This window comes from Moritella sp. (assembly GCF_013215705.1).
Classification (GTDB): Bacteria; Pseudomonadota; Gammaproteobacteria; order Enterobacterales; family Moritellaceae; genus Moritella.
Genome location: NZ_JABSQR010000004.1, coordinates 1 through 57,671 on the forward strand (window position 1 = coordinate 1; position 57,671 = coordinate 57,671).

The 57,671-nt window shown below is 40.5% G+C and carries 50 protein-coding genes and 1 pseudogene (1 of these 51 running past the window's edge); 28 read left to right on the forward strand and 23 right to left on the reverse strand.

The annotated features are described in order from the left end of the window. The 5 genes and pseudogenes from HRT96_RS00380 to nth all read left to right on the forward strand — a co-directional run. A pseudogene (locus tag HRT96_RS00380) lies at window positions 1-475 on the forward strand (electron transport complex subunit RsxC); the annotation flags it as partial. Between the two features lies 1 nt (window position 476). Continuing rightward, window positions 477-1,526, forward strand: coding sequence for an electron transport complex subunit RsxD (gene rsxD, locus HRT96_RS00385; protein ID WP_293150612.1), 1,050 nt, complete (start codon window positions 477-479; stop codon window positions 1,524-1,526). A gap of 9 nt (window positions 1,527-1,535) precedes the next feature. Then, on the forward strand, window positions 1,536-2,171 hold the full coding sequence (rsxG, locus tag HRT96_RS00390; RefSeq protein ID WP_293150615.1) for an electron transport complex subunit RsxG: 636 nt from the start codon (window positions 1,536-1,538) through the stop codon (window positions 2,169-2,171). Then, window positions 2,168-2,869 carry an electron transport complex subunit E gene (locus tag HRT96_RS00395; protein WP_293150618.1) on the forward strand — a complete coding sequence of 234 codons (702 nt, stop codon included), beginning with the start codon at window positions 2,168-2,170 and terminating at the stop codon, window positions 2,867-2,869. Before rsxG ends, HRT96_RS00395 begins: the two co-directional genes overlap by 4 nt. Before the next feature lie 155 nt (window positions 2,870-3,024). Continuing rightward, window positions 3,025-3,666 carry an endonuclease III gene (gene nth / locus HRT96_RS00400; RefSeq protein ID WP_293150621.1) on the forward strand — a complete coding sequence of 214 codons (642 nt, stop codon included), beginning with the start codon at window positions 3,025-3,027 and terminating at the stop codon, window positions 3,664-3,666. Between the two features lie 100 nt (window positions 3,667-3,766). Here the strand turns inward: nth and HRT96_RS00405 are convergent, their stop codons facing one another. From HRT96_RS00405 to HRT96_RS00415, 3 genes are all read right to left on the reverse strand, one after another. Next, on the reverse strand, window positions 3,767-4,333 hold the full coding sequence (locus HRT96_RS00405; protein ID WP_293150624.1) for an acetate uptake transporter: 567 nt from the start codon (window positions 4,331-4,333) through the stop codon (window positions 3,767-3,769). A 496-nt stretch (window positions 4,334-4,829) separates the two neighbouring features. After that, window positions 4,830-5,270 carry a lactoylglutathione lyase gene (gene gloA, locus HRT96_RS00410; protein ID WP_293150627.1) on the reverse strand — a complete coding sequence of 147 codons (441 nt, stop codon included), beginning with the start codon at window positions 5,268-5,270 and terminating at the stop codon, window positions 4,830-4,832. Between the two features lie 26 nt (window positions 5,271-5,296). Continuing rightward, window positions 5,297-6,178, reverse strand: a complete 882-nt coding sequence (locus HRT96_RS00415) for an OmpA family protein (RefSeq protein WP_293150630.1) — start codon at window positions 6,176-6,178, stop codon at window positions 5,297-5,299. 239 nt (window positions 6,179-6,417) lie between these two features. On the opposite strand from HRT96_RS00415, the gene rnt reads away from it, so the two are divergent. Continuing rightward, entirely contained in the window at window positions 6,418-7,110 is a 693-nt protein-coding gene (rnt, locus tag HRT96_RS00420; protein WP_293150633.1) for a ribonuclease T, read from the forward strand. A 100-nt stretch (window positions 7,111-7,210) separates the two neighbouring features. Here rnt and HRT96_RS00425 read toward each other — a convergent pair whose 3' ends face one another. Beyond that, window positions 7,211-7,528, reverse strand: a complete 318-nt coding sequence (locus HRT96_RS00425; protein ID WP_293150636.1) for a hypothetical protein — start codon at window positions 7,526-7,528, stop codon at window positions 7,211-7,213. Between the two features lie 599 nt (window positions 7,529-8,127). Here HRT96_RS00425 and HRT96_RS00430 point away from each other — a divergent pair. Further along, window positions 8,128-9,453: a Na+/H+ antiporter family protein gene (locus tag HRT96_RS00430; RefSeq protein ID WP_293150639.1), complete on the forward strand. Its 1,326-nt coding sequence runs from the start codon at window positions 8,128-8,130 to the stop codon at window positions 9,451-9,453. Window positions 9,454-9,572: 119 nt separating this feature from the next. Here the strand turns inward: HRT96_RS00430 and HRT96_RS00435 are convergent, their stop codons facing one another. Beyond that, complete coding sequence (locus tag HRT96_RS00435) at window positions 9,573-9,902, reverse strand: Grx4 family monothiol glutaredoxin (RefSeq protein ID WP_045110952.1); 330 nt, start codon at window positions 9,900-9,902, stop codon at window positions 9,573-9,575. A gap of 328 nt (window positions 9,903-10,230) precedes the next feature. Here HRT96_RS00435 and HRT96_RS00440 point away from each other — a divergent pair, with 328 nt between their 5' ends. After that, window positions 10,231-10,815: a Fe-Mn family superoxide dismutase gene (locus tag HRT96_RS00440; RefSeq protein ID WP_293150660.1), complete on the forward strand. Its 585-nt coding sequence runs from the start codon at window positions 10,231-10,233 to the stop codon at window positions 10,813-10,815. A 297-nt stretch (window positions 10,816-11,112) separates the two neighbouring features. Here the strand turns inward: HRT96_RS00440 and recR are convergent, their stop codons facing one another. After that, window positions 11,113-11,715, reverse strand: coding sequence for a recombination mediator RecR (gene recR, locus HRT96_RS00445; RefSeq protein WP_293150662.1), 603 nt, complete (start codon window positions 11,713-11,715; stop codon window positions 11,113-11,115). 378 nt (window positions 11,716-12,093) lie between these two features. Between recR and dhaR the strand changes: the two genes are divergently transcribed. Continuing rightward, entirely contained in the window at window positions 12,094-14,019 is a 1,926-nt protein-coding gene (dhaR, locus tag HRT96_RS00450; RefSeq protein WP_293150665.1) for a dihydroxyacetone kinase operon transcriptional regulator DhaR, read from the forward strand. Window positions 14,020-14,093: 74 nt separating this feature from the next. Here the strand turns inward: dhaR and ptsP are convergent, their stop codons facing one another. Genes ptsP through dhaK form a run of 3 tightly spaced genes read right to left on the reverse strand, consistent with a single transcriptional unit; the run spans window position 14,094 to window position 18,267 of the window. Then, the gene (ptsP, locus tag HRT96_RS00455; protein ID WP_293150668.1) at window positions 14,094-16,550 is read right to left on the reverse strand and encodes a phosphoenolpyruvate--protein phosphotransferase; all 2,457 of its coding nucleotides are present in this window, start codon (window positions 16,548-16,550) and stop codon (window positions 14,094-14,096) included. A gap of 5 nt (window positions 16,551-16,555) precedes the next feature. Further along, window positions 16,556-17,191: a dihydroxyacetone kinase subunit DhaL gene (dhaL, locus tag HRT96_RS00460; protein ID WP_293150671.1), complete on the reverse strand. Its 636-nt coding sequence runs from the start codon at window positions 17,189-17,191 to the stop codon at window positions 16,556-16,558. Window positions 17,192-17,202: 11 nt separating this feature from the next. Beyond that, complete coding sequence (gene dhaK, locus HRT96_RS00465; protein ID WP_293150674.1) at window positions 17,203-18,267, reverse strand: dihydroxyacetone kinase subunit DhaK; 1,065 nt, start codon at window positions 18,265-18,267, stop codon at window positions 17,203-17,205. 367 nt (window positions 18,268-18,634) lie between these two features. Here dhaK and HRT96_RS00470 point away from each other — a divergent pair, with 367 nt between their 5' ends. The 8 genes from HRT96_RS00470 to HRT96_RS00505 all read left to right on the forward strand — a co-directional run bounded on the left by HRT96_RS00470 (window position 18,635) and on the right by HRT96_RS00505 (window position 26,201). Then, window positions 18,635-19,723: a glycerol dehydrogenase gene (locus tag HRT96_RS00470; RefSeq protein WP_293150677.1), complete on the forward strand. Its 1,089-nt coding sequence runs from the start codon at window positions 18,635-18,637 to the stop codon at window positions 19,721-19,723. 244 nt (window positions 19,724-19,967) lie between these two features. Next, window positions 19,968-20,258, forward strand: a complete 291-nt coding sequence (locus HRT96_RS00475; protein ID WP_293150680.1) for a J domain-containing protein — start codon at window positions 19,968-19,970, stop codon at window positions 20,256-20,258. 13 nt (window positions 20,259-20,271) lie between these two features. Next, complete coding sequence (locus HRT96_RS00480) at window positions 20,272-20,763, forward strand: hypothetical protein (RefSeq protein WP_293150683.1); 492 nt, start codon at window positions 20,272-20,274, stop codon at window positions 20,761-20,763. Then, window positions 20,763-21,524 carry a hypothetical protein gene (locus HRT96_RS00485; protein ID WP_293137406.1) on the forward strand — a complete coding sequence of 254 codons (762 nt, stop codon included), beginning with the start codon at window positions 20,763-20,765 and terminating at the stop codon, window positions 21,522-21,524. The genes HRT96_RS00480 and HRT96_RS00485 overlap by 1 nt, the downstream gene beginning before the upstream one ends. 11 nt (window positions 21,525-21,535) lie before the next feature. After that, on the forward strand, window positions 21,536-22,429 hold the full coding sequence (locus HRT96_RS00490) for a hypothetical protein (protein ID WP_293150686.1): 894 nt from the start codon (window positions 21,536-21,538) through the stop codon (window positions 22,427-22,429). Between the two features lie 377 nt (window positions 22,430-22,806). Beyond that, window positions 22,807-23,589 (forward strand): queuosine precursor transporter, encoded by a 783-nt coding sequence (locus HRT96_RS00495; protein WP_293150689.1) that lies wholly within the window; start codon window positions 22,807-22,809, stop codon window positions 23,587-23,589. A 138-nt stretch (window positions 23,590-23,727) separates the two neighbouring features. Next, a complete protein-coding gene (locus tag HRT96_RS00500; RefSeq protein ID WP_293150692.1) occupies window positions 23,728-24,498 on the forward strand; it encodes a methyltransferase domain-containing protein in 771 nt (256 codons plus the stop codon). A gap of 1,157 nt (window positions 24,499-25,655) precedes the next feature. After that, window positions 25,656-26,201 carry a helix-turn-helix domain-containing protein gene (locus HRT96_RS00505; RefSeq protein WP_293150695.1) on the forward strand — a complete coding sequence of 182 codons (546 nt, stop codon included), beginning with the start codon at window positions 25,656-25,658 and terminating at the stop codon, window positions 26,199-26,201. Between the two features lie 236 nt (window positions 26,202-26,437). On the opposite strand, the gene pbpC is transcribed toward HRT96_RS00505, so the two are convergent. From pbpC to apt, 5 genes are all read right to left on the reverse strand, one after another. After that, the gene (gene pbpC / locus HRT96_RS00510; protein ID WP_293150698.1) at window positions 26,438-28,813 is read right to left on the reverse strand and encodes a penicillin-binding protein 1C; all 2,376 of its coding nucleotides are present in this window, start codon (window positions 28,811-28,813) and stop codon (window positions 26,438-26,440) included. Window positions 28,814-28,817: 4 nt separating this feature from the next. Further along, complete coding sequence (locus tag HRT96_RS00515; protein ID WP_293150701.1) at window positions 28,818-33,716, reverse strand: alpha-2-macroglobulin; 4,899 nt, start codon at window positions 33,714-33,716, stop codon at window positions 28,818-28,820. 377 nt (window positions 33,717-34,093) lie between these two features. Further along, complete coding sequence (locus HRT96_RS00520; protein WP_006031819.1) at window positions 34,094-34,423, reverse strand: YbaB/EbfC family nucleoid-associated protein; 330 nt, start codon at window positions 34,421-34,423, stop codon at window positions 34,094-34,096. A gap of 117 nt (window positions 34,424-34,540) precedes the next feature. Next, the gene (gene dnaX / locus HRT96_RS00525) at window positions 34,541-37,111 is read right to left on the reverse strand and encodes a DNA polymerase III subunit gamma/tau (RefSeq protein ID WP_293150703.1); all 2,571 of its coding nucleotides are present in this window, start codon (window positions 37,109-37,111) and stop codon (window positions 34,541-34,543) included. 114 nt (window positions 37,112-37,225) lie between these two features. Further along, entirely contained in the window at window positions 37,226-37,771 is a 546-nt protein-coding gene (apt, locus tag HRT96_RS00530) for an adenine phosphoribosyltransferase (RefSeq protein ID WP_293141105.1), read from the reverse strand. Window positions 37,772-38,004: 233 nt separating this feature from the next. On the opposite strand from apt, the gene dusC reads away from it, so the two are divergent. Continuing rightward, window positions 38,005-38,943 (forward strand): tRNA dihydrouridine(16) synthase DusC, encoded by a 939-nt coding sequence (gene dusC, locus HRT96_RS00535; protein WP_293150706.1) that lies wholly within the window; start codon window positions 38,005-38,007, stop codon window positions 38,941-38,943. Between the two features lie 89 nt (window positions 38,944-39,032). Then, on the forward strand, window positions 39,033-40,943 hold the full coding sequence (locus HRT96_RS00540; protein ID WP_293150709.1) for an HD domain-containing phosphohydrolase: 1,911 nt from the start codon (window positions 39,033-39,035) through the stop codon (window positions 40,941-40,943). 28 nt (window positions 40,944-40,971) lie between these two features. Here HRT96_RS00540 and HRT96_RS00545 read toward each other — a convergent pair whose 3' ends face one another. Together HRT96_RS00545 and HRT96_RS00550 are read right to left on the reverse strand one after the other, a co-directional pair. After that, window positions 40,972-41,436, reverse strand: coding sequence for an NfeD family protein (locus HRT96_RS00545; RefSeq protein WP_293150712.1), 465 nt, complete (start codon window positions 41,434-41,436; stop codon window positions 40,972-40,974). Window positions 41,437-41,470: 34 nt separating this feature from the next. Next, window positions 41,471-42,445, reverse strand: a complete 975-nt coding sequence (locus HRT96_RS00550; RefSeq protein WP_006031832.1) for a stomatin-like protein — start codon at window positions 42,443-42,445, stop codon at window positions 41,471-41,473. A gap of 361 nt (window positions 42,446-42,806) precedes the next feature. On the opposite strand from HRT96_RS00550, the gene HRT96_RS00555 reads away from it, so the two are divergent. The 4 genes from HRT96_RS00555 to HRT96_RS00570 all read left to right on the forward strand — a co-directional run bounded on the left by HRT96_RS00555 (window position 42,807) and on the right by HRT96_RS00570 (window position 47,132). After that, window positions 42,807-43,739 (forward strand): acyltransferase, encoded by a 933-nt coding sequence (locus HRT96_RS00555; RefSeq protein ID WP_293150715.1) that lies wholly within the window; start codon window positions 42,807-42,809, stop codon window positions 43,737-43,739. 286 nt (window positions 43,740-44,025) lie between these two features. Beyond that, on the forward strand, window positions 44,026-45,006 hold the full coding sequence (locus tag HRT96_RS00560; protein ID WP_293150718.1) for a tripartite tricarboxylate transporter substrate binding protein: 981 nt from the start codon (window positions 44,026-44,028) through the stop codon (window positions 45,004-45,006). Between the two features lie 79 nt (window positions 45,007-45,085). Continuing rightward, complete coding sequence (locus HRT96_RS00565; protein WP_293150721.1) at window positions 45,086-45,586, forward strand: tripartite tricarboxylate transporter TctB family protein; 501 nt, start codon at window positions 45,086-45,088, stop codon at window positions 45,584-45,586. Window positions 45,587-45,596: 10 nt separating this feature from the next. Continuing rightward, entirely contained in the window at window positions 45,597-47,132 is a 1,536-nt protein-coding gene (locus HRT96_RS00570; protein WP_293150724.1) for a tripartite tricarboxylate transporter permease, read from the forward strand. 92 nt (window positions 47,133-47,224) lie between these two features. On the opposite strand, the gene HRT96_RS00575 is transcribed toward HRT96_RS00570, so the two are convergent. Together HRT96_RS00575 and HRT96_RS00580 are read right to left on the reverse strand one after the other, a co-directional pair. Next, a complete protein-coding gene (locus HRT96_RS00575) occupies window positions 47,225-47,917 on the reverse strand; it encodes a response regulator (RefSeq protein WP_293150727.1) in 693 nt (230 codons plus the stop codon). After that, window positions 47,904-49,562, reverse strand: a complete 1,659-nt coding sequence (locus HRT96_RS00580) for a sensor histidine kinase (RefSeq protein ID WP_293150730.1) — start codon at window positions 49,560-49,562, stop codon at window positions 47,904-47,906. The genes HRT96_RS00575 and HRT96_RS00580 overlap by 14 nt, the downstream gene beginning before the upstream one ends. Window positions 49,563-49,859: 297 nt before the next feature. On the opposite strand from HRT96_RS00580, the gene HRT96_RS00585 reads away from it, so the two are divergent. Beyond that, window positions 49,860-51,389 (forward strand): methyl-accepting chemotaxis protein, encoded by a 1,530-nt coding sequence (locus HRT96_RS00585; RefSeq protein ID WP_293150732.1) that lies wholly within the window; start codon window positions 49,860-49,862, stop codon window positions 51,387-51,389. A gap of 5 nt (window positions 51,390-51,394) precedes the next feature. On the opposite strand, the gene HRT96_RS00590 is transcribed toward HRT96_RS00585, so the two are convergent. Continuing rightward, on the reverse strand, window positions 51,395-52,606 hold the full coding sequence (locus HRT96_RS00590) for a cation:proton antiporter (protein WP_293150734.1): 1,212 nt from the start codon (window positions 52,604-52,606) through the stop codon (window positions 51,395-51,397). A 15-nt stretch (window positions 52,607-52,621) separates the two neighbouring features. Beyond that, window positions 52,622-52,963, reverse strand: a complete 342-nt coding sequence (locus HRT96_RS00595) for a DUF4144 family protein (protein ID WP_293150737.1) — start codon at window positions 52,961-52,963, stop codon at window positions 52,622-52,624. A gap of 148 nt (window positions 52,964-53,111) precedes the next feature. Between HRT96_RS00595 and HRT96_RS00600 the strand changes: the two genes are divergently transcribed. Continuing rightward, window positions 53,112-53,792 (forward strand): 2OG-Fe(II) oxygenase, encoded by a 681-nt coding sequence (locus HRT96_RS00600; RefSeq protein ID WP_293150740.1) that lies wholly within the window; start codon window positions 53,112-53,114, stop codon window positions 53,790-53,792. Between the two features lie 264 nt (window positions 53,793-54,056). Here the strand turns inward: HRT96_RS00600 and HRT96_RS00605 are convergent, their stop codons facing one another. Both HRT96_RS00605 and HRT96_RS00610 read right to left on the reverse strand, forming a co-directional pair. Further along, window positions 54,057-54,509 (reverse strand): hypothetical protein, encoded by a 453-nt coding sequence (locus HRT96_RS00605; protein WP_293150743.1) that lies wholly within the window; start codon window positions 54,507-54,509, stop codon window positions 54,057-54,059. A gap of 349 nt (window positions 54,510-54,858) precedes the next feature. Then, complete coding sequence (locus HRT96_RS00610) at window positions 54,859-55,746, reverse strand: alkaline phosphatase family protein (RefSeq protein ID WP_293150746.1); 888 nt, start codon at window positions 55,744-55,746, stop codon at window positions 54,859-54,861. Window positions 55,747-55,904: 158 nt separating this feature from the next. Here HRT96_RS00610 and HRT96_RS00615 point away from each other — a divergent pair, with 158 nt between their 5' ends. After that, the gene (locus tag HRT96_RS00615) at window positions 55,905-56,072 is read left to right on the forward strand and encodes a hypothetical protein (protein WP_293150749.1); all 168 of its coding nucleotides are present in this window, start codon (window positions 55,905-55,907) and stop codon (window positions 56,070-56,072) included. A gap of 23 nt (window positions 56,073-56,095) precedes the next feature. Here HRT96_RS00615 and HRT96_RS00620 read toward each other — a convergent pair whose 3' ends face one another. Continuing rightward, a complete protein-coding gene (locus HRT96_RS00620; RefSeq protein ID WP_293150752.1) occupies window positions 56,096-56,302 on the reverse strand; it encodes a 4-oxalocrotonate tautomerase family protein in 207 nt (68 codons plus the stop codon). A 258-nt stretch (window positions 56,303-56,560) separates the two neighbouring features. On the opposite strand from HRT96_RS00620, the gene parM reads away from it, so the two are divergent. After that, on the forward strand, window positions 56,561-57,589 hold the full coding sequence (parM, locus tag HRT96_RS00625; protein WP_293150755.1) for a plasmid segregation protein ParM domain-containing protein: 1,029 nt from the start codon (window positions 56,561-56,563) through the stop codon (window positions 57,587-57,589). 11 nt (window positions 57,590-57,600) lie between these two features. After that, window positions 57,601-57,671 carry the start of a hypothetical protein gene (locus HRT96_RS00630; protein ID WP_293150758.1) on the forward strand. 535 nt of this gene lie beyond the right edge of the window, so 71 of the gene's 606 nt are visible here — the first part of the coding sequence; the start codon lies at window positions 57,601-57,603; its stop codon lies beyond the right edge, outside the window.

Consider the following 57,671-nt stretch of genomic DNA (forward strand, 5'->3'; position numbering starts at 1 on the left):
TAAAGCGGCTATCGCTGCTGCAATCGCCCGCGCTAAAGCCAAAAAAGCGGCAGCACAATCACAAAGTGAAGCAACGGGATCGATAACAGAACCGCCTGCGCCTGCCGTCGATGCCAAGAAAGCGGCTATCGCTGCAGCAATCGCCCGCGCTAAAGCCAAAAAAGCTGCCGCACAATCACAAAGTGAAGCAACGGGATCGACAACAGAACTACCGGCGCCTGCCGTCGATGCCAAGAAAGCCGCTATCGCTGCGGCCGTAGCCCGTGCTAAAGCAAAGAAAGCGGCAGCTAAAGAAACACCATCTACGCAACAGAAAACAACGGCAGCAGCAGCAGACTCACCTGCCCCTGCCGTTGATAACAAAAAAGCAGCTATTGCCGCAGCGATAGCGAAAGCAAAAGCGAAAGCAAAAGCGAAAGCAAAAGCGAAAGCAAAAGCGAAAGCAAAAAAACTAGCCCAACTTGGTGACAAATAACATGGCATTTAGATTAACAAGCTCTCCCCATAATCACAGTGGTAGCAGCACCAGTAACCTGATGCGTACCGTTATTTTAGCGACAATCCCAGGCATTGCCGCACAATGGTATTTTTTTGGTGCCGGTAACCTCATCCATATTGTTTTAGCTTGTCTAACTGCAATTATTACTGAAGCGGTATTTCTTAAGATACGTAAACAACCAATACTCAATCGCGTGAAAGATAACAGCGCATTATTAACAGGCTTGTTGATCGGCATTTCAATACCCGGCTTTGCACCTTGGTGGATTAGTGTCATGGGTGCAGTATTTGCGATTGGTATTGCAAAGCAGCTTTATGGTGGCTTAGGTCAAAACATCTTTAATCCTGCCATGGTTGCTTATGTAATGTTGCTTGTGTCATTCCCACTGCAAATGACAACTTGGCCACCAGTAAGTGAAATAACGGGTTATGAATTATCGTTATGGGATGTCTTTAATGTTATTTTTTCAGGTGTTACCTTAGACGGTCATACCGCACATCAGTTGATGCAAAATATTGACGGTATCACGATGGCAACCCCCCTTGATACCTTAAAGACTGGCCTTGCGATGGGTCATACGGTTAGCGAGATACAAGCCAAAGAACAATTCAGTTGGTTATCAGGTTTAGGCTGGGAATGGATTAATTTAGCCTTCCTCGCAGGCGGTGTTTATTTACTCAGTAAGCGTGCAATCCTGTGGTATATCCCAGTAGGCTTATTAGGTGGGCTATTTGTAATTAGCTTCATTGGTTTCCTATGGGATCCTGATTCTGTAGGTTCGCCAATCTTCCACCTGTTCTCTGGTGCAACCATGTTAGGCGCATTTTTTATTGCCACCGACCCGGTATCAGCATCAACAACACCAAAAGGTCGACTCATTTTCGGCGCATTAATTGGTTTATTAGTTTATGCGATTCGAACTTGGGGTGGTTATCCTGATGCAATGGCGTTTGCAGTATTACTCGCTAACATGTGTGTACCGTTAATAGATTATTACACTCAACCCCGTGTTTACGGTCATAAATAGGAGATCACCATGTTCGTATCAATGAGAAAAAATGGTGTAATACTCGCCTTATTTGCCCTTGCTTGTACCTCTGTAGTTGCGATCACGAATGCGGTAACGAAAGACCGTATTGCAGAACAAGAGCAAATCCAATTACTGAAAATTATTAATCAATTATTACCTGAAGATAGTCATGACAATAATATTTTCCAAAGCTGTAAATTAATGACCAATGAAGCGCTGCTTGGTACATCTGAGCCACAACGTATTTTCACTGCAACAAAAAATAATGAACCAGTGGGCTACGCCATTGAAGGTATTGCACCAAAAGGTTATAGCGGTAATATTAAACTCGTTGTCGGTGTTGATACCGTCGGTAAAGTCACGGGTGTACGTATTCTTGGACACAATGAGACACCAGGATTAGGTGACAAAGTGGAATACCGTAAATCAAACTGGCTAGATGACTTTGTTGACCAGACACTCACCGAAGAGAATGCACATACTTGGGCCGTTACTAAAGATGGCGGTGACTTTGATTCATTCACAGGTGCTACTATTACACCTAGAGCAGTTGTGAGTTCAGTGAAAAATATCCTCACCTTTTATCAATCAGATCAGTTCCCAGATCTAAGCAGTGCGCCTTCTTGTTGGAGTAAATCATGAGCCAATATCGCGATATTATCTATCAAGGATTATGGAAAAATAATCCAGGTTTAGTACAAGTATTAGGGCTTTGCCCCCTACTTGCCGTAACGGCAACCGTCACCAATGCAATGGGGCTAGGGTTTGCAACCTTGTTAGTACTTGTTGCGTCGAATACGACCATATCGCTGATACGTGAATACGTGCCAAAAGAGATCCGTATTCCTATTTTTGTCATGATTATTGCTTCATTTGTAACAACAGTACAATTACTTATGAATGCCTATGTTTATGAATTGTATCAATCACTTGGTATTTTCATTCCGTTAATTGTAACCAACTGCATTATTATTGGTCGTGCTGAAGCATTTGCATCACGTAATAAAGTCTTACCCTCTGCGGCTGATGGCTTCTTTATGGGTCTGGGTTTTGCAAGCGTATTAATTATATTAGGCGCCATTCGTGAAGTGTTAGGTCAAGGTACACTCTTTGACGGTATGGATTTATTGTTAGGTGACTGGGCAAGTGTATTGCGTATTGAAGTGTTTCATGCGGATACAAGCTTCTTACTCGCGATTTTAGCGCCCGGTGCATTCATCGGCATGGGCTTTTTGATGGCTCTAAAGCATATCATTGATGAACAGCTAGATAAACGCCGTAAAGCACAGCCTGTTATTGAAGTTAAACCGGAAGCAGAAACTGAATCAGCAACAAATTAATACGCTATTATTCCAGAACTAGAATCGTAGTTTACATAATAGTAAACAACTTGAGCCATACTGAATTATGATTATCAGTATGGTTTTTTATACCAATGGCATTAAATAAGTGAGCAATCATTTCATCAGAAAATGAAAACATATAGGATCAAGATATGAACAAGGATAAACGCCGTATTATTTTAGAGCGTCTGCGTGATAATAATCCCCATCCTGAAACTGAGTTAAACTTCTCTTCAGCATTTGAGTTACTCGTCGCTGTAACGCTGTCAGCTCAAGCAACAGATGTAAGCGTGAATAAAGCGACTAATAAACTTTTCCCTGTTGCCAATACGCCACAAGCGATCTTTGACTTAGGTGTTGAAGGGCTAAAAGGCTATATCAAAACCATTGGTTTATACAACACTAAAGCCAATAACGTCATTAAAGCCTGTCAAATCTTATTAGAGAAACACAATGGCATTGTACCCGAGAATTTGGATGCTTTAGTGGAACTACCCGGTGTGGGCAGAAAGACTGCGAATGTGGTATTAAACACTGCATTTGGGTGGCCGACAATCGCTGTTGATACCCATATCTTCCGCGTTTCAAACCGCACTAAATTAGCCATGGGCAAAAACGTTGATCAAGTAGAAGCAAAACTACTGAAAGTGATTCCAGCCGAATTTAAAGTTGATGTTCACCACTGGCTCATTTTACTCGGTCGCTATACCTGTATCGCCCGTAAACCACGCTGTGGCTCTTGCCTGATTGAAGATCTTTGTGAGTATAAAGACAAAATATACCCTGAAGAGTAGCTTTAATTTTAAGAACCGCAGTTTGGATATGAATAACAGTAAAAAGCCGCGTTCAAGTCATTGAACGCGGCTTTTTACTGTTTAGTACTGTTTTTAGCTATTATGCAAAAACAGGTTTACCAACAGGTAGAATTTCACGACCGTATTCGTTGTTCAGTACTTGCGCCATACTAAAGTACATTGCGCTTAAGCCACAGAAAATACCAACATAACCGGCGATCACACCAACAACTGCACTACCGCTAAAGTCGCGAGCAGCTAAAAGGAAAAATAATGCGGTTAGAGAAGCAAATACGATTTGTTTTGCACGCGGGTAACGTAAAGAACCAACAAACAAACCTGCAGTAAATAAGCCCCACAACAATAAATACCAGCCCATAAAGCCAGCTGGACTCGCCGCTATGCCCATTTTAGGCATTAAAATCAGACCAACTAATGTTAACCAAAAGAAGCCATACGAAGTAAAGGCTGTCGTTCCAAATGTATCACCACGCTTGTAGCACAAAATGCCCGCGATAACTTGACTAATACCACCGTAAAACATACCCATTGCAAGGATCATAGAATCCATAGGGAAAAAACCCGCATTATGGATATTTAATAAAACGGTAGTCATACCGAAGCCCATTAGGCCTAACGGTGCTGGATTAGCTAATTGTGTCGACATTAATATAAAACCTGTGGAATATAAAGAAGCAGCGATTGTAGATTAATAGTTCTAACAGAGCAATTAGATGCAGTTTAAAATATCGCCAAAATAATAAAAACAGCTATTTAAAGCTTGTTAAAACATTAAACACCACGCATTATTCATTCATTACAATGTATAAAATACAACCAAACACAACGATAAACACAACCCAACCAGCTGTTATATAAGGACTTTAATCTTACCCGTTATTTTAATTAATATTAAAGCGTTGGCGGAATTAAGTTATAAAAATAAATTGAAAAAAAGTTATATTTTATTTTCACAGTTATTACCTTTAAATATAACGAATTGTAATTATATCGTTATAGGTTATAGGTTATATAAAGTGTGTTCTTATATATTAAATAGCTAGGATCGTTGATCAATATAACTTTATCTTATATTGATTAAATAAGGAGCGTAATTTAATCACGAGTATTTATTGGATGATTGATACACTGTAACCTCAGCGTTACCATTCACCAACATTTTGCATTGAAGCCCAAGGTTCTTGTGGTATTAATTTGTCGCCTTTTTGTAATAACTCGATAGAAATGCCATCCGGTGAACGGATAAATGCCATATAGCCATCACGTGGGGGACGATTAATCATAACGCCTGCAGCCTGTAAATTTGCGCATGTGACATAAATGTCTTCAACTTCATAAGCAAGATGACCGAAGTTACGACCACCTTCATATTCTTCTTCATCCCAGTTATAAGTAAGTTCAAGCGTTGGACGAGAAGTCTGTTTCGCTTGTTCAGCATCGCCTGGCGCAGCTAAGAAGATAAGTGAAAAGCGTGCGGCTTCATAATCATTGCGTTTAACTTCGATTAAACCGAGTTTATTGCAGTAGAAATCTAAAGATGCTTCTAAGTTTTTGACACGAACCATAGTATGTAAAAATTGCATAACACGTCCTATACTGCTGAGTGATATTAAAGAATCGGTTGTCCTAATGATATCACAACGCGTTGATTTTTTTGTCGCTCAATAATATTACTATTCGATGCTATTTGGCTTTTTTCGCCATAACCATTGGTTTGTATTTCTAGGTTTTTAAGGCCATTGTCTAAAAAATATTGCTTAATATTCTCGGCACGTAGCGAGGATGTTTCTAAGTTTTGTAACTCATCACCGTAACTACCAGTATAACTATCCACAACCACAACATTAATATCAGGGCTATATTGTAAGAATTCGGTAATCATCGCTAGCCGTTGCTGACTCTGCTGTGTTAATTCATCACTTGCAGCATTAAAATCAAGTACTGAATAAGCAATGTCATCCAAGCTGTATGGGAGTAAATTGCTAACACACTCTAAGAATTCTTGATATTTATTTTGAAAATTCACTGAAGACAATCCAACGCTAATAAATTCACCGCCGCGATACCAGTCTCTAAAATAAAATGTTGGATAATCACCCGAATCTAACGAGTCAAGCATACGCCAAGCGGGTTGTTCACTCACATAACCCGAAAATTGGCGATATAATTTAACATCGGCAAGATCTCTCGCTGCACTGCCCGGCTTCCAGTTTGGCGGTACCGAACGTAACGACGCCATTTCAGCTTGTGCAGGCAAACGTTTCATGTCTAATTCAAAATCAAGGTTGATGAGCTTGGATGCGCGACTAGTAAAGATGGCTTGACCATAACGAGGAATATCATGCTTTAGACTGCATTGCACAGGCGTAGAACGACTATTTTCCCATTGTGAAAATTCATAATTAGCAGCATAATTTTTCATGCTAGCTGAAGCACTCGTTGAACCGAAAGCAACAAGTGAAGCAATTATAAAATGTTGGCAGTTATTCATACGGTTCAAAATCCTGTTTCTTCGGAGCCTATATTAACTTATCGGTATTGAATTAAATAACTTGAGGCCCTTTTCTAAAAAAGTTAAGCATATCTCAAAATACCGACGATAGTAAAAGCCCCTAAATGTCATTCCCTGTTGATTATGCCGACAACTAACAATAAATTCGCAAAGTTGATTAGAGGACATGCGATTATTATGGCATAATCCCAGACAAGTCAACACTAATAAATGATCACATGAGCACAACTGAAAAATCAGCTTTTAGCCAACGATTCCGTGGCTACTTCCCTGTTGTTATCGATATTGAAACAGCAGGATTTAATGCACAAACAGATGCTATGTTAGAGATCGCTGCTTCTATTCTTGAAATGGATGAAGATGGCTATCTTAAAATTTCGCATACTTTACACTTTAACGTTGAGCCATTTGAAGGAGCAAATTTAGAACAAGCGGCCTTAGACTTTACCGGTATCGACCCAACTAATCCACTACGTGGTGCAGTACCTGAACGCGAAGCGATCACCGAGATCTATAAAGCGGTTCGTAAAGGCTTGAAGGATACAGGTTGTCACCGTGCAATAATGGTGGCACACAATGCGGCTTTCGATCACGCTTTTTTAAGTGCTGCATCGAATCGAGAAAAGATTAAACGTAATCCTTTCCACCCTTTTGCTACATTTGATACCACCACACTGGCGGGTTTAGCGGTTGGTCAAACCGTTCTTGCTAAAGCATGTGTGGCTGCTGGTATTCCTTTTGATCATAAACAGGCGCATTCAGCTAAATATGATACAGAACAAACTGCGCAACTATTTTGCTATATTGTGAACAAATGGAAAGATATGGGCGGTTGGCCACTTCCTGTTCCAGAAGAAGAAACAGAACTAGAAACTGTAAGTGATGCCACGTTAAACACTGACAGCGAATAAATCATTATGCCCCTTTGTAACAACAAGTATCGCGAATCTTTCGAGACCCGTAATGTTGTAACTATAATAGGGGCAAAATATTTAACATGTGTATTATTTCTTAAAACTTCCCCTTAATACCGATGATCGTAGTATCTGTTTCACTTTCATAGCGAAAATGTAACACAGTCGCACCGTAACTGATCCCAGCAATACAACCTAACATATTTGCGGCCATATCATTTTTACTAAACTCGTTCCCTTCTTGGCTCGCATCATACGTTTCCTTCAATACACCAATAGACAATCCGACTAATAATGTCTGCCACCAACTCTCGGTGTACATCATAGTGGCACTGCAAATAATCGTTTCGCCAATAAAATGTTGCTGTTTATCGTTTTCTATACCTCCGGCATTTACGGAAGTAGAAATCAACATGAGTGAGACCAAAAATATACGTAGACACTGTGACGTCACTAGCTCAGCCAATTTATGTATCGTTCGGATAGATTTATTCACATAAGTCGAATAGGGAATAGTCTTAAGGATGAAATACCTATAAAAGCGAGTGCTGATTACAATAATATTGATTTTATTGTTATTTATTTTCGCTAAATTAATCATGAATTATTAAACACCATAAAAATCTAACAATGCAGCCTAAACACACCGATTCTAATTCGAGAAATCCACCATAAAAACTTAATAAGTACAAATTTATTTTATAACGCATTCCCGTGCAATTTAGGTGTTAACGCTAGATATAGTTAATTAAAATCCTATAAAGAACCCAGTAGGACAGTAATAAAAGAACAAAAACCCAAATACATAAAGTAATGCTAGCACTCAAAATACTCTTCGCAACAAATGATAAATATAAAAATAACTATCAAATAGTTAAGGATTTTCATTTTTAACGGCAATAGTTCACTGCATCTGCATAATTACCCATAAATAGACTTAAAATTCACTTATCTTATGCAGAATAGTTTTATATACTACCTTTAATAGAATTATTAACATTGGAAAGTAGATAAATGAATCCTGTAGTTATCGCAGTGCTAGCTATGTTAATCCTCAGTTTTATGCGGATTAATGTGGTTGTAGCACTCACAATTAGTGCCTTTTTAGGTGGGTTAATTGGTGGTTTACCTTTAGAAGAAGTTATTTCGGCCTTTAACTCAGGCTTAGGCGGTGGTGCGTCCATTGCATTAAACTATGCCATGTTAGGTGCATTTGCCGTTGCCATCTCTAAGTCAGGTATTACTGACCTATTAGCGAAAAAAATCGTGAGTCGTTTAGGTAAAGGGGATTCTCAGCGCCAAATTAACCGCTTTAAATATGGTTTACTATTCACCTTATTATTAGTTGCTATCTCATCACAGAACGTTATTCCTGTTCATATCGCTTTTATTCCCTTACTTATTCCACCACTACTTGGTGTAATGAATAAATTAAAACTAGATCGCCGCGCAGTTGCTTGTGTGATCACGTTTGGTTTAACGGCGACCTATATGTTCCTGCCTATCGGTTTTGGTGGTATCTTCTTAAACAATATTCTGCTTAAGAATCTAAATGATAATGGCGCAAATGTTGTTGCTGAACAATTACTAACAGCAATGGCACTACCTGTGTTAGGTATGGTCATTGGTTTAATTATTGCAGTGACATTTAGCTACCGTAAACCACGTGAATATTTTGTTGAAAGCGAATTAACCGCTAAAGAAGAAAAACCAGTTGAGTTTAACCCTCGCCATATCATCGTGGCAATGGTTGCTATTGTTGCAGCACTCGGTCTGCAGTTAACCTACAACTCAATCATTCTTGGTGCATTAACAGGTTTCATTATCTTTACGCTAGGTGGCGTGATCAAGTTCCACGAAACACAAGATATGTTCACCCGCGGTGTCCATATGATGGCGATGATTGGTTTCATTATGATCGCAGCATCAGGTTTTGCTGAAGTAATGAAAGCAACCAGCGGGGTTGACTCATTAGTTAATTCGATTGGCGGTGTCATTGGTGATAATAAAGGTCTGGCTGCATTATTAATGCTAGTGACAGGTTTATTAGTAACGATGGGGATTGGTTCATCTTTCTCTACAATCCCAATTCTTGCAACTATCTATGTACCACTTGCTTTGCAGTTTGGCTTCTCACCACTTGCAACTGCATCACTTGTGGGTACAGCTGCAGCGTTAGGTGATGCCGGTTCACCTGCATCTGACTCAACGTTAGGTCCAACGTCAGGTCTAAATGTTGATGGTCAACACGATCATATTCGAGACTCGGTGATCCCAACGTTCATCCACTATAATATCCCGCTTATTATCTTTGGTTGGATAGCTGCAGTGACACTGTAACAAGCTAAAATACACGTATTAAAAAGGGAAGCAATTGCTTCCCTTTTTCGTATTCTGATTATGGTTACAAGCGATTAATAGCGCTTATAACACAACGAACACTTAATCACTATTAACAGTTATTCAGCTTTCGCTTTTGCAGCTGCTGCGGCGATTAGAGGCTGTAGTTCACCTTGTTGGAACATTTCCATGATGATATCACAACCGCCAACTAGCTCGCCGTCAACCCATAGTTGCGGGAATGTAGGCCAGTTTGCGTATTTAGGTAACTCAGCACGGATATCTGGGTTTTGTAGAATATCAACGTAAGCAAATTGCTCACCACAATTAATGACAGCTTGTGACGCTTGTGAAGAAAAACCACAGCTAGGTAGTTTTGGCGATCCTTTCATATATAGGATGATTGAGTTTTCAGCAAGTTGTTGTTTGATTTTATCTAAAGTTTCCATTGTGTCCTCACAAATCTTAGCGTTTACATCTATTGTAGTTATAATTATTTAAACTCTAACCATAGAATGCATTATATAAATACAAATTTAGTCCGTCATTTTATGCTAATTATAGCTCGGTTAACACCGTTATTTTGTAGGGTTATTTTGTTTTATATTTAGTCTAATTGTTAAAAAATCACTTCCCTAGTTACAATTTATTCATTGGACAGTACAATTCCGCGCAAATACTTGAATATATTCAACACTAGCGTTAATATTCATCCCATAATTAAATCAATAATGAGCAATGGATAGCTTTTAGCTATCAATAAATAAGGAAATACCTATGAGTATTACACTACCAGCTTTACCGTACGCACAAGATGCACTTGAACCACATATCTCTGCTGAGACTCTTTCTTTCCATTACGGCAAACACCACAATACTTACGTGGTTAAGCTTAACGGTCTAATCGAAGGTACACCTTTTGCTGAAAAAACGTTAGAAGAAATCGTTAAATCTTCTGCAGGTCCAATGTTCAATAACGCGGCACAAGTATGGAACCATACGTTCTACTGGAACAGCCTTACTCCAAATGCAAAAGGCCAACCAGAAGGCGCTTTAGCTGACGCTATCAACGCTAAATTCGGTTCTTTCGAAGCATTCCAAACTGCATTCAACGACAAAGCAGTAAACAACTTCGGTTCAAGCTGGACTTGGTTAGTTAAAAACACTGAAGGCGAATTAGAAATCGTTAACACTTCTAACGCTGGTACTCCGATCACTGAAGCTGGTGTTACACCACTCATCACAGTTGATCTGTGGGAACACGCTTACTACATTGATTACCGTAACCTACGTCCTAGCTACCTTAAAGGTTTCTGGGCACTCGCTAACTGGGATTTCGCTGCCGCTAACTTCGCAGCTTAATTAACCTGTTAGTTTTAGGTTAGCCTTGGGCTGATCTTAGGTTAGAAAAGAATAAAAAACCGATAGTGCAAGCTATCGGTTTTTTATTGAGCTAGTATTACTAATACTAAATTGTTATGCTCCATCTCATTAAATTAATGACAAGGATGTCATTAATTAACTTTCAAGACTGAGGTCGCTATGAATTTTAGTAGTACATTTAAAGCTATATTGACATTGTCTATCCCAACAACATTAATGTTTACAGTCCTGTACTTATCAATTAACTAAGCTAATCAACTAATTGTTAATAAATTGTTAGTTAATTAGTTGTCTACCAAGTAATGAATGGGATAGGGTCGTTCCATCTACATATTCTAATTCACCACCCACGGGTACACCATGCGCAATACGGCTGGCTTTCACGCCATATTCTTGTGCGATCTCAGCAATATAATACGCAGTAGCCTCACCTTCCACGGTTGGATTGGTCGCCAGAATAAGCTCTTCATAATCACCTGATGCTAATAATTCAGCCAGTTTATCTAAACCAATTTCATCTGGTCCAATACCATCTAATGGCGATAAGTGACCCATCAATACAAAATATTGACCACTAAATTGATTAGTTTGTTCAATTGCAGCTACATCCGCAGGTCCTTCAACCACACATAATATTCTATCTATTTGACGCTTAGGATTTACACAGATAGCGCAAATATCTAATTCAGTCAGGGTGTTACATTGTTGACAGTGACCAATCTTAGTCATCGCCTTTTCTAAAGAATGCGCTAGAGAAACAGCATCGTCACGCTTACGCTCTAATATGTGAAACGCAATGCGTTGTGCAGACTTAGGTCCTACACCCGGTAAAATCTGTAGATCATGAATCAATTGATCTAGCAAAGGACTGAACTTCATTTATAACTCCAAAAAGAAATCCAGAACAAGCTGGGTTTCACATCTATTTTGAGCGCAATATTACATTAAATCGGATGCTTTGACATTTGTTTTTGTCGCCAATTTAGACTACAGGAGTTATACCTTAATCCTGTGTAGGAAGCATTACTGATGATCGGTACTTTAAATCCACGATGAAATACCGTAAATTTTTGTAAAAAAAATACATCCCTTGATCTAGCATTAAGACGCGCGTTAGATTTTAGTGAATACTAATAGATAAAAACATCAATGATTTCATATTGATACACCTTGTCACCATTAGATGCTGGATAGGTCGGACATTTCTGAATATTCGACTAATTTACAGACATTTTCACCAATTATATTATGACAACAATGATAGAATTAACGAAAGAAAGTGCGCATACTTGCTGGGAATTTTTCCAAAAACATCGCTGGGTTTCAGCAGAGTTTACCTTATCGCCCATCCTCGACTCCTGGAAACGCTGCATCCGCCAGACTTCTCCTTATGAATGGCATAAACCCAACGTTGCTTCGGGTAGTACGCTAAGCTCATTCATTCAGCGTAGCGCTGAGATTATTGCTATCGCAGAAACCGTACTCGAAGATGTCTACCAAATGTTAGATCCTAGAACATGTGTGATGCTGGTCACTGATGCGACGGGCTGTACCCTATCAATTCTGGGCAATGACAAAATAATTACCGATTTTAATGATTTGGGATTTAAAAAAGGAGCCTTCTGGACCGAAGGACGAGTTGGTACAAACGCTGTCAGTCTTAGTCTGCACACGCATGAACCAGCAAGCATTTTTGCTGCCCAACATTTTAATCAGCATCTGCATAAATACTGCACTCATGCGGCACCGGTGTTTAATACCGAAGGACGACTCACGGCCTGTCTGTTACTCATTACTCATGTCGAAAATTATCAACAATCTGATGCAGCCCTGATCGCTTCCTGTGCGAAAGAAACCAGTACATTATTGCAGCTGGAGAGGAATGTATCCGACGCTAATACACTGTTAGGCCAGCGAAATGCGGTACTCGAGTGTATGGACGACGGCATAATAGCTTGGGATCAAGATCGACACATCACCCTGATAAACAACCAAGCAGCGAGCACGTTTAATCTCGATAAAGATCGTGTTATCGGCATTCAACTTGAAAAACTTATCTTGTTACCACCGATAATTAAATCAGGTATTCAAGCACGTCTAAAACTGTCCCACTTAGAAATCACCTTTGAATCTCAGGGTAAGTTTATCGAAGCGTTAGTCACGTTAAGGCCTCTGCACGATGGCAGTTTTTTACTTTTCTTGCATCCGTTGGAAACCATGCGACGCTTTGCACAGCGCCACATAGGTAGCAACGTCGAGCTGAGTTTTAATTCGTTGGTCACCAATTCCAAAAAAATGCAAAAAATTCAGACCATCGCTAAACGAGCCGCCAAAACCAATGAGCCGATCTTATTAAAAGGTGAAGACGGGGTGGGGAAAAACAAGATCGCGCAGGCTATACACCATCTGAGTGATAAAAATAAAGGTCCTTTTATCACGATCAACTGCAAAAGTATTACGCCTGAAAATATGCTCAAAGAACTACTAGGTACTGACGATGGTGAAGGTCAGGCATCAAAATTTGAACTGGCTAGCGGTGGGACTATCTATCTAGAACAAATTGAGTTTTTATGTACTGAAATGCAATCTGCACTACTGCAAATACTGAAAACAAATCTGCTCATGCGCACGAACAGTAACCGAATGATACCGGTGAATTTTCAGTTAATTTCCTGCACCAGTGCCGACTTAGAGCAGTATATAAATCAGGATTCATTCCGACGTCAGTTGTATTACGCGATCAGTGCAGTAGAACTCGATATACCACCTCTACGACAGCGTAAAGAAGATATCATTGAACTGATCCAGCGACAGTTAAGACGACTTGAGAAGCGCTACAATACCCGCTTATCTATTAACGATGACGCCCTTGACGTGCTTTATCGTTATTCTTGGCCTGGCAATATTTCAGAACTACAGAATAAGATAGAAAAAATCGTACTTAACCGTAATGACGATATGATCACTACCGACGATCTACCAAACCAGTTTTTATCCTGTCCTATCGAAAAAGATATGTACGGAACGCCTTATGTCCAGAGTCTTGAAGCAATGGAAAAAAAAGCAATCGAGAGAGCGTGTGAAGTGTTCGACGGTCGTATCCACGACATCGCCGCAGCACTGCAGATCAGTCGTACCACACTGTGGCGAAAACTTAAAAAATATAATATTAGCGTAAAGTAGACGCATAACTAATCGTTAAAAAAGGCATGAAATAAAATTTCATGCCTTTTAAACATTAACCTAATTCTATCTGATTAAGCAGGTTGAACCTGCAAATTCTCCCGTGATTCATGATAATTAATTTTTCTAACCTTGGCTTTCAACGCCGGAATCATACTTGCACTGGCACTTAGCTTAGTCACACCCAAGCGAAGTAACAGTTCGGTCATTTCACTATCTCCCGCCATTTCACCACACATACTAACCGGTATATTGGCTTTCTTACCAGCGTTGCAGGTCATTGTGATAGCATTAATCACTGCGGGTTGTTTATAGTCAACTAGCTCAGCTACCGCCGGATTACCTCGATCTGCCGCCATTACGTACTGGGTCAAATCATTGGTACCAATAGAGAAGAAATCGGCTTCCAGCGCTAATTCATCCGCATTAAATACCGCAGCTGGTACTTCAATCATAATGCCGATCGCCAACGGATATTCTTCTTCAGGCAAATCTAGCTCTTCCCGACAGACTAAAATGAGGGCTTTAACCGCCCTGAGTTCTGACGGTAGCGCGATCATCGGGATCATCAACTGAATATTCGTATACTCTGCAGCGGCTCTGAGCACGGCTTTCAGCTGGTCCTTAAACAGTTTATCATCAGCCAAACATAGCCGTACTCCACGCAGACCAAGGAAAGGATTATCTTCCTCGGTCATCGGATACGACTGCAGTGGTTTATCTCCACCGACATCCAGACTTCGAATAGTCAACGGAAAGCCCCTCAGAGCCGCGGCAATATCACGATACACGATATATTGCTCGTGCTCTGACGGCAGCTCAACATGAGACTGGAACATAAACTCAGTCCGCAGCAGGCCGACACCTTCAGCGCCCGCATCAAGCGCAGCAGAAACATCCTCTAATCCGCCAATATTTGCCATGATATTAAATTGATAACCATCCGCGGTGATCGCTGGCTCTTGCGCTGCTAACAATTGATTATTAGCCTGATCAAGCCAGCGTTGACGGTGTTCATCAAGTTCCTGTTGTTTATCTTCAGTCGGCGTCAACCATAATAAACCACTAAAACCATCAACCGTCACCACCTGACCAGGTTCAACAAGCTCCAGACAGTTTTCAACCCGGATTATGGCTGGAATGCCCATCGCTCTGGCAAGGATCGCACTGTGTGATGTTTTACCTCCGCCACTTAAACAGATCGCTAATACCTTTTCAGGATCTAGCTGGGCAGTATCCGATGGTAACAGATCCTTAGCCAACAACACGGATGGCTGAGTAAGTTCAATTCTACCGCCCTGACCGTTTCCACATAATTGCAGCATAACCTGCCGAGCAATATCCATTACATCAGCCTCACGCTCACGCATATAAGCACTTTCTAATGAACGGTATTGCTCAGCCATGGCCGTTGTCGTATCTAACCAGGCCTGCTCAGCAATCACATGTTGTTCTACTCGTAGTCTGACATCCATAAGCAACTCAGGATCAGCCAGCATCAGCATGTGAGCTTTAAATATCTCCGCATGTTCCTTACCTAAAGTTAGTTCAGTATCGCTGGCCTGCTGCTCGAGCTGCTCGGTCACGTTGTGGATCGCATTATCCAATCGGGCATTTTCGATCTTAATCGATTCAAAATTACGCACCGGGATCGCAGGCATCACGGCGTCAAAATGTACCACAGGCCCCGTCACAATACCGGCGCACACAGCCAGTCCGGTCAGCGCCCCTTCCACCTTTTCCTGAGATGACGTAATACTTTGACTTGATGTGTCATTAATGCGCGATATATCAGCCTCTATCGATTCACCGAAGTGGCTATTAGCCAGGCGGATAAATTCAGTAACCGCCAAATCAGCTTCGACACCAGTGGCATACAGACAGATCTCATCGCCACACTGTACATTAAGTTTTGCAATCGCATTCAGACTCTTCGCATTCCCTCGCTCACTCTGCCTTTCCAGTTCAATGGTCGCATCAATAGCAGCCATCGTCGTCACTATCAGTGCGGCCGGCCGAGCATGAATACCGTGCGGGTTTTGTACCACCCATGTCGTTGATAACGCTTCAGCATCATCCACGGCAGGTGCTGGCGTAGCAACGGACATCACAGGGTCAGGTTCATCCCCCAAATGGCTCTGTTTACCGGCCAGAGCCCCCATCGCTTCGGCTCTAACCATGTCAATCGGCAAATTAGCCGCGGCGGCAACGGCTGCCGCCATCGCGCCTTCCACAATCGGAGCAGAACAAAGCTGAACCGTTCCAGCTACTTCTGGTGGCAGCAGCTCAATAGCAACCTCAGTACTTAATAGCGCACTACCTAAATCCATTAACACAAGTACGCCACTTTCATCATGAACCTCTTCGATAGCAGACATCACTCGAATGCTATCGGTTCCGATAGGATACTGTTCATCATCAATACCGCCAGCAATAGCGATATTACATTTGCCCTGTGTCATCTGGGTTACCAGTTCAACAACGCCTTCGGCTAATCGTCGACTATGTGAGACAATTACGATACCAACCATTTTAATTACCCCGCAGAAACAATACGTTGCAAAGACTTAACCATCATCATACTTGATGTAGCGCCGGGATCCTGATGACCAATACTGCGCTTACCAAGGTAACTTGCGCGACCTTTCTTGGCCTGCATCTCAATCGTTGCAATCACGCCCTCGTCCGCGGCTTGAACCATCAATTCCAGCGCCTTTTCTAACGGTAATCCTTGCTCTATAGCAGCGTTACCGGCATCGACTACTGGCCACCAGACATCACACATGGTTTTATCACCAATGTTCGCTCTACCCCGGGAAACAACCCCTTCAACACCGGCAGTAAGCATGTTGACAAACTCTTCCAAGTTCAGCTTTTCTTTGCCGGTTACAACTCCCGCTGCGCGGATATAAAATGTGCCGTACAAAGGACCACTCGCACCACCAACACTCGACAACAATGTCATACCAGTGGTTTTCATAATGGTACTGATATCTTGCTTTTCGATACTCGGAATTTTTTCCGCGACTCGTTCAAAACCACGATTCATGTTCAGACCATGATCAGCATCCCCGATATCAGTATCAAGCTGAGTCAGAAAATCTCGCTGTTCAACAAAAATGTCGGCGCAATCTTTTAACCAAGCCAAGATGTGCTCTTTTTTTACATACATAGTCATCATCCTTAACAGCCCCAACGCAATGCAGGAGTATTCACTGGTGCATCCCAAAGTCTTAAGATTTCATCATCTGCTTTTAATAACGTAATTGAGAAACCTTCCATATTCAGTGAAGTGCAGTAATTGCCAATCAAATTACGCGCTATTTTATATCCAGCACTTTCACAATTTTGGTGTAGTCTGCGGTACGCGCCGTACAATTCAGAGCCAGGGGTTCCGCCTAAACCATTCACCAATACAATGTAGTCACTATCTGCTTTAAACTCTTCAGTGACCACTTCAACATCCTGCCACTCACCCAACTCACGGTTCCATTCACGTAATTCTCGAGTATACGGCGGACAATCAATTAGCTCTGCAAACATCTGATCAACCAAACTGTCTAGATCTTTATAAGTACGTCGTTCAATACCAGGTTCACCGTGAATGCCAACACCAAATTCAATTTCATCATCCGCTAAAACAAACGACGGTTTACCTGCGGCAGGGACTACACAAGCAGATAAAGCAACCCCGAATGAACGAGATATATTATTCACACGTCGCGCTAATTTTTCACATTGTTCAAGGCTATAGCCCTCTTCCGCTGCCGCACCAACAATCTTCTCGACCAACACAGTTGCAGCAACACCACGACGACCAGCTGTATATAGGCTATCTTTTACCGCAACATCATCATCAATCAATACTGAGCCGACTTTAATACCATCGGCATGTAACATCTCAACCGCAGTTTCAAAATTAAGCACATCGCCAGTATAATTTTTAATAATAAACAGAATACCGTTATCATTATTAATTTTATGACCACACTCATACATTTGATCTGGCGTTGGTGAACTAAAAATTTCGCCCGGGCACGCAGCTGTTAACATACCTTTGCCAATAAATCCTGCGTGTAATGGTTCATGTCCGTTACCACCACCTGATAATAAAGCTACTTTTCCTTGAGCATCATCTCGCCATATATAACGTGGGTCTAATGATAATTTTAATTCTGGGTGAGCAAGATTAAGGCCTTCAACCTGTTCTTTAACCACGTTTTCAATTTTGTTAATTAATTTTTTCATTGTATAGCTCCAATTGGTTACTTTTTAAATATTAACCCTAGTATCAACAAATAAACGTGGACTGCAAACCGCTATTTATTTGTTTCAAATTGAAACGGGAAACATAAAAAATGGATTCAAAATGAAACAAAACTTAATGTCAGATAACATAACGTGATTGATCTCAAAGTATTAATTCTCACATAGTAAAAAAAATGCTTATTTGTGCATGCCATCATGGATAAAATGTTAAAAACAAATGATTTAGTTACCTTTGTCAGCGTTTGATTTAAGTTGATTACAAGCTTGAAAGCAGCAGCATTGTTTACTTAAAGCTGAATCTAATCATTAAAATCAATGTGAAAATCAATGTATAAAGGAATTAATCATGGATAAAATTATTATATCTCCAAGTAAATATGTACAAGGCGAAAATATACTTGCAAGTATTGGTCAATATGTAAAACCCATCGGTGGTAATCCAATGGCAATTGCAGATGGTTTTGTGACCGACTTAGTCAGCGAAACTGTTAAAGAAAGCTTTTTGCAAGCAGATATGCCGTTGAACATGGAGTTATTTAATGGTGAATGTTCTCGACCTGAAATTGAACGATTACTCGCAATCACTAAAGAAGTTAAAGCAGATGTGATCATCGGTATCGGTGGTGGTAAAACATTAGATACAGCAAAATCAATTGGTTTTTATCTACACATTCCAGTGGTAGTAGTACCAACCATCGCGTCTACAGATGCACCAACAAGTGCGTTGGCTGTGATTTACACCCCTGAAGGTGAATTCAGCGAATACCTTATGATCCCGACCAACCCGAATATGGTCCTAATGGACACCAAGATCATTGCTGGCGCACCGGCGCGGTTATTAGTCTCTGGTATCGGTGATGCGTTATCGACTTATTTCGAAGCACGTGCTTGTGCAGTTTCTGGAGCCTCGACTATGGCAGGTGGCGCCCCGACCCTCGCCGCCCAAGCTCTGGCTAAACTTTGCTATGAAACCATACTTGAAAATGGTCTGAAAGCGAAAGTTGCAGTAGAAAATAACTTATCGTCTCCCGCCGTTGAGAATATCATCGAAGCGAATACTTATTTAAGTGGTATCGGTTTTGAAAGTAGTGGTCTTGCTGCCGCTCACGCGATTCACAATGGTCTGACTAAGTTAGAAGAATGTCACCACCTGTATCATGGTGAAAAAGTGGCATTCGGTACCCTAGTACAACTCGTACTGGAAAATGCAGCAATGGAAGAGATCGACACCGTCATTAACTTCTGTCGTGAACTAGGCTTGCCAACGAATTTACATGACATGGGGGTTAAGGAACTTAACCGCGAAAAACTGATGGAAGTTGCTGAAGCATCTTGTGCTGAAGGCGAAACAATCCATAACATGCCGTTTGAAGTAACGCCAACAGCAGTACTGTCTGCCATTCTGGTCGCACACAATCTGGGTTCGCGTAAATAACCTATAACCCGTTTTAAACTAAAAATGCCGCTATCATTAGCGGTTTTTTTTATGCCTAATACTTAGCAATTACATCAATATCGTATTTTGTGTTGTGCTCTCGCCTTTCAGCCGTTAAACTTCGGCCTCCCGAATTATTGGTTTCGCTAAAAATTAATCGCTTTTTTAGCCAGTGGGTATTCACTATATTGGGTTAAACCGTTTATATCTGGACATCACAGACTAATCTGCTACAGGTAACATTATGATTAACCACTTTAGTGTGCTTGGTATCAAGCCGAACGCAAATGAAGACGACATTAAGAAAGCCTACAAACGTCTATCGAATCGGTTTCACCCTGATAAATTACTCGGCGCATCAGACGATGAGAAAGTGCATGCTGAAGCTCAGCTGCAACGAGTAAGACACGCTTATGAAGTACTTTCAAATCCTAAGCTAAAACGTGATTTTGTAAAAAACTTCAGTAACGTTATTGTGACCGACCCTGCTGCCGCAATGCGCGAGCTGTGGGATCAATTTTATTCTATAAATTAATTTCTGAGCACTCATGACAAAAGCACTAGATCTATCACGTATTGATGAATTAAAAGAAAATGCATATAGCAATATCGAATCTTATAACGATCCCGATACGCCAGATGCACTTGCGAAATTTACGAGCCAAATTAAAGCTGTTTTATTAGCTGATCCAAAGTTACTTGAGTCTGTTCCTGAGTACTTACCTATTGCGCTTTATGATCAGGTTAAATTCCCAGCGGAAGCAAAAAACAAGTGGGCTCATTGGGTCAAAGAAGGTATTCAGCCTGAGTGGGATGAATTTAAAACCACTGTCGCATTTAATAAGACCGACTTACCACTTGTGTTAGCTGTAAAAAATTACTCTGAGACCTTATTAATAGAGAGCTGTATCGTCCTCTTCTTATTGGCGAATGACAACAAGTCAGCCGCGACAAATACAGGGCAAGATGATGACTACATCGAAGATCAAGAAGAAGAAGCTTATTACGACCCATTTGATGAGGAAGAGGAAGAGCAATAATGAATAGCTTAATTGAAACAGCCGTAATCGAAATCAAACAACTTGCCGATGTAGAACCGCAACAGGCCAGTAAGAAATTTGAGTTATTGGCTAGCACCATGACCGATGACGTTTTGATTGAAGTGATCGAGCAGATGGATATCGTAACCTTAACGCAGATTAACAGTCATCATGATATTTCTTGCCCTTCAATCATGTCTGAGCTGATGACCCCTGAGCAGATCCGCGATATTGTTTGTCAGCAACCGTTATATTGGGAAGAAAAGGTTAAGAACAACGCGGATGAATTAATTCAACATACGTTTGATTTTTTAACTTATCTTATCCGAATTCAATCTACTGAAGCGAAACAAACAGCGATTTTAGAGTGTATAGCTGAAGATCAAGCGGGTCTTTTTTACCTGTCGATCCCATTTATTGAATACCTATTAGCACCCGCGGTAGAAGCAGATCATCACAGCCACATTACTGATAACTATGATGATGAAGATGATGGCGAAACCGTTGGTTTTACTGACCGCAGTGAACAAGAAGAGGCGCACAGCTTGAGCCTTGATGATCCACGCAGCCTATTAGCCCTGATCCGTGAACTGGCCCCAGATGTTGAAAAATCAATTAAGAATTTACTGCGTAGCGAAAACTCAAGCTGGGTGGCTATCATCGACAGTTTCGTCAATGAATTAGTACTTCAAGCAAAAGAGAAAAACGAAGTAAATGATGAATACGCTGAAGTTGATGACATGTTTAGTTTTCTTGATTAAGGACTCCATTAATGCAAATTGTACTAAGAGACAGCAATCAAGGTCCTTTTTTAACTAAAGTATTAGATTATGCGCAATCAGAAGCGCTATTAGATGAAGCACAACTTGCCGAAATCAAAAGCAAGGCTGTATTGATGAGCCTTAAGCTGGCAGATAAATTTTATAATAAACATAAAATGCATCTGCTAGAAAATGCGGCTTTCGATGTGATCGGGGTAGTGAGCTTGGGATTGATGTCGCTCAGTAATCATGACCTAACTCAAGCACTTAAACTGATTGTAGCACCAAACGGCATTGTAAAATCGTTCCAGAAAGGTTGGAGCATGCTGAGTCGTGTAAGCAAGTATAAGCTAAACGGTAAATCAGTATATGGCGATATAGATCCTATGCTACTCGATAAAATATCAACACCGAGTGATGCTGATGAATGGCAAGGCTGGCAGAGCTATCAAGACGCGCTGTTAGACTTTAATCGTGAAGAGTCTATTGTCGGTTTGTTAAAGCAGTTTTACGCGCAAACAAGCTACGATCCTTTAGATTGTTTAAGCCTCGAAAGCGTGTTTGCAGAAATCGTACTGTACCGTCTATTTTTTGGTCCCGTTAAAGTAAGACCGGATCTTAAGCAACGCGTAGCTAAAATTGAACTTGAAGACGTCTGGTTCTCGATTGAGCATATAGACCAACAAATTAAGCTAACATTGTCCGAGTTGCCATCACAACTTGCCGAGATCATAAAGCTTGAACTGGGTAAATATTTTACCGCTGGTTTATTGCGCACATTAACGTTTGCTAAAAACTATCGTGAACTGCGCTTCCAAGATGCGAGTCCAGAGCGATTAGAACGATTTGAATATAAAGAAGGGCTAACAGGTTTGTTAGGTTGGCCAGTCTACATCGTAATGTGATATCTATAAAGATTCACAGGATTAACGAATGATAAAAAGCGGGAATATCCAATCGGGTATTCCCGCTTTTTTTATACCCACAGATAGCGTTTAGCATATCCTATGAATATCCTATTCACGTCATACATAATATATTGCAATATACAAAATGCAGTAGCTATGAGTTTAAAAAACGGAATTTAATCCAAAACAACAAGGTGACCAACTGTCTCATAAATGTGGCAGGTAGTATTTTTTTAACCATTTAGGGATATATTTATTTTATTTACTTTGTATTCTTTATATAATAAAAATCATTGGGCAACCGGTCCGGTGATTCAATCCAAAATGTAACATAATTGGATATTTTGACGCGTTTAAAAGGAATGATGTGCGCCATGAAATTAAAAATTAATACCATAAATAGCGATGATATAAGTTACACTTCAGATCAGGGAATGTTAGTAACAGATAAAGCTCATATATTAATACGACGAAATTTATTAAATTTATTCACTAAAGAAGATCGAGATAAAATACGCATTGCCGCAGGATATACAGAATCTCATGAATATAATCAAACGTTCTTATCTGTACTTTTTACACTGTTTATAACTTTTTTACTCCTAGCTATACCAATGTCACCAGCTCCAGTGACTATCTTCAATACAGTACAGCCAGCTGGAATTTTAATTTTTCCATTAACATTCATTATTATTGATTCGGTAAATGAGCTATTTGGATACAGATATGCTCGAAAACTATGTATCATCGCATCATCTATCATGCTTCTTGCAGCGTTGCTAACATATATAAGTTTGTCTGTTTTTGATATTTCAGGCGCATACCAAGAAGTGTTTGGAAAATTACCGCGCTTATACTTAATTAATGCATTATGTATTATTATTGCAGACCAATTAAATAATAAATTTTTTAGTTACTTTAAGGCTAAGCTGTCTTTTTCTGCACTCTACTTACGCTGTATATTATCAACAGCGATAGGTCAGATTGCATATACTATTCTCTGGATCACTATATTTTTTGGTACGAGTGTTAATGTTGCACTATTGTCTCGTATTTCAGATAACTACATGTTCAAAGTTGGCTATTCAATTGCCCTTATCCCAGTTACATATTTAATCGTTTTATTGTATAGACAATATAGACCTCTTGACCTTTAACATCGGCTAAAATAACTATTAAAACCTTGATGGACAGTTCTTTAACAAAGTAGTCCAACAAGGTTTTTAATCTAAATGGTAAATATAAAACAATAAAATATACTGATGAAATATTATTTCATTAGTTTAGGTGTCAACATGGAATATGAAACAGAATACTCAATCAATAATATTGTTCAGCAAGATGCAGCGAATTATCTAATTAATATGATAGCTCACCCTCAGCCAAAACGAATTCTAGATATCGGCTGTGGCAGTGGCAATGTGACTCATAAATTAAGTTTAAAATATCCTAACGCCATCATTGATGCGATCGATCCATCAGAAAAAATGATTCATATTGCAAATAATAATTACCCATCATCAAATTTCAATTTTATATGTAAAAAAATTGAGGATTTCACGTCCGAACATAACTATGATTTAATTTTTTCTAATTCATCTTTTCAGTGGTGGGAACGACATGATACTGCATTAAGCAGGATTGCTGATTTACTTGCTTCCAATGGCGTTGTCGCAATTCAAACACCTTATAGGGATTTATGGTGTGAAGAAATAATAATACTTGTAGATCAAGTTTTTGAGATGTACTTCCCCAATTTATATAAAAACTTCAACTTTCCTTGTTTACATTTGGAGACAGAAACACAATTTAAAGACTTACTACTTCACTCAGGGTTAACGCCAACCACAATTAAATCTCACAGTTTTACTTATAATGTGACGAGTGAAGAATTATTTAAAATATTTAAATCTGGTGCAGTCAAAGTCTACACATTAAATGATAACTTTAACATAGACGTCCCTACCGATTTTCAAACTGAATTTCTTAAAAAATTCAAATATTTAATTAGTAACAATAATGTTAGAACATTATCCTTGCACCGAATGCTACTCTTATGCAATTAATTTAGGATTATCTAGCAACATTAATAGTATTATTATGCATGGTTTTCAGTCTCCATAAATATAGTTTTATTTTAAATATATTTAAACTCTCTTTCATCATGTTTATTTAAACAAATAGAACACCAATAATAACTGTAAAGCACAAAATAACAAGCAATGAAAAAACATACTTGTACCCCATTTTGATAAGTCAGAATTAGATTTATTGCTTAGCTTACTTTTACCAACTAATATACGACGCAAGCCAAATATAAGAAAAATAAATAATACTTCAATATTACTCGATATTGCATAATCAATTTTGTTGAATCCAGCTATGATACGGATCCTTTCTAACTGAGAATTCTTGAAAATCAGCCTGAGAATAATAACAATAAATAGTATAGCCAATGTGGTAGCCATCATAATCTCAGTTCTTGTATTATCACAGCGTCCAATATGGCCGTTATAATACTTTCATCACTACATTTAAACACATGACCAAAAAAGTGTGCCGTTGGTATCAACTTAACTTCAACGCTGACTATAGATAGATCATTAATCATATTCATACCTGTATAATTAAGTTCTAAATTGCTAACGTAAATGTCATCAAAACAAAACAAAATACCTATTAAGTGTAAGAACCAAGCCTATAATGCAAACTTAACACAACAAAATAGCCAAGATCAAGTAAGATATTGAATTTGTTAGCTTAAAAAATATAACAATCGGACATAAAGGTCTAGCTAACATAAACGACTAAATATTTGCGACACGGATCTAAGATAGTAAATTTATTTGTATCATAAATAGGACAAAACTGATGAAGCATGATTTATTAACTATTGATAAAAGATAACCACTAAACAGCTTAGTTAGCTTAATAACCTATATTAAAGTCAATACTTGAGCGAATTGGACCTTTCATTCAGTTTGCTATTTATTGGTTCGTTACCACATAATGATAACGCCACAACCGATTTTTCAGGTTGAATTTGCTTTTAATGTTATCTTTATATAACTTTCAGTCTAAGTACTTATTTTCTGGTACTGTCAGGCTCTATTAATTAAACAATAAGAGTCTCAATAATAAACCCAATTTATTGGGTGTTATTACACTGTCTCTTTGGTAGTATTATAAATAGACTTTATTGTTTTTAAGGTATTGATATAAAATGAATTTATTTAGTGAAAGACTTAAGCAATCAATGGAAATACGTGGTATTACTGCGGCGATGATGTCTAGGGATCTTGATATATCTAGAGGGCGTATATCAAGTATGACAACAGGCCGCGTACAAGCACCACGTAAAGATCTACCTATCATAGCAAGGTATTTAGGTATATCCGAACTTTGGCTATTAAACGGAGAAGGCGAAATCGAAGGAGAGATAGTGTATTTACACGAACTTCAAGATGGAGAGTTAGTTAAAGGCAAAAGTTTCATTAAATTAAGACATGTAGTCATCAACAAAAACCATGTAATTGTTGATTCATCACGCATTGATGCATTTCCTGATGAATTATATTTCATATTGGCGATCAATAAAAAGAGTGATGGATTATATCTTTTATATAAAAACGAGAAGTACTTTTTATCACATAGGATGGATAATATAATAAATTCGGATTGGACAAGTCTGTCTGAAGAGAATATCGAAGATGTTAAAATTATTGGATATGTTGATGCATTTTTCAATAAAGAATTATATAAACAATAACACTTATTACGAGATAACTTGACCCCTGCTTAGCCCCAAAGGGAAAAGCCGAGGCCATAAAGGTTGAGCTGGGTCAGTACTTTACTTCAGGTCCACTGCGCACGTTAACGTTTGCTAAAAACTATCAAGATTCACAAATGATAAAAGCGGGGTATCCAATCGGGTATTTCCGCTTTTTTATACCCACGGATAACACCAAACTTAAATGTTCCAAATGCAATGCTTGATGAGGTGTATTATAACTCACCTCCCAATTCAATTACGGTATGTCGAATTAAAGAATCTTTTACTTCAAATTTCACCCTACCGGTAATGCCATTCACATCAATCGCAACCAACTCTACATCACCATTTAAATATTCAGGTAATTTTAATCGTAGAGATTTTGTTTGCGTGGATAACCATTGCCCGTTTAAATACCAACTCACCTCTCCTACAGCGCCACTAACATTCACCATTAGTTGAATAGGTTCTGGATCTAAACGATACAGTTGCTGCTGATCTTCAATACCCCCAATAATTAATGCATCAGCTTGCTTGGGGATAGCTAAACAACGGGGAGAATATTTGGGAATACGCGCACTACGTTTTTCGCGATAAGATAACCATGGTTCCATTTGGCGTGGCCACAGCGTCACTTTCTGACGAATACCCGATAACGCACCACATTCACTAGATAAACGTAATTTTGTAATCGCATCTAATATCACGGTTTGTTGCGCTTGATGAAAAGCTAACCCAGACTCTACTTGCAAGGTTCGTGGCGTCACCCCTTGTTTAGTTAATGCAAATAAGCGTCGATCACATTCTCCTTTCGCCAAAGTAACTGATCGCCCATCTGGCCAACAAATCTCTTTATCAATCACGCCCAAAGGACGTTCAGGCTGTAAATGCTGACCGTTTAACATGTCCAGTACAGTAAACAAAGCAGGGGCTGCAGTTTTAATACCTTGTGCGTCTTTGAGTGGTTCACCACTGGGCCTGCCGACCCAAACCCCAATCGTATACTCTGCAGTGCTGCCAATTGCCCAGGTATCCCGGCTTGCCCAACTCGTACCGGTTTTCCACGCTAATAATGGCCGTTTTTCGTTTGATAAGCCCCAGCGAAATTGCTTAGGAGCAGTCACGCCTGTTAACGTTTTCCAGGTTATCCAAGCTGACTCTTCACTTAATAATCGGCGCCCTTTAACCCTTGATTTCGTCGCTAAAGATTCGAAGACTAACGGGTTAACCCATCCACCATTAGCAAAGCTCGAATGTAAACCGACTAAACTTTCTAAAGAAATACCAGCCCCCCCTAAAATCACAGCGGCACTCGCTTTGTTTTTTGGAATAGTGAGCGGCTGTAAAACATGTGCAAGTTTGTTCACAAACAACTGCTCACCATAGGCTTCAATCAGTTGCACAAACGGAATGTTTAACGAACGCTGTAACGCATCGCTCGCCGTCACTGGTCCAGCAAATCCTTTGGTAAAATTACGGGGACGATAACGAGAACTTAATCGAGGCACATCCGCTAATAGCGATTGTGAATGAATTAAATTTTGATCAATTGCCAAGCCAAATAACAGCGGTTTTAGCGTCGAACCCGGAGAGCGAATTGCCTTTACCATATCCACATGCCCAGCTCGACTCGCATCTTGCATGCTCGCAGACCCAACATAACTAATGACATGTTGGTTATGATTATCAACCACCAGTACCGCCATTGAAACGCCATCCCCGATCAAGCTGGCATAACCTTGCACGTAAGCACTAATTCGCTGCTGTAATTCACGCTGGATATGGGTCTTTATTACTTTTTTTTCTGGATGCTTTTGATGCAATCGTCTAGCTAACAATGGTGCAACAAAAGGCTGCTGAGGTTTCCATACTGAGATAGGTTCTTGCATCACTTTAAGTGCTTTTTGTTCACTCCACAGCCCAAATTTAACCAAGCGTTTAATTACTTTATTACGGGCTTGAGTAGCACGTTGTGGATAACGGTCAGGACGATAACGCGATGGCGCTTGTGGTAATACCGTTAATAACGCAGCTTCTGCAGGGCGTAGTTGTGATGCGGGTTTGCGTAAATATTGGTAGCTAGCGGCTTGTACACCTTCGACAGTCCCGCCGAAGGGAGCATGGTTAATATATATCGTTAATATTTGCGCTTTACTGAGATGCCATTCTAATTGTAGCGCGCGTAATACCTGTTGTAATTTACCCAATAAACTACGCTGATGAGGGTGTAATAAACGCGCAACCTGCATTGTAATGGTTGAAGCGCCTGAAACAATACGTTGATGATAAACATATTGCCAAGTAGCCCGCACAAAACTAATCGGGTTAATACCAGGATGCAGATAAAAATAGCGGTCTTCATAAGTAATTAAGGCATCAAGATATTCTGGCGATACCTCGTCAAGGCTAACTTGATAACGCCAAACGCCTTTTTTGTCTGCAAACGCTCTCAGTGGATAACCTTCATCATCCAATACCACACTGGCAAACTCTTTCTGTTGGTCAGGTAATGCCAGTGGGTAAATAATGTTGAAAACCCATAAACTGGCCACAACAAACAGCACGCTAAGGAGTAGGTAAACACCGCGACGTTTGAATTTATTAGCCATGTGATTAAGGTTTTTCTTTCACATTAATTTGTTTAATACTGCCCCCGACACCACGCACAGACGGCTTGTACATGGACTCCACTTGCACGGCAGGGAACACATAACTTCCCGGATTTACCGCACGCGATAATACATAGAGAGTTTGTACACGTTGTTCCGGTAAATCAACCGCAGCGACATAACGGTCGTCTCTAAACTCTTCATGCGCTATATCTGCTGCAATTACGATTTTCTCACCGTCAATGGTAATTTCAGCAATTTTTAGACTATTTAATAAATTCTGGTTTTCTAATTCAACCCCCGCAGGCATTAAGCTCACCACTAATGCATCAGGTACGCGTACATCACTGCGTAATGTGATACGCGTTAATAATAAATCCCCTGAGTGCAATGTATTGCTATCCGCTAATTTGGTCGCTTCGTTATTGTTTACTAAAAAGTGTGCAGTTTCGACACGAATTCCTTTATAAACGTCATAATCAGCTTGTTTTTTCACCCCCATCCAATCAAACGAAACATAAAGTGGTAAGTCGCCTGTATTAGTAAACGTCGCCTGAAGTTCTTTAGTGATATCTATATCTTGGCGGTATACACCATTTTTGTGTAGCGTGGTTATTTGTTTATTAATGGTTAAATCACCCTGCCACGGTTGCTCGTTATATTGCTGTTGTATCGTCATCGCCAATAGCAAAATAGCGCTACGTTCTTGGGTGCTCAGCCATTGCTGTTGCTGTATTGCCGATACTAACTCAGGTAGCATAAGCAATGCATGTAGTTTTAATTCCTCATTCACTAAGTCACTAGTAACCAGCGCATCAATCACCATTGCTTGGTCACGTATTTCACTGCCGTAGTCCCCAAGATAAGAATTACTTCTTTTTTTCTTTAATGCTTGCAAGATCAATGTGCTGCCCTCCTTTTCACTGCCAGTCATTAGCATCGCTAAACCAAGGTGTACACCGGGTAATTTACCCTCGGCATTAAGGAGATCTTGTTCTGCAATATCTCGTAAAGGGCCGAGGGTGATCTTGGCTTGCTTGGCTAATACATAAGCAGCATAAGCGCGGTAAGCTACATCATAATGTTGTGGGTTGCTTGACCATATTTCAACTTGATGGCGCGCGCGCGAAGTTACATAACTTTCTAAACGTTTAGTCGCACTATTGAGCATCGCATCAGGCACTTCCATGCCTTTATCTTTGAGGTTATAAAGAAACTCAGTAGCATAAGCCGTTAACCAATGTTCCTCTTTCGAGGTTTTACTCCATAGACCAAAGCTGCCATCGGCGCGTTGCAATTCGCGATAACGCTCAATCGCACCTTGTGCTTTTTGATTAATATCATCAACACTTACGTCATTAATACTCGTCGCCTTACCATCTTGTGTTAACACTGCTGCAAATGGACGTGATTTACTGGTCGTTTGCTCTAAACAACCATAAGGGTACGCTGTTAAATAACGCCAATGTTCTGTGGCATTTAAGTTAGGGCTTAAACCAACAAACAGTTGTAACTGTTGCGTAGCATCTATAAATGGTGCTAACGCTTGGGCCGGTAAGTGCAGATTATCACCTGGCATCAACAGGGCTTTTTCACGATTAAATTCAGCGGCCTGTGTTGCGCGTACAGGTAATGACCATTGACGCTCAATAACCTCATCCGCCATCACAAATTTAGCTTGCAACTCTCCAACACCTACATCTTGTAGTGCTTGTAAAGTGAAGTGTAATGTCTGTTTTTGATTTGGCTCGAGAGTCAGCGATCTTTTGTTATTTTGGCTAGCGAGTTGACCCGCTACATTTAAAGAAAATTCACCTTGTAGTAACAGTGCGGTCACGTTACTGACATCCAACACTATTTCACTACGATCACCGGTTGCCATAAATTTAGGCAAAGCCACTTGTAATACTACCGGTGACGTGACTTTTACAGTTGTTTCAACTTTTGCAAACTGTGCGTTATCAAAAGCGACTACAGTTAAATTTAACTCGCCATCAAATACTGGTAATTGTAATGGTATTTCTGCCACCCCATCTTTTAACGATACAAGACCACTAAATAAACTCACTATTTTCGCTTCGTTTTTCGATTTTTCTCCCCCTCGGGTTAATGCCGCATCACCGCCCCAACGAAGACTTGCTTTATCGGCTAACAGTGGCGTCATCACTTGATCGTACATATCGGTGATAACACCTTGGTATTTGCGCTGACCGTAGAAAAAGCTATATGGGTCTGCTACTTTATATCCCGTCACGTTTAATACCCCTGAATCAACAGCAGCTAATGTTACTTTGGCGTGACCAGATACAGGATTACCAGTAGCATCGTTTGCTCGTACTTTAACAATAACTTGTTGATTAGGCGCCCAACGCTCTGGTACATCCAGTTTGAGATCAATATGACGTTCTGTACGGGTAAGGGGTAAATGAATAATACCAAAACTACGTTTTGACACAGACTCACTGTGTGTTTTAGAAGGGGCAATAACAAATGCGGTGATGTATGCATCATGACGCACCAAGCCTTTAGGCACGGTTAGTTTCACCTCAGATTCGCCATCGCCAACCTCAACCTGCTGCTGAAATAATACCGAGTCTGTTTCAATGGTGATTAATGCATTACCAGCATAAGGAGCGGCAATACGTAAAAGCAAGGTTTCACCGGGTAAATAACTCTCTTTATCTAACGCTAAATTAACCCGATCAGGTCGAATGGTTTTGCTGTTGTTTTGCCAATCATTATACCAAGCCTCACCCGCTCGAAAGTGATAAATGGTTTTACCACTTGTTTCAAGATCCGTTAGCTCTAGACGGTAACCCCCCCACTCAACACTTAGATCCAATGTTAATGGTTTTTTGTCGACAAAACTGAGGATCTGACTATCAACCACATACTCTTTTTCAATACGCTCATAGTGCCAGCCATTATTATTGTTGTAAGTCCAAAAATAACGTTTCTCTTCACGTATTAGTTCCGTTTTCACTTCACCTTGTGTAATCGGGCTGGCATTTTTATCTAGTTTCAATAAATTAAATTGAATCGAACTATTGCTCGTAGACTGAGCATTTTCAAACCCTGGTTTTACCGCTATAAAACTCTTTTTTGGCCAAAGTAGACTATCGTAAAAACGGTTTATGGCACGCCCACCACTTTCAAACAAGCTATAATGTAGGCGTACTTTCGTCGGTATATTCCAGTTTTCCCAAGGTTGTTTCACTATACTGCTATGTTTACCAGTGTCATCAAGCATGGTATCCGCTAATGCAAAATCGACTTTTTTGGCACCATTACTGTCGCCAATATAATAATCAGGCCACTGTTCAAAGGGCTGTGTCCACGCTGAAGTGTTGCCACGTGTTTCAAGGCGGTTACCAGCAGCGGGTGCCCCGTATAAATACTCACCTAATACCAGCACGTTTAGTCCTTGCTTAGGACTAAACTTTTGTAACTTATCTGCTTCACCTAAGGTTAAACGCAGACGTTCAGGTAAAAACTCTTCTACTTTAAAATGAAAACGAGCTTGATAATTGTTATCCGCTCTGGTTGTTACTTTTGCTTGCCAGTTACCTAAAGGGGTCGATTTTGGCAAATTGACACTGTATTGGTAATAACCATTTTTACTATCCGTTGCTTTCAGCCAGATAGATTTGTATTTACTCCCATCGGGTTTATACAACTCAACACTTACCTGCGAACCATCTACCTGCCCATCAGCATCTCGACGCAATATACTCAGCGTAAGTGTTTCACCGGGTCGGTAAATATCACGCTCAGAATAAACAAATAACTGATTATCCCTGAAGGGTAAGTCCCCGACATTAAAATCGGTTAGATCAAAGCGCGGATTTTTATAAGGTAGTACTGTGACCTCTTTGCCTTTACGAGCTACAATTAACGATAAGTTTTTGATATTTTTTACGTTGACGACGCCTTGCTGATTAGTTGTTTGAACAGCATAACGTTGCGATTTTCCATCCAGTAGAGCCACCTCGATCCCTTTCAGTGGTGCACCTGTTTTTATGTCTTGGGTAATAATATGCATTTCTTTAGGGAATTGGCGTATTTGTAAACCTATCGAAGAGACCGAGAACCATGTGGCGGCATCAAACTCAAACACTCCAGGTTTACCCAAAGTGGCAAAATAAACCCCGCTCTCATTTGCCCAATCTTTATCCGCAATGGAGAAAGAGGTCACCTGCCGCTGATTGGCTTTACCTGCTGTTTTAACACGCGCTGTATAGAGGTGCTCAACCATCTTAGCGCGATTATCGTTATGGTAATAATAAGCACCACTACTTGCGATTTGTTTATACTGTTGCAAGAAATTGGCTAACTCGTTCAATTTAACACGATAAATATTAAGATCAACTTCAGGCACATTCACCGAATATATGCCTAAATCATCGGTATGTCCCGGTACTAAAATTGCGCCCTGCTGTGATTTAAAACTAATCAAAGGCGCCATTGCGCGTGTATTAACGGTTTTCTGATAAACGTCTCTTAGTTGGCTGCCATGCTCGGCTTTTAAGCCTGCGATAACGTTGATTTGATATTTTGTTTCAGGATAAATCCCGTTATATTGCAATTGTCTGCCATCTGCGCTTAACACAGGGCTAACTAGCGGTGGTGTGATTTCAATATAATTAGAAAAATTTTGATTAGCTTCAATCGGAGCGTTAAACAAAAAAACAATCGCATTACTTTTTCCAACTTCTCGTTCAGACACATCTAATAATTTTAGTTGAACCGATGAATAATCAATTTCTTTAGCTGAAGTGGAAGTGTTCAACGTCGACTCAAGTGCAGCTGGAATATTATTTGAGTTACTTTCACTATTATTGTCACAACCGAATAACAGCCCTAAAAAGATCGTTATGATACAAAATCTATTAATTACTTTCATTGATAACCTTACTTTACAACGTTAGAAATAGCTCGTTCAGAAAGAGTACATTATCTGGTTCGTCGAACAACGAGGTTAAGTTTATAATAATAATCACAAATTAACATTAATTTTATCGACGTCTAAAACCTCAAATTCAGAACACATCAAATTAATGGTCGACGCTGAGTCTACCTGGTTAACGAAACAACTCGGTATGCCGATTGGGGAATACGCCGGAATTTTTATAGGGAGTGAATATCAGAACAGGGTGCGGATAGTAGCAGTAAACAAGTCACAAAACGGGGGGACAACTTAACCCCAGCTACACTATGAAAGTAAAACTGGCGCTAAGTAACAGATATTAAATATCGTTTAACTATTTTCTAATAAAAGAATTAGAACGGCATTTTCATACCTGGTGGTAATTTCATACCGCCAGTAGCGTCAGCCATTTTTGATTTGTTTTCTTCTTCAACACGGCGAGCAGCATCGTTGATTGCTGCAGCGATAAGATCTTCTAACATTTCTTTATCGTCTTCCATCAATTCTGGATCAATTTGCACACGACGTACGTTATGGCTACCAGTCATAGTGATTTTAACCATGCCTGCACCAGATTCGCCAACTACTTCCATGTTAGCTAGTTCTTCTTGTACTTTAGCCATTTTGTCTTGCATTTGTTGAGCCTGCTTCATTAGCTGACCCATTCCGCCTTTACCGAACATATTAAACTCTCTTTATATCTGACTGTTGCGAACAACAATAAATAAATACCGATTGCTTCGCATTGAATATCCATACTATATGGGTATCATTGAAAAAATTTCAAGGTTGCTAACTCGTTATGACAGCACAATTGAACTATCATCAATAACAGCGCCGAGACGGTTCATAAAGAACTGAATATACTTATCATCATACAAGTTTTTAGTCGCATTCGCTAAGCGTTGTTGATAAATTATTTCTTCAAGTTGCGCTGGCGTTGATTTATTTTGGTTTTCACCAAAGTTAATCACTAGCTCAACGGGCTCTGATAATACTTGCTGCAGCGCGTCACTTAACTGCTGACGCGACTTGTCATTGGCAAAATAGCGTTGGTCTGGATTCATGGTCAAAGTAATACGACCAGGTTCCTGCTCCATCACACTGTGCAGCGCCAATTGACGTACACGACCACCTAAACTCATCTGATTAATGTAACAACACCACGGATCATTCTCATCACGTAGCTTATTGTCTAACGGTGCAGTTGCCGTTGATTTACCTGACTTCTGCGCCTGAAAAGCCGGTGACAAATCATTAATATCAACCTTAACCTGACTAAAGCGGTCGATTTGACGAATCGCTGGCTCAGCAAAGCCTTGCGCGGGATAAGCACTAGGCTCTGGCATTTGGTTATGATAACCACCCTGCCCCTGATCTTGGTCTTGATAATTGCCTTGACCTTGAAAGTTGCCTTGGTCTTGGTACTGTCCTTGATCTTGGTGATTATTTTGATAACCGCCTTGGTCCTGATAGGAGTCAAGCGGTGGTAACTCTTGCCATGCCGGTGCAGACTGTTGCTGTGCTTGTTGCTGTGCTTGTTGCTGCATAGGTTGACTTGCAGGTGCGTTAAAACGACTCTGCATAGTGGGTGTATGCTGTATAACAGGTGCTACCGCTTTTTTCGGCGGTACATACGACGATGGAGCCTGTTCACTCTTCGCCGCTGTCGACTTTTTTGCAGTTGTACCTAAACGACTGCGTAAAAAATTACGGGTTTTACGTCCTTGGTCAACACTGTTTTCCGCTACCGGTGCTTGCGCAGGTACTTGACTCTGTTGTTGCGGCTGTTGCTGCGGCGCAGTGCTTACTTGTTCATGCTGAATTGGCGCAGCTTGTGTCAGTGCCGTATTCATCGGCACAGGCGCAGCATAATCCAGTGGCGCTACACTTGGTGACTCAATTTGCGGAGCAGCATAGTTTTGCGGCTCAACGCTCTGTGGGTCAGCGATTTGTTGTTCCACACTTTGCGGCTCAACATGCCCCATCGCTTGCGCTGCTTGTAATAGCTCGTTTTGCTCTAGGTTTAAATTCGTAACAGCTTCATCACGCGGCTCTGCAGCTGGTGCTACTGGTTGCGGCATTGATTCTGGTACAGGTTGCTGTACTTGCTGAGGTGCTTGCTGTTGTATCTGAGCCGGAACTGGAGCAGCAACTGGCGTTGTAGCTTGCACTGGAGCTTGAGAAACCACGGTTTGCTCAATCGGCGCTGCTATTATCGTTTCAGTCACAGCAGGCGCGATTGCGACAGGGGCTGGCGTTACATCTCTCTCTGGTGCTTGTAAACGCCCTTGTGGACGGAACGCTAACATACGTAATATAGTCATTTCTAACGCACTACGTGGATCAGGAGCTAATGGCAGTTCTTTACGACCTGTTAAGGTGATTTGATAATATAACTGTACATCTTCTGGCGACATATCATCGCACAAGGCTTTCACTTTATCGGCATGTTCAGTATCAACCACTGACGACGGCAAAATTTGCGCCATGGCAATGCGGTGTAACAAGCTTGCTAACTCCACGTGAAGTTGGTCAAAGTCAGGCCCTAACGAGCTGATTTCAGCAATTTTAGCCATACACTTGTTAGCATCGCCACTGACAATTAAGCGCAGTAACTGCAGCATATGGCTGTGATCTAACGTGCCCAGCATATCTAGCACTGTCTGGTATAAGACTTCACCAGAACCATGTGATAACGCTTGGTCGGTCAAACTCAACGCATCACGCATACTACCATCAGCCGCTTTAGCGATTGAATTTAATGCTGATAATTCATACTGGCAATGTTCCCGCGATAAAATATGCACTAACTGCTGAGAGATCTGCTCAGTCGTTAGGCATTTCAAATGAAACTGCAAACAACGCGATAAGATCGTAATCGGCAGTTTTTGTGGATCGGTTGTCGCTAGCAAGAACTTCACATATTCAGGGGGCTCTTCTAACGTTTTTAATAACGCATTGAAACTGTGCTTAGAAAGCATGTGTACTTCATCGATTAAGTACACCTTAAAACGGCCACGAGCAGGCTTATATTGCACATTATCAAGTAGCTCACGGGTATCTTCTACCTTGGTACGTGAAGCCGCATCAATTTCAAGCAGATCCACATAACAGCCTTGGTCAATCTCAACACAGGTTGAACATTCACCGCAAGGTGTACTGGTGATGCCTTTCTCACAGTTTAAGCTTTTGGCGAAAATACGGGCGATAGTCGTTTTACCAACACCACGCGTACCACTAAGTAAATAAGCATGGTGTAAGCGGTCTTGCTCTAGCGCATTAACTAAAGCGGTCAGCACATGTTGTTGACCAACAACTTGCTGAAAATTATGCGGGCGCCATTTACGCGCTAAAACTTGATAACTCATAACAGTTCAATGATTACTTAATATTGATAAGCACTAATATGCTCGGGACTGAAAATAGCGGGCAGTCGGCCACCAGCTAATCATATTTATTACGATGGTTAACATTGTAGCGGACTATTCGCCTTCAAAATCAACTAATTTGGTAATATTAACATTAAGATTATTTAATACAGCTTCACCACCCAAATCAGGTAATGAGATAACAAATGCAGCCTCTTCAACAATACCGCCAAGCTGACGAATTAAAGATACAGTCGCAGCAACAGTGCCACCCGTCGCTAATAAATCATCAACAATAAGTACTTTATCGCCAGCGTCTACAGCATCAACGTGGATCTGTAATATATCGGTACCGTATTCAAGTTGGTAGCTTTGCTCGATTGTTTTACGCGGTAATTTGTTTGGCTTACGCACTAAAATAAAGCCTAAACCTAGCGCTTTAGCAAGCGGCGCACCAAAAATGAAGCCACGCGCTTCAGTACCAGCAATCTTGGTAAAACCAGCATCTTTAAAACGCTCGGCAAGTAAGTCGATAGTTGCAGCGAATGCTGGACCATTTTCAACAAGACTTGTAACGTCGCGGAAGATGATACCTGCTTTCGGGTAATCTGGAATTGATTTAATACTGTTTTTAATAAACCCGAGTGTTTCTTGGTTCATGTTTCAACCTGTTAATTTGATGAGCTATATGTCATATAGCCAATTAAGTTGGGTATAAAACATGCGCTCAATATATAGAAATAAGTGATTACGATAAATTTTATGTAACTGCTTGTTGATATGCAAGCAAGTATTAAGATTAACGCCCTTTTGAAGAAATTATTATACGATATATTTGGCAATTGTGGTTAATTCTGTTTTAATCGCTCATTTTGCCAACGCAGGACAATAACATGCGCGTAGTTTTAGCCCCAATGGAGGGCGTTGTTGACAATTTGATGCGCGAGTTACTGACCGCACAAGGCGGTTACGATTTATGTGTAACCGAGTTTATTCGAGTTGTCGAACAGCTATTACCAGAGAAGATTTTTTACCGTTATTGTGCCGAATTAAACCATGGTTGCCGCACACAATCTGGTACGCCAGTACGCATTCAATTATTAGGGCAACATCCAGAATGGATGGCAGAAAATGCGGTTCGTGCCATTGACCTTGGTTCTCACGGTTTAGATATCAACTTTGGCTGCCCGGCGAAACAAGTTAATAAGTCATCTGGTGGCGCTGCATGTTTACGTGAACCAGAACTGGTGTATCAAATCGTTAAACAAGTACGTGATGCCGTACCCGCAGAGCATACCGTCAGCGCCAAGATCCGCTTAGGTTGGGAAGACAGTAATCAAAAGTTAGAAATTGCCGATGCGGTGCAACAAGCAGGTGCCAACGAACTAACGGTTCATGGTCGTACCAAAGCCGATGGTTATCGTGCAGCTGCAATTAACTGGCAAGCGATTGCCGAAATCAGGCAGCATGTTTCAATACCAGTGATTGCCAATGGTGAAATTTGGAGTCATGCCGATGCTCAACGTTGTTTAGAGGTGACTGGTTGTAATGATTTAATGGTCGGTCGCGGTGCATTAAACTTACCAAATTTAGGTGAAGTGGTTAAATACAACAAAGCACCAATGCCTTGGGCTGACGTGATTGTTTTATTGCGGAACTACTGCCAATTAGAGATCCGTGGAGATAAAGAAAAGTATCTACCCAACAGAATAAAACAGTGGTTTAGCTATCTACGTAAGCAGTATCCTGAAGCGGTCGACTTGTTTACCGAATTAAGAGCCTTACGTCAGTCAGAAGAAGTGATTAATACACTGAACAACTACCAAGTATGATCCTTTAAGGGATCTTGACTCTATTAAAGACCAGTGTTAATAATAGAGCTTAAACTCATATTTATGCATAATTCAAGGATGAATTACCGTTGCGTGTTACCATAAAAAAAGCCCTTATTAGCGGTATAATTCTGCTGCAATTTGTCACGCTCACCACATTATTGCTTTCAAGTTACATCTCAAATCAGCGTTCATTTAATGCTCATGCTCACAAGTTAATGATTGATTATGCTGATAATATTATTGCTAACTCGAAACGCTTTCTTGATACTGCAGAAGCGACAACATTATTAAGCAGTGAATTACTTCGTTCAGATGTGTTATCGATTAATCGCCCCGATGATCTCAGTTTATATTTTTTCCAGCAATTAAAACAATCACCACATATCTCAGGGATCTATTTTGCCAATACCAACGGTACCTTTGTCCATGTGCAACGCGAGCAAGGTTTCACAGAGCCATTATTTTCACGAAAATTAATTACCTTTGAGACTAATAGTGCACTAAATTCATCACATCTCTACACTCATGATAATAACTTTGCACAACTTTCCGTAAAAACAATAACCAACGAATCCTACGATCCACGCGACCGAATTTGGTTTAATAAAGCACTGGATAACGATGCGTTATCTTGGACCGACCCTTATGTGTTCTTTTCTTCACGTAAACCAGGGATCACCAGTTCAATGCCGGTTTATAACAAAAATAAGCAGTTAATCGGTGTCATTGGCGTCGATGTGTCATTGGCCACTATTTCATCATTTTTCGATAACCTTGACCTAGGCGAACACAGTACCGCCTTTGTCACCAATCGGCTCGGTGAAATAATCGCCTATCCCGACCAAAAGATCATTCAAGACACCGCTAATGAAAGTTTACGCTTTCCACGCATCAATGAAATTAACAATCCAATCGCCTTAACCGCATGGCAAGCGTTGCAAGAAAAAACCCAATTGTTTTCGACCGGAGGTACTGCAACAGCCGTGACATTTGACTTCGACAACAATACCTATCATGGTTTATTTAAAGAGTTTACCCATCATAAATGGCCGTGGATCATCGCGATTTACATGCCAGAAAAATTCTTTCTCAGTGACTTAATTGATAATCAAAAATTGAATATTTTATTTGGTCTCGTGATCAGTATTATTGCCTGTCTCACCTCATTCTTTTTTATTAATCACATTACCGACTCACTGCGAAAAATAAAAATAATTGCAGAGAATATCCGTTGCGGTCAATTTATTAAAACCAATATAGCTGAATCCACCTTTGTAGAACTGCAGCAAACGCAATACGCCTTCAACAATATGATCGATAGTTTGATAGCATCACGTAAAGAAAATGAACAGCTGCACTTAATGTTAGAAAAAACTAATGCCGAAACCATTACTCGACTTGGCCTAGCAGCCGAATATAAGAATGATTCATCGCCAAACCACATTCGACGGGTATCGCGTTATTGTGAGGTAATTGGTTTAAACATGGGCATGTCAAAAGACAAAGCCAAAGAGTTACGCGCTGCCGCAAAATTACACGATATAGGTAAGATAGGTATTCCTGAACAGATTTTATCAAAACCCGCCGCACTAACAACGCAAGAGTTGGTCATGATGAAAACAGCGCCAGTGATTGGCGCAAAGATTTTGCAAGATGCAGAATCAGCCACACTTAAACTCGCTCATGATATTGCGCTAACTTTACACGAACACTGGGATGGCAATGGTTACCCGAACCAATTACAATATCATGACATCCCATTATCAGCGCGTATTGTTGCCGTTGTTGATACCTTTGATACCATGATCCATCCTCGTTGTTACAAAAAAGCGATCCCAATTGAGATCGCCATTAATAAAATACGAGAATTATCCGGCAGCAAGTTTGACCCTAGCGTGATCGCCGCGTTTGACAGCTGTTTAATGGATATACTTAATATCTATAAACAGTTATCACCGAGTGTTGAAATTAATCAACTACCTCGGCGATGCCAATAGACAATATTCTGTCACGCATATTACGGCTTTATTCGACGATTAAAATATTGCCATCAACAGCAACTATTTTAACCCGTAGCCCAGTATCGAGGGCTTCAACCGTCGCAGAGTCACTTAAGCGCGCGTTCCAATTAATGCCTGAATGACGCACTTTACCACCATTAATAGTGACGGTCTCACTCACTGGCACCGTTTGTCCAATCATGTCACTACTGGTATCTGGTACGAATTTATCACCTTGAAAGTGCTTAAGCGGTTTCCATAAAAGCAGCGCACTAAGCCCTGTTAATAGCCCCACAGAGAGGACTTCGAGCTCCCAGCCAGCAATCACACCCAAGTTAACTAATAAGCCAGTCGCGAGGCAACCAAGACTAAAAAACAACAGCGGACCACTTAAACCAATCACACCCAGTTCAACGACTAACGCAATCGCCCCAATAACATAAAGTAATTGATCGTGATTATTTTGTAAGTAATCGATTAATGAATCCATTTCGTAAACTCCATTCAATGGTTACCCCAGCGTGTTATTCCGATAATTTTAATGCGCTAGATATAGCAATCGCTTGCGCGACCGTATTACCTATATTCTCGCTGGTTTTGCCGTCTGTTAATATGACAGAACCTTCGGCGGCAATGGCTTTGTGCGCCGCAATCGCATCTTGGGCAAGCGTTAAACGTACAGCTTGCTGCCCTTCACTGGTTATTGCTGCAGCACCAACCACACTTAACGCGGCAGAATCGGCATTCGCGACCAATCTAATTGCTTCTGCTTTACCTGTTGCGGTCAAAATTTGTGACTCTTTACTCGCTTCTGCTGCTAATACCAGTTCTGCTTTTGCGGCTTCAGCATCGAGAACCCGGGCTTGTTTCAAACCTTCAGCTTTGGTAATCGCCGCGGTTTTAACACCTTCTGCAGTCAGGATCACGGAACGTTTTTCACGCTCTGCCGTCATCTGCTTTTCCATGTCTTCTTTGATCGAGGTAGGAGGCGTGATGTCTTTAATCTCATAACGCGTAACCTGCACACCCCAAGGTTGGGTCGCATCTGTCATCGCGGCCAAAATACTCGCATTAATCTTATCGCGATTTTGAAAACATTGATCGAGTTCCATCGAGCCAATGGCATTACGCATTGTGGTTGTCGCTAACTGAATAACCGCTAATTTATAGTCGGTAATATTATTCGTTGCAGCAGACGCATCAATCACTTTCATAAACAAGATGCCATCAATTTCTAGTGAAATATTGTCTTTGGTGATAGCGAGTTGTGACGATATGTCTAATGATTGTTCTTTTAAGTTACGATCTGCAGCAACCTTTTGCACAAATGGAACGATAAAATTAAGACCCGCTTGTAATGTGCCGCTATAGCGCCCAAACGTATAAATAACATAACCTCTATTTTGCGGAACAAAGAGTATGCCTCTTTGAATTGTGTATATCACCACAACAGAGATCCAAAGCCAGGGTGTTAATAGTATGTCAATTGCAGTTTCCATAAATGTGTATCCTTAGTAGTTGATGTTGCTTGGCAACCATTAAATCATTATTGAGCGAAACGAATGCCAGTATTGTTTATTTAAACAATACCTTATTGTAACCCGCTCCAATAGTAAAAATGCTTATAAATGGCCACTAAAGTCTAATTTTATATCTATATTTAGATATTACATCCAAAATTAGCATCTAAAATAAGAGCAAGAACACTCGCATTCGTTAATTCCAGTCTTAACTGCTCCGATGTTTAGTAAAATAAGGCTGTTTTGAGCGTAAACGAACATTTATATATTGAGACCTGACGCTTCGGGCAGTAATATAAGCACCTATTTGAACGTATGTATTTACTGTGTAGGGAATGTGATGTCATTTATACGAGGCTGTTTAGCGTTTATCTTTTGGGTTATAAATTTATTATTTTGGGCGACCCCCATCATTATTTTAAGCCCAATCAAATTACTGCCAATTAAAGAACTACAGACTCTTTGTTCTTCATTGCTAGTTTACTTGGCAAGTAATTGGATCAAGGTTAACGGGGTGATAGAACGCCTAATTCATCCAGTAAAAATTCATCTGCACAATGCTGATGTCGAACTGTCTGAAAAAGAATGGTACATGGTCATTGCGAACCATCAATCTTGGGTTGATATCCTGATCTTGCAGCGTGTATTAAATAAAAAGATCCCCTTCTTAAAATTTTTCTTAAAGAAAGAACTTATCTTTGTCCCTTTCTTAGGCATGGCTTGGTGGGCGTTAGACTTCCCGTTTATGCGTCGTTATAGCACTGCTCAACTAAAGAAAAATCCGAAGTTACGCGGTAAAGATATCGAAATAACACGCAAAGCCTGCGCTAAGTTCAAATCAACCCCTGTCAGTGTGATGAATTTTGTTGAAGGTACACGCTTGACCACAGAAAAACATAACAAGCAAAAATCACCGTTCAAGCATCTGCTAAAACCAAAAGCAGGTGGATTAGCGTTTGCACTGTCTGCATTAGGCGATCACATACATAAAGTGGTTGATGTGGCAATTTATTACCCAGAACAAACACCCACATTCTGGCAATATATATGTGGTGAAGTAAAAGACGTACATGTACATATTAGCGTATCTGAAATTGATGCCAAGATGCGCGGCGATTACCAAAAAGACCGTGCATTCAAAATTGGCTTTCAGCAACACTTAAATGATATTTGGATAGAAAAAGACGCCATTCTAGAAACTATGGCACAAAGTCACACGTCAATCACAGACAAAAATAACACAGTAGAAACCAACACAACTAGTTCGACATAGGTCAAAAAAAACAGCTTCGTCAACGACATAACTAGCCGCCTTCTTTATTATTTTAAATAGATTAGGCGGCTTTTTATTACCCTCTCTTAATCTAAAGTCCACCGTGAACTTTATGAACAGAATAGCCTCAACGTCGTTAATTGCCATTATTTACAGTTTCCATCCCGTCACAACGTTGCCAATAACACTAGCGTAACATTGCACATTATTAACGTTAACCATTAAACCTATAGCGTTAACTATTCAACGATTTACTATTCAACAAGAAACACAAGGAATGGAAACCATGCTAAAGCAATTTAGAAAGCGTGTAGCCTCATCACTTATCGTGGCAAGTATTGCAACACTCTCATCAGCCGTTTGGGCCGCTGACTTAGATAAAATTCACTTTATTGTGCCTGGCGGTGCAGGTGGGGGCTGGGACATGACAGCTCGAGGGACTGGCGATGTGTTAATGAAAGCGGAACTCGTTGGAAAAGTCTCTTATCAAAACCTGTCTGGTGGCGGTGGTGGTAAAGCGATTGCCCACATGATCGAAACCGCGGCACGTCAACAAGACACCTTAATGGTTAACTCAACACCGATTGTGATCCGGTCATTGACCGGTATCTTTCCACAATCGTTTCGAGATCTAACCCCTGTTGCAACGACCATTGCCGACTATGGCGCAATTGTGGTCGCAGCTGATTCGAAATACCAAAACTGGCAACAAGTTGTTGCTGCTTTTAAAGAGGACCCACGTAAAGTAAAAATTGCGGGCGGTTCAGCGCGCGGTAGCATGGATCATCTTATTGTAGCAGCAGCCTTTAAAGGCGAAGGTTTTGATGCCCGTAAAGTGCGTTATATTGCTTATGACGCAGGCGGTAAAGCCATGGCAGCCGTGCTATCTGGCGAAACACCATTATTATCAACCGGTTTAGGCGAAGTACTGGAAATGTCGAGAAGTGGCCAAGTACGCATTCTGGCTATTACTGCACCAGAACGTTTAGCCGCAGCGCCAAATGTACCGACTCTTACCGAAATGGGTAACGATACGGTATTTGCTAACTGGCGTGGTTTCTTTGCTTCACCGGGTATCAGTGAAGAAAAGGTTGCTCAGTGGAACAAAGTCTTAAGAAAAATGTACAAAACCGACGAATGGGCAACAGTGCGCGATCGTAATGGCTGGATTGATAACTATAGAGCCGACAAAGACTTTTATGCATTCCTAGAACAACAAGAACAGCAAATGGGTGATTTGATGCGTGAATTAGGTTTCCTTAAATAAACTAATTCCCCCCCCCCATCATACAGCCACAGTAATCAATAACTTGTCACTGTGGCTTTCTTTTTTATTGGAGCATCTCATGCAATCCCCCCCTGTATCATTATTAAATCGAGACCGAGTAAGTGGATTAATATTCCTGCTTGCCTGCTTAATCTACGGTTATCAAACGACCCAAATTCAACTTTTCCCTGGTGACGAATATGAAGCATTCACCGCACGGACACTGCCTTATCTATTAACGTTCGCTGGCATCGTCATGTCACTGTTACTGATCGTTATGTCGCCATCACGTCCATGTGCAGATAATAGCTATGCAGAGCAAAGTTTAGACCAAGATTTAGATTGGCGTCTATTAGGTTCCTTTGTCATTTTAATGGTCGGTTACGGCATTGGTTTAACCTGGTTAGGGTTTGTATTGGCGACGAGTTTGTTCTTATTAATCGGATTTTGGCTACTTGGCGAACGCCGAAAAGCGGTGTTGCTTGGTGCTTCTTTCCCTTTTGTAACGCTTTTTTGGTTACTTCTTACCAAAGTTCTGGATATTTATCTTGAACCTGGTTACCTCTTTTTAAGCTTGTAGGAAGACAATTATGTTAGATGGAATTTTAGCAGGCTTATCCACAGCAATCATGCCAACCAACTTAATGATGGTTATGGTCGGTTGTTTTGTTGGTACTTTTATTGGTATGTTGCCCGGTCTTGGTCCTATTTCAGCAATTGCCTTGATGATCCCGATTACCTATGGTTTAGACCCATCGTCAGGTATGATCTTAATGGCCGGTGTTTACTACGGTGCAATTTTTGGTGGTTCAACCTCATCCATTCTCATCAACGCCCCCGGTTGTTCATCCACCGTCGTCACCGCATTTGATGGTTACCCGATGGCGAAAAAAGGCCAAGCAGGTAAAGCCTTAGCACTGGCTGCTTATGCCTCATTTACTGGCGGCACCTTATCGGCAATTATGCTATTAATCGCGGCCCCCGCCTTAGCAAAAGTATCATTAAGTTTTCAATCATCTGATTACTTTGCGTTAATGCTAGTCGGTCTATCAGCTGTTGCGGCATTTGCAGGTAAAGGGCAGGTTTTAAAAGCCTGGATGATGACGATTCTAGGCTTAATGCTATCAACAGTTGGTATCGATAAAGGCATTGGTGTTGAACGCTTTACCTTTGGTTTGACTGATTTAATGGATGGTTTTAGCTTCTTATTATTAGCCATGGCAACCTTTGCCCTTGGTGAAATATTATTCAGCATCTTAAAACCAGATCCAGATATATCATCAGAAGAAAACCGCGCCTTAACTGACATAGGCAGCATGAAAGTAACCAAAGAAGAATTAAAAGAAGTTGCCCCAGTGGCAATCCGCTCTTCGATTCTTGGGTTCTTTGTCGGGGTATTACCGGGTGCTGGCGCGACAATTGCCGCGTTCTTGAGTTATGGTTTAGAGCGTAATCTCGCGCCAAAAGATAAACGCGATGAATTTGGTAAAGGCAGCATCCGAGGTTTAGTGGCGCCAGAAGCCGCTAACAATGCCGCATCAAGTGGGTCATTTGTACCGCTATTAACCTTAGGTATTCCAGGCTCAGGCACAACTGCCATTATGTTGGGTGCATTGATCTCTTATGGTGTTCAGCCAGGTCCTCGTTTGTTTATCGATAACCCTGAAATATTCTGGTCGGTGATCATCTCGATGTACTTCGGTAACGTTGTTTTGATGGTCTTGAATCTACCGCTGATCCCGTATATTTCAAAACTACTAGCCGTGCCTAGAACCGTATTATTGCCGATGATCATTTTCTTCTCAATCACCGGAGTGTATCTGGTTTCCTTTAATACTGTTGATGTATTTATTATGATCATAGTCGCAGTGATAGCGATATTTTTAAGGTTGGCGACTTTCCCATTAGCCCCATTATTACTCGGTTTTATTCTCGGTGGATTAATGGAAGAAAACCTACGCCGTTCATTAATGCTTAGTGATGGTGAGTTGAGCTTCTTATGGGAACGCCCTATCACCTTAACGTTCACTGTAATATCAGCGTTGGTACTTGTAACGCCAATACTATTAACCGCGTTGAATCGCCACCGGGTTAAACAAGCGTTATTAGCTGAAGGGAGCAATTAACACACAGCTGTATGTCTATACGGTATAAAACTAAAAACAGCGCATTATGCGCTGTTTTTTACTCACTGAATGACGAGTAATATGTGTAACCACTATCGAGACTGTTTTTTGTAGGTTCTTTCTGGGCGCCCTACCGTACCATAATTCAAATCAGCCACTAATTCACCAGAACTAATAAGATGCTCTAAATAGCGCCTTGCCGTCGTACGGCTTGCACCAATTAATCCCCCCGCATTATCAGCAGTGATATCTGCATGTTCGATAAATAACTCACGCACTTTATCCAAAGTCACACTATCAATACCTTTGGGTAATCGTAATGCCCTTGAACTGTTATTTACACTGACAGAGATCATAGAATCAACAACGTGCTGATCTAAATCATCTAAAATACCAAATTTATTTTTCTGCTTTAAGTACTTATATAATGACTCTTCTAAACGTGAAAAAATCACTGGTTTCAATATATAATCAACCACGCCACCACGCATAGCCGCTTGTAACGTTTCTGCGTCACGGTCAGCTGTAATTAGAATAACATCACATGCGTGTTGCTGTTGGCGCAAGTCACGAAGAATATCCAAGCCATTGCCATCCGGTAAATACACATCTAATAAGATTAAATCGGGTGTTAACACCTCAAGTAACGTTTCAGCTTCAGCTTTCGTGGTTGCGATACCAATGACACTTAAGCTCTCTATTTTTGTTAAATTACGACGGTGGATCTCAGCGATACCCACATCATCCTCAATGATTAATACTTTAATCGCATTAGTTGATGTCATTCGTAATATCCTTATCAGTATGCTGTTTTGGTAAAAACACCGTCATTCTTGTTCCTTTATTATCTATACTTTCCATCATTAACTGCCCATGATATTGGCTAATGATTTTATCAACAAGGTGCAAACCCACGCCTCGGTTACTTTCCGATTTACTTGATACCCCTTGTTTAATCAGTTCTTTGTGGGCAATACCTTCTGGTAAACCACAACCGTTATCTTCCACTTCAATTATTATGTCATGACCAAAATCGGAAATACTCACCGATACTTTTTTAGATGATGTTGTTGTATTAGAAACGATACAGGCATCAAAGCCATTATCAATAAAGTTACCTAATATAGTCACCAGGTCTTCGGCACGAATATGCTCAGGTAAGGTTAATAACTGTGAACCTTCATCAATGTCTAACAATAACCCTAACTCTCTGGCTCTTTCACTTTTACCCAGTAATACACCGGCAATCATAGGTTCGTGAATGGCTTCACGTAAGAATTGAATTAAGTGTTGATAACGTGCAGTTTCTTGTCCAATCAAGCTTAATACTTCATCATTTTTACCCAAATGAATAAGGCCGCTGATGGTATTTAATTTATTGCTATGTTCATGCGTTTGTGAACGTAACAAATCAGAATATTCACGCACCTGTGACAGTTGTTTAGTGAGTTCTGTAATTTCATCTTTAAGACGGAAACTTGATACGGCACCAACCACCCGGTCATCAACAACAAGCACCAACCTATTCGCCACAATCGCTTGGCCTTTAATCATCATCTCGACATTGTATTCGCTGACTTTGCTGGTCAAAATTTCGGTTAGATTGTTATCAGGTAATACTTCATCCATTTTGCGGTGCAATACATCCTTGGCCTTCACTTTAAAAATATCGCATGCACTGCGGTTGATTGAACGTAAGTAACCATTCGCATCAATACTCACAACACCTTCTTTGATAGTACTAAGCGTTACTTCTAGCTCCATATATAAGCGGCCGAACTCTTCGGGCTCAAAGCCAAATATCGCATTCTGAAATTTCTTTGCCGTAAAATTAGAGATTAATGCATTAGTAAACACAACCAGCACGACCATAAAAAGAAGGAATACGAGAAAGTGTTCGGCTTTATTTTCGATACTTGTGACTAAATAGCCAACAGAGACCACACCTATAATTTCGCCATTGTAAGCAAATATGGGGGCTTTACCGCGTACCGACTTACCTAATGAGCCTTCGGCCAGCGAAATATAAGATAAGCCTTGTTTTAGGGCTTTATCATTATCTTCCCCCTGCATTTTATGACCAAGGCGATTAGCGATAGGATGGGCATAACGTAAACTGTTTTTATCACCAATCACAATAAACGTAGCATTAATAGATGAGCGTAATAATTCGACTTTTTCTCTGATTAGCTCTGGATTTTTCGCCTCAATAGCCTCAACAACAGAAGGAGATGCGGCTAAAAACTTAGCAATACCGAGTGCTTTTTCTCCACTTTCCTGCTCTTCCCAATGCTTTAAATAAGCAAAGCCCGCAATCGATAAGATCAATAATTTAACAACACCAGACAAGGTCATGATCAGCAATAATCGGTGCCTAAAACTCAACTTCTGCCAATTAAACAAGGCGTTATTTTTCGTTAATGCAATCATGCAAGAAAAGCCGACGGTAAAAAGAATACAATTATAACATTAATCCGTATTTATAACTCGGAATTGGAATAAACCACTCGTTCACACAAATACAATTAACATTACGGTAACCTTTATTTTATTTCAACTACGTATAAAAGACTAATACCTAATGAAAAAAATACTAATTAAACCAAGATTAATTACACTAACTTAACGTTTTAGCCACAATTTATAATCAATTTGAGGTATCATGGTGATACAAACAAGAGTGCATAAAAATGCCTATTAAATACTAAAGTTAAGGATAAAGAAGTAATGAACAAAAGAAACGCTCAAGTCATAAATGAAGAAGTCTCATTTGATGTACAAGATGAATTAGTTTCTACCACTGATACCCGAGGTGTCATTACTTATGCCAATCCCACCTTCTGCCATATTGCGGGTTTTGAACTCGATGAATTAGTCGGTAAAAACCACAATGTCGTACGTCATCCTGATATGCCCGCCGCTGCATTTAAAGATCTTTGGGGAAATTTACAAGCGGGAAAACCGTGGCGTGGCGCAGTGAAAAACCGCTGTAAAGATGGTCGCTATTATTGGGTTGATGCCTTTGTCACACCCATTCACGAACAAGGTAAATTAGTGGGTTATCAGTCTGTACGTAGAAAATTAGCGCACAAAGATAAGCTTACCGCTGAACAGGCTTACAACAAAATTAATAACGGAAAAAGTTTATTTCAGTGGTATCAGCGTCCGCTCTTAAAACCCTTGTCTTTCTTTATGATCAGCGCATTGATCGTGTTCACTAGTCAAGATATGCCTTACCTCAGTGTATTATTACCATTGCTGCCTTTTATTATTTTCCATAATGAATTGGTTACAGTACCTCGCTATTTTTCTACCTTAAAGCAAAATTATGACAGTGTTTCTCGTTATGTATTCTCTGGATTAAAGCCACAAGGTATTGTCGATTTCCAATTGAAAATGGAAGAAGGTAAGATCCAAACTATTTTAGGTCGTGTTGTTGATAGCAGTCGCTCACTTGAAACGGGGGCTGATAACCTCACCGCTGCTGCCCACAGAGCGAAAGAAGGCGTTGAACAAGAAACGCTTGAGTTACATCAGGTCGCAACAGCTGTCACTGAAATGTCCTCTACGATTGCAGAAGTATCTCAAAATACCTTATTAACATCGCAAAAAGTGCAAATTGCTCATGATGATTGTGAAAGTGCAACGCAAGCGATGTCAAATACGATGACCCAAATCGGTAAACTCGCCATTGATGTCGCAGAGTCTGCGACATCAGCCAGTATGCTCTCAGAAGAAGCCAAAAAAATTAGCACTATCATGTTAGAAATTCAAGGTATTGCCGACCAAACAAATCTGCTTGCATTAAATGCAGCAATTGAGGCTGCACGCGCTGGTGAACATGGCCGTGGTTTCTCTGTTGTTGCCGATGAAGTCAGAGCATTATCAACACGCAGCCATAATGCCACTGAGCAGATCCAAACCTCAATTAACGAAATTCAACAAACGCTTGAACAGTGGTCAATAACGATGCAGCAAGGTAAAGAGTCTGCCGAGTTGTGTGTCAATGAATCTAAACGTACACAGGCAATGATGCAGAATGTCTACGGCGCTATCTCGGATATTTCGGACTTAGCAATACAAATATCCACAGCCTCAGAAGAACAAAATATGGTGTCACAAGAAATCAGTCGCAATATCGTCAATATCAGTGATGCTTCACAACACAACCTACAACAAACAGAGTTAGTTGAGCGTGAAGCAACCGATATTAACAATAACTCTAAATCACTGGCGGCGTTGGGATTAACCTTTTAAGCTGATTAAGGTCTATCTCGATGGCTTTTACCGTATAGATTTGAAAAAGGCTGTGCGGTAAAGCCGTGAGCAAAAATGCTCATAAGGATAGTAAGCGTCACAACAGCGTAAACAATATCAAAACCGCCAATATCACCGACGTTATGCACCACAATCAACACATATAAAATAGACGCGATGCCTCGCGGTCCAAACCAAGCAATAAATACACGGCTTGCAAAGTCCAAGTTGGTACCAATTAATGACACCATCACCGGCAACATACGTAACACCGTCAGGCTCAATAACGCATAGATAACCACATTTACGCTAATATCATGTAATGTTAATGGTACAAACGCTAATCCAAACAAAAAGAAGCTAATAAGTATAAATAACTCCCCTTCGCTTTCAGCAAACTCTTCAATATGTATTCGCGCTTGTTTACTGGTATTGCCAATATATAAACCGGCAAAAAAAGCAGCAATAAAACCATTACCTAATAATGCTTCGGCAAGATAAAACCCGAGAATTGCAAGGGCTATGGGGATCAGGTTTTGATAGCTTTCTTTAATCCAGTTAAATTCGATTGCTTTATTCAATAATTTAGCACCCAGATAACCCACGACACCGCCGACCAACATGCCAAAGACGATTTGTTCAGCTACATACCAAATCCAGCTATAGTCATTAGCTTTGGTTAACCCACTGGTTATCAATACCACCACGGTTAAAACGATGGGAAAAACAATGCCATCATTCAGGCCACTTTCAACGTTGATACTAGAACGAATAACTTTAGGCACTTTCGGATCGGTCACGACAGCTTTACCCAGCGCAGCATCTGTGGGGGTAAGCAGCAACGCCAGCAAGATCATGTACGTAATAGGTTGCTCTGGAAACAGCCATACAGCAACAGCAGTACCAGCGATAATAGTCAAAGGAAGGCCGATAAATAGCAATCGAGCAGGTATTTGCCATGAACGTCGCAATAATTTTAGGTCTAATAATGCCGCATCGCTAAACAACACCAGTACTAACGCTATTTCCACCAACACAGTGACAAATTCGGCATCCACTTCAACAGCAGTAATGCCGAATCCAAACGGCGAGAAAATCAGCCCCAATACGGTAAACACCATCGGACCAGATATATCAAATTGAGCGAGTTTTTTGGAGATAAAACCATAGAACAATACAATTAAAGCAATAATCAAAATAACGACATGTTCGTCCATGACTAAATCTCCGACCTAAAGTGAATTGATTTCTTTGACCATCGCGACCACTTGCTGATGGGTCTTGGCATTTATCTTTGCAGAGCAGCAATAATTTTCAATCACCGCATGTTTACGCACTAATTCGACAAACTCAGCTACCAATATTCGCGAGTCTAAAGAAACAAACATGTCTGTATCCAAGGGAGATGAGGCGGCAGGGAGTGCAAATAAAGCACCACTAGCATCGATTAATCGATCTTCTGATTCATAGTGAGGCAGACATAAATCAGGATCATTTTGCCACTCAGCTAACGACGCAATATAGATTAATTCATCTTCACCATGGTATTTGATCACTGCAGGCCACTTTACCATTTGAGTACTCCTATAATTTACTATGAGCTCACTGTAGCAGCTTGTTATTAATGTTTCAGTTATAAAATTCAAATGCTTAAGCTTAGCATTCACGCTAACAAAGCGAATGTTACCGTTAATCATACTTATGTGCATTAAACTGAGTATAATGACCTATCATTTACTTGTATATTATACAAATGTGGAAACAACCCAGTTACGAGCAAAGAATAATTTTCGCACCACCATCGATGCTATTTTAGATAATATCCATGAGCATGGTTATGCGGTCATCGAAGATGCATTCCCAGAAGGTATTATTGAAGAATTGCTTAACGATTGCCTTGAAAACCAACCAGAATTTAAACCTGCTGGTATTGGTCGTCAGCAAGACTCGCAATTAAATGCACAGATTCGTAAAGATAAGACCCTGTGGTTAACGGGTAACAGTCCTGCCCAAACTGGTTTTATGGCGCTAATGGGCGACCTTAGGCTGGAAGTAAATCGCAACTTTTTCTTAGGCTTATTTGATTATGAATGTCATTACGCGAAATACGAAATTGGTGATTTTTACCTAAAACACCTCGATGCGTTTAAAGGTAAATCAAACCGTGTATTTACCACGGTCTGCTACTTAAATACTCCCGATGCCGGAGGGGAGTTGCTTGTCTATGCCCAAGATTCAGATGATGTGATCGCACGCGTTGCACCCAAAGCAGGTACCTTGGTGGTATTTGAAAGTGAACGCTTCCCGCATGAAGTACTTGCCGCTGAATCAGCACGCTATTCAATCGCAGGCTGGTTTAGAATGAATAATTCGATGGTAGGCACTGTCGATCCAGCATCATAAATTCGAAACTGCATCAAACACCATTGGCTTTACAATAACTCTAACTCGATTCTGCCCCTTTTCGTGTTAGATTATCTACTCATTCATATTTTGTTAATGCCAGTTCGCCATATATTTTTTGATGGGAAACTACGTATTTTAATACCCTGTGCGCAATATTAGTCAGAGTCAAACAACCGAGTTTACTCGGAATCAATAACGCTGATCCTTTTGATTGATATCTGTGGCATCACAGTACCGACCAAACAAAGGTAAAATGACGATTTATTCAAAGACAGCGGCTAACTCAGTAGCTGTCTTGATATATTTAACCTCAGATATTTTGCCTTCATTTACCGTATAAACCGTAATATGATCTTCTTTTTTTGAGAACTTGTCTTTGTTACTATCATCTAATAATAAAATTGAAAATGGATATTTTCTCATTTTAGGCAAAGCAAAGAATTTGCTAATTAAACTTGGCATCCCTGATATGTCAGCCACATAATAAGTTTGGTGAGCCGCTAAAAAACCTTTGTCCTGAGCTAATAAGAAATCACGAATGATGCTGCTGGCATCTTTATCACCTGCGACAATGATATTTTTTGTATCCGCTTTGATAGTATGCACTTGGTCAAATTGATCGGTAATTTCAAAACGAGGTATCGCGTCTCCGATATTAAATGCGTGGGCGAAATTTGCCGCCAATAGTAGTAATAATACGAACAACTTATTCATTATTTTTTCCTAAATTTTTAAAAGATTGATACAACCACTAATATACCAAATTATACTATCAAATAGTAAACCACTATCAAGTTAGTCTTTAAGACAAAGGGCCGATTTCGAATCCGGCTGAGCTAGTAATGGACCATTGCTTGTTGCGACTCCATAGCAACGGCTTTAACGGACGGGTTGCGCAACGATATTAAGCTGTTGAGTTATAGAGGGAGGATAATGCATAGAACTGCAGGTCTAAGTATTAGAAAATGTACGATGAATCAAATTTATTTCACAATACATTCAAGGTCGAGCTAAGGCGCTATTGCGCGTTAGTGAGAGCTGATTGGAGCAGCCGCCCGCATCGCTAGGTTTTACCCGAACCACTCTCGCCTACCAGACCGATAATCTGGCCTTCAGGTAGATCGAGGGTGATACTGTTCACCGCCTTAAACAACTTAGTTGCGACAGGCTTCCCGTGGCCAGACAAGCCAAGCAATTCACACACAGTGCCGCACAGCTCAAGCTGACGGGGTTTGGCTTCGGCATCATGGGAGAAGCATTCGCCTATCACATAAAGCGGAACTTCACGTTCCTCTTTTAGTGTTCCTCCGTGGCTTTTATCCACATTCATACCATGGTCAGCGGTCACTATGATTTGGTAATCGGCGTTCATCCACTGCAATATATATTCAGACAAATGAACATCCGACTGACGAGCCGTATTGCGATAGTCCGCACTATCCAACCCAGACTTGTGACCGGCATCATCGATATTCATCGGATGTACCAACAGAAAATCGGGATCATGATTCCGGCGTAACCATTCCGCATCCAGATAGAGGTGACTGTCAGGATAACTGTCCTGATGATAAAAGATACCGTTCTGGATCAGCTGTTCCGGATCGTTACTAAAACGATCACGCACCGCATCATAGGGGCTACGGTTATACAATTCGCTGATCCAGTGAAACGCCGCAGCGGCGGTACTGAGCCCTGCCTGATGGGCCAGACTGAATACACTCTGCTGATTAGAATTACGGATAATCTGGTTGTGAACGATACCGCTATTAGCCGGAGCAACGCCGGTAAGAATGGCTTCATACATTGGTCGGGACATCGACGGCAGCTCAGACTGCACTTTATACAGCGTTGCTTTACCTTGCTCGGTTAACCCCTGAAGAAAACCCATACACTGCTGCGCGGTCTCGTACGCTAAACCATCCAGCACTACCAGTATTACTTTATTTGACATGCCTTCTATCCAACACATAAATTGAAATCATGGGACAGAAGATTACTGGTAACATATGAATCTAAGATGACAGATATAAGATATTTTCATGTCAGACTGATAGAATCCGTTGTTAATAAAAGTGTTAGTTATAGTGCGTCAAGGAGTTAAAATCGGAGATGATGAATAATTTTTCGGACTTGGCAGTGGTTCAATCCAAACCATTAGCCAACGATAAAGTAAACGTCTATGCGTTGCATTTTTATCAAGCTGCGGTGCCGATTGGCATAACGATGGCAATCGAGGCGATCACCAAGAGACTAGGACTATTAACAGTTAACAGTTAATAGTCCTAGTTAATAGCAACTAGCTAAGATTGGGTTTTTTGGCGTAATTCAGTCACCACTTCGCCACCGATACCCCAGTTATCGGTATTCACTTCATCAATCACTACGACGGTTGTTTTCGGATTTTTCCCCAATACATCCACCAACAATTGTGTCGCACCTGCGATTAACTGGGCTTTTTGCTCTTTCGTTACTTGCTCATCGGTGATTTTAATATTGATATACGGCATAACGTTAGCTCACTTTGTAACATGTTGATAATTAGATAACTTAGTCAGGCTACCATGTTTAAATTTTGCACCTTTAAATATAACAATTTCTATTAAGTGAAGACAATAAAGATGGTGCATGATTGAGAAAATTTCTGATTAAAAACCAAATTAGCATATTATATGATGGATGGATTAATCGTCAGATGTGATCGATAACTTGTAGGTTCTTAATTTGGTGATATCATCTGTATAAATATATTTAAGGTATAATAAGTTATGACACAAGCAAAAATGAAATTTGCCATCGATGATGGTTCAACCAACGTTAAAATTAGCTGGATCGCCAAAGGGATTGTACAAAGCATCACCTCGCCGAACTCATTCCGAAAAGATTGGAAGAGTGCTGCATTATTGAATAATAGTAAAATCTTCAACTATCAAATTGGCGCAACGAAATATACATTTGATGCCACGTCCGATAAAGCATTGTCTACAACACATGTTGCTTATCAATATGACGATCTAAATCTGCTTTCAGTACATCATGCATTATTACAAACAGGTATGAAGCCGGGTCCGATTAGTATCCTTGTGACTCTGCCTATTATTGAGTATTACAATGCCGAAGATTGCCAGAAGAACGAAACTAATATTGAACGTAAAAAACAAAACCTAATGCGTGACATCAGCTTAAATAAAGGTGAGCTGTTTGAAATCATTGACGTTGAAGTATTACCTGAAAGTCTGCCCGCGGTATTAACTACCTTGATGGATTCCGGAGTGAGCGAATTTACTAAATCACTGGTGATTGATTGTGGTGGTACGACTTTAGACATGGGCGTCATTGTGGGTGAATTCGAAGACGTATCTGCTGTTTATGGTAATCCAGAAATCGGGGTATCTATGGTCACTGATGCAGTGCGTAAAGCATTGGCTGCGGCAGACAGCGATGCAAGCTATCTTGTGGCAAACGAATTGATTAAACGTCGTAAAGATCGCGACTTTGTCGATGATGTGATTAATGACGTAAGCAAAGTGGATTGGGTTTTAGGTAAAATTGAAGATAAGATTACTGAGCTAGGTGCAGCTGTTGCTTATGAAGCAAAAACATTCACCAAGAATCCAAACCGCGTATATTTAGTGGGTGGCGGTGCACTGTTAATTGAACAAGCAATTCGTGACGTTTATCCAAGCCTTGGTGACAAAGTCATTTTGGTGCCATCACCACAAGAAGCGCTATCGCGTGAAATCTGTTGTTATCATGCTGCTGATGAAATCACTGAAACAGACGAAGCAGTGGCATAAAAGGATAACAAATGCAGATTAAATGCAGTTTTACCCTTGAACCTGAGATTTATGAGCATCATCGCGATGCTGCAAGCAGCCT

Coding starts and splice junctions, on each gene's coding strand:
- dusC (WP_293150706.1), top strand. CDS start 38,005: ATGCGCGTAGTTTTAGCCCCAATGGAGGGCGTTGTTGACAATTTGATG.
- HRT96_RS00600 (WP_293150740.1), top strand. CDS start 53,112: ATGACCTATCATTTACTTGTATATTATACAAATGTGGAAACAACCCAG.
- dhaL (WP_293150671.1), bottom strand. CDS start 17,191: ATGTATGTAAAAAAAGAGCACATCTTGGCTTGGTTAAAAGATTGCGCC.
- HRT96_RS00570 (WP_293150724.1), top strand. CDS start 45,597: ATGTTAGATGGAATTTTAGCAGGCTTATCCACAGCAATCATGCCAACC.
- HRT96_RS00605 (WP_293150743.1), bottom strand. CDS start 54,509: ATGAATAAGTTGTTCGTATTATTACTACTATTGGCGGCAAATTTCGCC.
- dhaR (WP_293150665.1), top strand. CDS start 12,094: ATGATAGAATTAACGAAAGAAAGTGCGCATACTTGCTGGGAATTTTTC.
- HRT96_RS00425 (WP_293150636.1), bottom strand. CDS start 7,528: ATGTTGATTTCTACTTCCGTAAATGCCGGAGGTATAGAAAACGATAAA.
- HRT96_RS00560 (WP_293150718.1), top strand. CDS start 44,026: ATGCTAAAGCAATTTAGAAAGCGTGTAGCCTCATCACTTATCGTGGCA.
- HRT96_RS00565 (WP_293150721.1), top strand. CDS start 45,086: ATGCAATCCCCCCCTGTATCATTATTAAATCGAGACCGAGTAAGTGGA.
- rnt (WP_293150633.1), top strand. CDS start 6,418: ATGAGCACAACTGAAAAATCAGCTTTTAGCCAACGATTCCGTGGCTAC.
- recR (WP_293150662.1), bottom strand. CDS start 11,715: ATGAAGTTCAGTCCTTTGCTAGATCAATTGATTCATGATCTACAGATT.
- HRT96_RS00440 (WP_293150660.1), top strand. CDS start 10,231: ATGAGTATTACACTACCAGCTTTACCGTACGCACAAGATGCACTTGAA.
- HRT96_RS00620 (WP_293150752.1), bottom strand. CDS start 56,302: ATGCCGTATATCAATATTAAAATCACCGATGAGCAAGTAACGAAAGAG.
- HRT96_RS00545 (WP_293150712.1), bottom strand. CDS start 41,436: ATGGATTCATTAATCGATTACTTACAAAATAATCACGATCAATTACTT.
- HRT96_RS00495 (WP_293150689.1), top strand. CDS start 22,807: ATGAAATTAAAAATTAATACCATAAATAGCGATGATATAAGTTACACT.
- HRT96_RS00585 (WP_293150732.1), top strand. CDS start 49,860: ATGAACAAAAGAAACGCTCAAGTCATAAATGAAGAAGTCTCATTTGAT.
- nth (WP_293150621.1), top strand. CDS start 3,025: ATGAACAAGGATAAACGCCGTATTATTTTAGAGCGTCTGCGTGATAAT.
- HRT96_RS00395 (WP_293150618.1), top strand. CDS start 2,168: ATGAGCCAATATCGCGATATTATCTATCAAGGATTATGGAAAAATAAT.
- HRT96_RS00610 (WP_293150746.1), bottom strand. CDS start 55,746: ATGTCAAATAAAGTAATACTGGTAGTGCTGGATGGTTTAGCGTACGAG.
- HRT96_RS00590 (WP_293150734.1), bottom strand. CDS start 52,606: ATGGACGAACATGTCGTTATTTTGATTATTGCTTTAATTGTATTGTTC.
- HRT96_RS00595 (WP_293150737.1), bottom strand. CDS start 52,963: ATGGTAAAGTGGCCTGCAGTGATCAAATACCATGGTGAAGATGAATTA.
- HRT96_RS00575 (WP_293150727.1), bottom strand. CDS start 47,917: ATGACATCAACTAATGCGATTAAAGTATTAATCATTGAGGATGATGTG.
- HRT96_RS00515 (WP_293150701.1), bottom strand. CDS start 33,716: ATGAAAGTAATTAATAGATTTTGTATCATAACGATCTTTTTAGGGCTG.
- dhaK (WP_293150674.1), bottom strand. CDS start 18,267: ATGAAAAAATTAATTAACAAAATTGAAAACGTGGTTAAAGAACAGGTT.
- pbpC (WP_293150698.1), bottom strand. CDS start 28,813: ATGGCTAATAAATTCAAACGTCGCGGTGTTTACCTACTCCTTAGCGTG.
- HRT96_RS00485 (WP_293137406.1), top strand. CDS start 20,763: ATGAATAGCTTAATTGAAACAGCCGTAATCGAAATCAAACAACTTGCC.
- rsxG (WP_293150615.1), top strand. CDS start 1,536: ATGTTCGTATCAATGAGAAAAAATGGTGTAATACTCGCCTTATTTGCC.
- HRT96_RS00435 (WP_045110952.1), bottom strand. CDS start 9,902: ATGGAAACTTTAGATAAAATCAAACAACAACTTGCTGAAAACTCAATC.
- HRT96_RS00490 (WP_293150686.1), top strand. CDS start 21,536: ATGCAAATTGTACTAAGAGACAGCAATCAAGGTCCTTTTTTAACTAAA.
- HRT96_RS00615 (WP_293150749.1), top strand. CDS start 55,905: ATGATGAATAATTTTTCGGACTTGGCAGTGGTTCAATCCAAACCATTA.
- HRT96_RS00500 (WP_293150692.1), top strand. CDS start 23,728: ATGGAATATGAAACAGAATACTCAATCAATAATATTGTTCAGCAAGAT.
- HRT96_RS00415 (WP_293150630.1), bottom strand. CDS start 6,178: ATGAATAACTGCCAACATTTTATAATTGCTTCACTTGTTGCTTTCGGT.
- HRT96_RS00480 (WP_293150683.1), top strand. CDS start 20,272: ATGACAAAAGCACTAGATCTATCACGTATTGATGAATTAAAAGAAAAT.
- HRT96_RS00555 (WP_293150715.1), top strand. CDS start 42,807: ATGTCATTTATACGAGGCTGTTTAGCGTTTATCTTTTGGGTTATAAAT.
- parM (WP_293150755.1), top strand. CDS start 56,561: ATGACACAAGCAAAAATGAAATTTGCCATCGATGATGGTTCAACCAAC.
- dnaX (WP_293150703.1), bottom strand. CDS start 37,111: ATGAGTTATCAAGTTTTAGCGCGTAAATGGCGCCCGCATAATTTTCAG.
- HRT96_RS00580 (WP_293150730.1), bottom strand. CDS start 49,562: ATGATTGCATTAACGAAAAATAACGCCTTGTTTAATTGGCAGAAGTTG.
- HRT96_RS00505 (WP_293150695.1), top strand. CDS start 25,656: ATGAATTTATTTAGTGAAAGACTTAAGCAATCAATGGAAATACGTGGT.
- HRT96_RS00475 (WP_293150680.1), top strand. CDS start 19,968: ATGATTAACCACTTTAGTGTGCTTGGTATCAAGCCGAACGCAAATGAA.
- gloA (WP_293150627.1), bottom strand. CDS start 5,270: ATGCAATTTTTACATACTATGGTTCGTGTCAAAAACTTAGAAGCATCT.
- HRT96_RS00470 (WP_293150677.1), top strand. CDS start 18,635: ATGGATAAAATTATTATATCTCCAAGTAAATATGTACAAGGCGAAAAT.
- HRT96_RS00430 (WP_293150639.1), top strand. CDS start 8,128: ATGAATCCTGTAGTTATCGCAGTGCTAGCTATGTTAATCCTCAGTTTT.
- rsxD (WP_293150612.1), top strand. CDS start 477: ATGGCATTTAGATTAACAAGCTCTCCCCATAATCACAGTGGTAGCAGC.
- HRT96_RS00405 (WP_293150624.1), bottom strand. CDS start 4,333: ATGTCGACACAATTAGCTAATCCAGCACCGTTAGGCCTAATGGGCTTC.
- HRT96_RS00520 (WP_006031819.1), bottom strand. CDS start 34,423: ATGTTCGGTAAAGGCGGAATGGGTCAGCTAATGAAGCAGGCTCAACAA.
- apt (WP_293141105.1), bottom strand. CDS start 37,771: ATGAACCAAGAAACACTCGGGTTTATTAAAAACAGTATTAAATCAATT.
- ptsP (WP_293150668.1), bottom strand. CDS start 16,550: ATGGTTGGTATCGTAATTGTCTCACATAGTCGACGATTAGCCGAAGGC.
- HRT96_RS00550 (WP_006031832.1), bottom strand. CDS start 42,445: ATGGAAACTGCAATTGACATACTATTAACACCCTGGCTTTGGATCTCT.